At 63.1% G+C, this 57258-nt stretch carries 47 protein-coding genes (2 of these 47 cut by a window edge); 14 read left to right on the top strand and 33 right to left on the bottom strand.

What is annotated here, in order from left to right:
- A protein-coding gene (locus CAG34_RS12380) for a transglycosylase domain-containing protein (RefSeq protein ID WP_085590251.1) crosses the window boundary here: on the bottom strand, positions 1–1584 show its 5' portion. It extends 1566 nt beyond the left edge of the window; only the first 1584 of its 3150 coding nucleotides appear in the window; the start codon lies at positions 1582–1584; the stop codon falls past the left edge of the window.
- 419 nt (positions 1585–2003) lie between these two features.
- On the opposite strand from CAG34_RS12380, the gene CAG34_RS12375 reads away from it, so the two are divergent.
- Positions 2004–3422: an amino acid permease gene (locus CAG34_RS12375; protein ID WP_075046161.1), complete on the top strand. Its 1419-nt coding sequence runs from the start codon at positions 2004–2006 to the stop codon at positions 3420–3422.
- A 142-nt stretch (positions 3423–3564) separates the two neighbouring features.
- Here CAG34_RS12375 and CAG34_RS12370 read toward each other — a convergent pair whose 3' ends face one another.
- Positions 3565–5184, bottom strand: a complete 1620-nt coding sequence (locus CAG34_RS12370) for an FMN-binding glutamate synthase family protein (protein ID WP_085590249.1) — start codon at positions 5182–5184, stop codon at positions 3565–3567.
- Between the two features lie 245 nt (positions 5185–5429).
- A complete protein-coding gene (locus CAG34_RS12365; protein ID WP_085590247.1) occupies positions 5430–9698 on the bottom strand; it encodes a DEAD/DEAH box helicase in 4269 nt (1422 codons plus the stop codon).
- Between the two features lie 245 nt (positions 9699–9943).
- Here CAG34_RS12365 and CAG34_RS12360 point away from each other — a divergent pair, with 245 nt between their 5' ends.
- Positions 9944–10357 (top strand): NUDIX domain-containing protein, encoded by a 414-nt coding sequence (locus tag CAG34_RS12360; RefSeq protein ID WP_003258026.1) that lies wholly within the window; start codon positions 9944–9946, stop codon positions 10355–10357.
- Here CAG34_RS12360 and metR read toward each other — a convergent pair.
- Positions 10341–11258, bottom strand: a complete 918-nt coding sequence (gene metR / locus CAG34_RS12355) for a transcriptional regulator MetR (RefSeq protein ID WP_003258025.1) — start codon at positions 11256–11258, stop codon at positions 10341–10343. The two genes, CAG34_RS12360 and metR, sit on opposite strands and share 17 nt — an antisense overlap.
- A 196-nt stretch (positions 11259–11454) precedes the next feature.
- Between metR and CAG34_RS12350 the strand changes: the two genes are divergently transcribed.
- Positions 11455–12450 carry an alpha/beta fold hydrolase gene (locus CAG34_RS12350; protein WP_085590245.1) on the top strand — a complete coding sequence of 332 codons (996 nt, stop codon included), beginning with the start codon at positions 11455–11457 and terminating at the stop codon, positions 12448–12450.
- Positions 12451–12567: 117 nt separating this feature from the next.
- On the opposite strand, the gene CAG34_RS12345 is transcribed toward CAG34_RS12350, so the two are convergent.
- The 8 genes from CAG34_RS12345 to CAG34_RS12310 all read right to left on the bottom strand — a co-directional run bounded on the left by CAG34_RS12345 (position 12568) and on the right by CAG34_RS12310 (position 23916).
- The gene (locus CAG34_RS12345) at positions 12568–12903 is read right to left on the bottom strand and encodes a GlpM family protein (protein ID WP_013973973.1); all 336 of its coding nucleotides are present in this window, start codon (positions 12901–12903) and stop codon (positions 12568–12570) included.
- Between the two features lie 26 nt (positions 12904–12929).
- Positions 12930–14258, bottom strand: a complete 1329-nt coding sequence (locus tag CAG34_RS12340; protein ID WP_046614764.1) for a sigma-54 dependent transcriptional regulator — start codon at positions 14256–14258, stop codon at positions 12930–12932.
- Positions 14255–16159, bottom strand: a complete 1905-nt coding sequence (locus CAG34_RS12335) for an ATP-binding protein (RefSeq protein ID WP_025340401.1) — start codon at positions 16157–16159, stop codon at positions 14255–14257. Before CAG34_RS12335 ends, CAG34_RS12340 begins: the two co-directional genes overlap by 4 nt.
- Positions 16160–16232: 73 nt before the next feature.
- Positions 16233–16967: an amino acid ABC transporter ATP-binding protein gene (locus CAG34_RS12330; protein ID WP_003258023.1), complete on the bottom strand. Its 735-nt coding sequence runs from the start codon at positions 16965–16967 to the stop codon at positions 16233–16235.
- Positions 16964–17635, bottom strand: coding sequence for an amino acid ABC transporter permease (locus tag CAG34_RS12325; RefSeq protein WP_075046155.1), 672 nt, complete (start codon positions 17633–17635; stop codon positions 16964–16966). Before CAG34_RS12325 ends, CAG34_RS12330 begins: the two co-directional genes overlap by 4 nt.
- Positions 17636–18382, bottom strand: coding sequence for an amino acid ABC transporter permease (locus CAG34_RS12320; RefSeq protein ID WP_025340399.1), 747 nt, complete (start codon positions 18380–18382; stop codon positions 17636–17638). It abuts the gene before it with no gap.
- Between the two features lie 142 nt (positions 18383–18524).
- Positions 18525–19442 (bottom strand): glutamate/aspartate ABC transporter substrate-binding protein, encoded by a 918-nt coding sequence (locus CAG34_RS12315; protein ID WP_013973968.1) that lies wholly within the window; start codon positions 19440–19442, stop codon positions 18525–18527.
- 319 nt (positions 19443–19761) lie between these two features.
- Positions 19762–23916: an NEL-type E3 ubiquitin ligase domain-containing protein gene (locus CAG34_RS12310; RefSeq protein WP_085590243.1), complete on the bottom strand. Its 4155-nt coding sequence runs from the start codon at positions 23914–23916 to the stop codon at positions 19762–19764.
- 210 nt (positions 23917–24126) lie between these two features.
- On the opposite strand from CAG34_RS12310, the gene CAG34_RS12305 reads away from it, so the two are divergent.
- A complete protein-coding gene (locus tag CAG34_RS12305; RefSeq protein ID WP_085590241.1) occupies positions 24127–28446 on the top strand; it encodes an NEL-type E3 ubiquitin ligase domain-containing protein in 4320 nt (1439 codons plus the stop codon).
- Positions 28447–28522: 76 nt separating this feature from the next.
- Here the strand turns inward: CAG34_RS12305 and glpD are convergent, their stop codons facing one another.
- The 4 genes from glpD to CAG34_RS12285 form a co-directional block, all read right to left on the bottom strand.
- A complete protein-coding gene (gene glpD / locus CAG34_RS12300; RefSeq protein WP_085590238.1) occupies positions 28523–30055 on the bottom strand; it encodes a glycerol-3-phosphate dehydrogenase in 1533 nt (510 codons plus the stop codon).
- Positions 30056–30307: 252 nt separating this feature from the next.
- A complete protein-coding gene (gene glpR / locus CAG34_RS12295) occupies positions 30308–31063 on the bottom strand; it encodes a DNA-binding transcriptional repressor GlpR (protein WP_025340394.1) in 756 nt (251 codons plus the stop codon).
- Between the two features lie 282 nt (positions 31064–31345).
- Positions 31346–32845 carry a glycerol kinase GlpK gene (glpK, locus tag CAG34_RS12290; protein ID WP_015271569.1) on the bottom strand — a complete coding sequence of 500 codons (1500 nt, stop codon included), beginning with the start codon at positions 32843–32845 and terminating at the stop codon, positions 31346–31348.
- Positions 32846–32896: 51 nt separating this feature from the next.
- Positions 32897–33748, bottom strand: coding sequence for an MIP/aquaporin family protein (locus tag CAG34_RS12285; protein WP_075046148.1), 852 nt, complete (start codon positions 33746–33748; stop codon positions 32897–32899).
- 303 nt (positions 33749–34051) lie between these two features.
- Here CAG34_RS12285 and ybaK point away from each other — a divergent pair, with 303 nt between their 5' ends.
- On the top strand, positions 34052–34522 hold the full coding sequence (gene ybaK, locus CAG34_RS12280; protein ID WP_085590236.1) for a Cys-tRNA(Pro) deacylase: 471 nt from the start codon (positions 34052–34054) through the stop codon (positions 34520–34522).
- Between the two features lie 138 nt (positions 34523–34660).
- On the opposite strand, the gene CAG34_RS12275 is transcribed toward ybaK, so the two are convergent.
- Positions 34661–35770, bottom strand: coding sequence for an ABC transporter ATP-binding protein (locus tag CAG34_RS12275; protein WP_025340392.1), 1110 nt, complete (start codon positions 35768–35770; stop codon positions 34661–34663).
- Positions 35767–36687 carry an ornithine carbamoyltransferase gene (gene argF, locus CAG34_RS12270; protein ID WP_013973960.1) on the bottom strand — a complete coding sequence of 307 codons (921 nt, stop codon included), beginning with the start codon at positions 36685–36687 and terminating at the stop codon, positions 35767–35769. The genes CAG34_RS12275 and argF overlap by 4 nt, the downstream gene beginning before the upstream one ends.
- Before the next feature lie 397 nt (positions 36688–37084).
- Between argF and CAG34_RS12265 the strand changes: the two genes are divergently transcribed.
- Positions 37085–39193: a molybdopterin-dependent oxidoreductase gene (locus tag CAG34_RS12265; protein WP_085590234.1), complete on the top strand. Its 2109-nt coding sequence runs from the start codon at positions 37085–37087 to the stop codon at positions 39191–39193.
- A 91-nt stretch (positions 39194–39284) separates the two neighbouring features.
- On the top strand, positions 39285–39620 hold the full coding sequence (grxD, locus tag CAG34_RS12260; RefSeq protein ID WP_003254949.1) for a Grx4 family monothiol glutaredoxin: 336 nt from the start codon (positions 39285–39287) through the stop codon (positions 39618–39620).
- A 57-nt stretch (positions 39621–39677) separates the two neighbouring features.
- Here the strand turns inward: grxD and bfr are convergent, their stop codons facing one another.
- Both bfr and CAG34_RS12250 read right to left on the bottom strand, forming a co-directional pair.
- A complete protein-coding gene (bfr, locus tag CAG34_RS12255) occupies positions 39678–40151 on the bottom strand; it encodes a bacterioferritin (RefSeq protein WP_003258014.1) in 474 nt (157 codons plus the stop codon).
- Positions 40152–40352: 201 nt separating this feature from the next.
- Entirely contained in the window at positions 40353–40571 is a 219-nt protein-coding gene (locus tag CAG34_RS12250; RefSeq protein ID WP_003254947.1) for a bacterioferritin-associated ferredoxin, read from the bottom strand.
- A gap of 224 nt (positions 40572–40795) precedes the next feature.
- On the opposite strand from CAG34_RS12250, the gene CAG34_RS12240 reads away from it, so the two are divergent.
- A complete protein-coding gene (locus tag CAG34_RS12240; RefSeq protein WP_085590232.1) occupies positions 40796–41398 on the top strand; it encodes a peroxiredoxin in 603 nt (200 codons plus the stop codon).
- A 159-nt stretch (positions 41399–41557) separates the two neighbouring features.
- Here the strand turns inward: CAG34_RS12240 and rnt are convergent, their stop codons facing one another.
- Both rnt and pyrC read right to left on the bottom strand, forming a co-directional pair.
- Entirely contained in the window at positions 41558–42169 is a 612-nt protein-coding gene (gene rnt / locus CAG34_RS12235; protein ID WP_230388460.1) for a ribonuclease T, read from the bottom strand.
- Positions 42170–42228: 59 nt separating this feature from the next.
- Positions 42229–43275, bottom strand: coding sequence for a dihydroorotase (gene pyrC / locus CAG34_RS12230; protein WP_015271562.1), 1047 nt, complete (start codon positions 43273–43275; stop codon positions 42229–42231).
- 130 nt (positions 43276–43405) lie between these two features.
- Here pyrC and CAG34_RS12225 point away from each other — a divergent pair, with 130 nt between their 5' ends.
- Both CAG34_RS12225 and CAG34_RS12220 read left to right on the top strand, forming a co-directional pair.
- Entirely contained in the window at positions 43406–44365 is a 960-nt protein-coding gene (locus tag CAG34_RS12225) for an OmpA family protein (RefSeq protein ID WP_085590230.1), read from the top strand.
- Between the two features lie 504 nt (positions 44366–44869).
- A complete protein-coding gene (locus tag CAG34_RS12220; RefSeq protein WP_013973956.1) occupies positions 44870–46087 on the top strand; it encodes an argininosuccinate synthase in 1218 nt (405 codons plus the stop codon).
- A 58-nt stretch (positions 46088–46145) separates the two neighbouring features.
- Here the strand turns inward: CAG34_RS12220 and CAG34_RS12215 are convergent, their stop codons facing one another.
- Complete coding sequence (locus CAG34_RS12215) at positions 46146–46628, bottom strand: hypothetical protein (protein WP_085590228.1); 483 nt, start codon at positions 46626–46628, stop codon at positions 46146–46148.
- 365 nt (positions 46629–46993) lie between these two features.
- On the opposite strand from CAG34_RS12215, the gene CAG34_RS12210 reads away from it, so the two are divergent.
- Complete coding sequence (locus CAG34_RS12210) at positions 46994–47614, top strand: response regulator transcription factor (RefSeq protein ID WP_023660944.1); 621 nt, start codon at positions 46994–46996, stop codon at positions 47612–47614.
- A 43-nt stretch (positions 47615–47657) separates the two neighbouring features.
- On the opposite strand, the gene CAG34_RS28990 is transcribed toward CAG34_RS12210, so the two are convergent.
- The 7 genes from CAG34_RS28990 to metG all read right to left on the bottom strand — a co-directional run bounded on the left by CAG34_RS28990 (position 47658) and on the right by metG (position 53419).
- Positions 47658–47834: a PA3496 family putative envelope integrity protein gene (locus CAG34_RS28990; protein WP_003258006.1), complete on the bottom strand. Its 177-nt coding sequence runs from the start codon at positions 47832–47834 to the stop codon at positions 47658–47660.
- Between the two features lie 104 nt (positions 47835–47938).
- Positions 47939–48577, bottom strand: coding sequence for an endonuclease III (gene nth / locus CAG34_RS12205; RefSeq protein ID WP_085590225.1), 639 nt, complete (start codon positions 48575–48577; stop codon positions 47939–47941).
- 4 nt (positions 48578–48581) lie between these two features.
- Positions 48582–49106 carry an NADH:quinone oxidoreductase gene (locus CAG34_RS12200; protein WP_085590223.1) on the bottom strand — a complete coding sequence of 175 codons (525 nt, stop codon included), beginning with the start codon at positions 49104–49106 and terminating at the stop codon, positions 48582–48584.
- Complete coding sequence (locus CAG34_RS12195; protein WP_085590221.1) at positions 49099–49698, bottom strand: RnfABCDGE type electron transport complex subunit G; 600 nt, start codon at positions 49696–49698, stop codon at positions 49099–49101. The genes CAG34_RS12200 and CAG34_RS12195 overlap by 8 nt, the downstream gene beginning before the upstream one ends.
- Positions 49695–50669 (bottom strand): RnfABCDGE type electron transport complex subunit D, encoded by a 975-nt coding sequence (locus CAG34_RS12190; protein WP_085590219.1) that lies wholly within the window; start codon positions 50667–50669, stop codon positions 49695–49697. The genes CAG34_RS12195 and CAG34_RS12190 overlap by 4 nt, the downstream gene beginning before the upstream one ends.
- Positions 50666–51214: an Rnf-Nqr domain containing protein gene (locus tag CAG34_RS12185; RefSeq protein ID WP_085590217.1), complete on the bottom strand. Its 549-nt coding sequence runs from the start codon at positions 51212–51214 to the stop codon at positions 50666–50668. The genes CAG34_RS12190 and CAG34_RS12185 overlap by 4 nt, the downstream gene beginning before the upstream one ends.
- 165 nt (positions 51215–51379) lie before the next feature.
- Complete coding sequence (metG, locus tag CAG34_RS12180) at positions 51380–53419, bottom strand: methionine--tRNA ligase (protein ID WP_085590215.1); 2040 nt, start codon at positions 53417–53419, stop codon at positions 51380–51382.
- 158 nt (positions 53420–53577) lie between these two features.
- Here metG and apbC point away from each other — a divergent pair, with 158 nt between their 5' ends.
- A complete protein-coding gene (apbC, locus tag CAG34_RS12175; RefSeq protein WP_016713757.1) occupies positions 53578–54672 on the top strand; it encodes an iron-sulfur cluster carrier protein ApbC in 1095 nt (364 codons plus the stop codon).
- 186 nt (positions 54673–54858) lie between these two features.
- Here apbC and CAG34_RS12170 read toward each other — a convergent pair whose 3' ends face one another.
- A complete protein-coding gene (locus CAG34_RS12170; RefSeq protein WP_003254922.1) occupies positions 54859–55068 on the bottom strand; it encodes a cold-shock protein in 210 nt (69 codons plus the stop codon).
- A gap of 328 nt (positions 55069–55396) precedes the next feature.
- Between CAG34_RS12170 and dcd the strand changes: the two genes are divergently transcribed.
- Positions 55397–55963 (top strand): dCTP deaminase, encoded by a 567-nt coding sequence (gene dcd / locus CAG34_RS12165; protein WP_003258001.1) that lies wholly within the window; start codon positions 55397–55399, stop codon positions 55961–55963.
- Between the two features lie 93 nt (positions 55964–56056).
- Positions 56057–56284 (top strand): hypothetical protein, encoded by a 228-nt coding sequence (locus CAG34_RS12160; RefSeq protein ID WP_046614742.1) that lies wholly within the window; start codon positions 56057–56059, stop codon positions 56282–56284.
- 10 nt (positions 56285–56294) lie between these two features.
- Here the strand turns inward: CAG34_RS12160 and pdeM are convergent, their stop codons facing one another.
- Positions 56295–56948 (bottom strand): ligase-associated DNA damage response endonuclease PdeM, encoded by a 654-nt coding sequence (gene pdeM, locus CAG34_RS12155; RefSeq protein WP_085590213.1) that lies wholly within the window; start codon positions 56946–56948, stop codon positions 56295–56297.
- Positions 56945–57258 carry the 3' end of a ligase-associated DNA damage response DEXH box helicase gene (locus CAG34_RS12150; RefSeq protein WP_085590211.1) on the bottom strand. Its footprint extends 2140 nt past the window's final position, so 314 of the gene's 2454 nt are visible here — the last part of the coding sequence; its start codon lies off the right edge, out of view — the gene reads right to left on this strand; its stop codon occupies positions 56945–56947. The genes pdeM and CAG34_RS12150 overlap by 4 nt, the downstream gene beginning before the upstream one ends.

Below are 57258 nucleotides of genomic sequence, written 5' to 3'. Positions count from 1 at the left end.
CTCCAGGTAGGTGGTGAGTACCCGCAACTTGGCGGTGGAACCCAGTTCAAGCTTGCTGCCTTCGTTGATGTCGAAGGGCTGGTCGGTGCTGTCGGTCTGCACCCGCACCCGCGAGCCGTCGGCGGTGCGCTCGAACAGGGTGAAGCTGTAGCTCACCTGGTCGGTGGTCTTGGCGGTGAGCAGGCGTTCGCCGATCAGGCCGATCTGCGCTGCGAATTCAGGGTCGGCAAGGTTTTTCAGGTACTGGCTGACCTGCAGCTGCAGGTCGGACTGCAGGGTACTGGTGGCCGACACGTCGAGCCGGTCGAGGTCGTACAGCGGGCGGTTGAGCATGGCCGCCAGGCGGTTGCGTGCCAGGCTGATGCCCTTGTTGGTGACGATCGGCACAATGGTCGGTTGCGCCACCCAGTCGCGGTATACCGCCTTGCTGGCCAGTGCCGCGTCGGCCAGTGGCTGCTCGATGACCTTGTTGGCGGCCAGCACGCGGATGTGCGCGTCGGTCAGTTCGGCCAGCTCGAGCCGCCCCTTGGACAGGTAGTGCGACGGCCGGCGCTGGGCAATCATCAGTGACAGCACCTGGCGCAGGGCCAGGCCGCGTGCGGCCATGCTCTCGGGGTCGCTGGCGGTGGAACTCAGGGCCTGGTTGACCTGGTCGAAGTCGGCGCCGTACCACACCCGCAGCCCCTCGGCCATGCCATGCACTTCGCCATGCCCAGGCACTGCCGACAGCGGCACGCTGTTGAGGTAGTCCCGCACGATGCGCTGGCGCGCCTCGGTGGTGTCGGGGCCGCCCTGGTAGGCGCGCACGCTGGCGGAAATCATCTGGCGGATCTTCTCGGCGCCGGAAACGGTCAGGCCGTCCGGTGAGTGGCGGTACTTTTCCAGCTGCGTGGCCAGGGTGCTGCCGCCAGCGGACTGGCCGGGCAGGGCCAGGTACTTGGCCACCTGGCTGTAGGCGGCCTTGGCGAAGCGCGGCCAGTCCACGGCCGGGTTGTTGCGTGTGTCCTTGGTGTCGAGCAGGTCGCGGTTCTCGATGAACAGCAGGCTGTTGACGATCACCGGCGGGATCGCCGCAAAGTCCGGGTACAGGTGTTGCGGGTAGTTGTACTGGTACAGCATGTCGCCGCGGCAGTCGGTGATCGACAGGCCAGCCTGGATTTTCTCGATATAGGGGGCGAACAGCCCATGATCGACGTAGTTCATCAACGCCGGCGAGAACTTCACCTGCTCGCTGATCAGGTAGTCGCGCTTGAGCAGGCGCGGCAGGAATTCGCCCAGCGCGCTGTAGCCCAGGCGTTTGTCGAATGGCCCTTCACCAGGGTAGACGATGGCATCGCTGGGGCCTGGTTGCAGCGAATAGGTGAGGGTGCTGGCCAGCTTGCTGAATTCCCGCGACTGCAGGTTGGAGGTGCGGAATTCGTCATACGCAGCGAAGCCGATGGCCACCAGCGCCACCAGCAGGATGAGGATGATCAGCCGCCACCATAGCCGACGCTGACGGGGGGACTTGGGTTGTGGCGTCTCGGCCGGAGGTATCTCGGGTGCTTCCGTTCTGCTTGGTTCCGATTGCCACAGTGCGCCCATAGTCTTCTATCCGGCCAGGTATTTTCGTCTTGCTTGTCTGAAGCTTAGACGTTGAGCGGGTCAGGTGAAAAATTTGTAAGAGACGGAGAAAAGTGGCGTAGGGCTATGCGGCTTTGGTGTGGGTTTTTTCGTCAGGCGATATTGCTATGGTGGCCAGGAAATTTTGCGGCCGCTTTGCGCCCGATCGCAGGCAAGCCAGCTCCCACAGAGCCCGAGTTCTCGCCAAATTTCTGCATATTTACAGTGAAAACCCCTACAACGGTCTTCCTATACTGCTCGCCCCCTTCGCCTTGCCGGGCGCTCTATTCCGGCACACGGGCCGGCCCACAAGGCCAGCTCGGCAAGCCAACGCCACGCCTATCGGCCTGGCCGGAGCTGCACGAAGGTCAAATCCAATAACAAAATGAGGTTGTATTGCTATGCCAGTCGGCAACCACCCTGCCCACGGCCAGGCCACCGAAGGCGGCCCGCTCAAGCGTGAACTGGGCGAACGGCACATCCGCCTGATGGCGCTGGGCGCCTGTATCGGTGTCGGTCTTTTCCTCGGTTCGGCCAAGGCCATCGAAATGGCCGGCCCCGCCATCATGCTGTCCTACATCATCGGCGGCCTGGCCATTCTGGTGATCATGCGCGCCCTTGGCGAAATGGCCGTGCACAACCCTGTCGCCGGCTCGTTCAGCCGTTATGCCCAGGACTACCTCGGCCCGCTGGCGGGTTTCCTTACCGGCTGGAACTACTGGTTCCTGTGGCTGGTGACCTGCGTTGCCGAAATCACCGCGGTGGCCATCTACATGGGCATCTGGTTCCCCGACGTACCACGCTGGATCTGGGCCCTGGCGGCGCTGGGCAGCATGGGGGCGGTCAACCTGGTGGCCGTCAAGGCGTTTGGTGAGTTCGAGTTCTGGTTCGCCCTGATCAAGATTGTCACCATCATTGCCATGGTCCTTGGCGGCATCGGCATCATTGCCTTCGGCTTCGGCAATGACGGCGTGGCAGTGGGTATCTCCAACCTGTGGAGCAACGGCGGCTTCATGCCCAATGGCGTGACCGGCGTGCTGATGTCGCTGCAGATGGTGATGTTCGCCTACCTGGGCGTGGAAATGATCGGCCTGACCGCCGGTGAAGCACGCAACCCGCAAAAGACCATCCCACAGGCCATCGGCTCGGTGTTCTGGCGCATCCTGTTGTTCTATGTCGGTGCGCTGTTCGTGATCCTGTCGATCTACCCGTGGAACGAAATCGGCAGCCAGGGCAGCCCGTTCGTCATGACCTTCGAGCGCCTGGGCATCAAGACCGCCGCCGGCATCATCAACTTCGTGGTCATCACTGCAGCGCTGTCGTCGTGCAACGGCGGCATCTTCAGCACCGGGCGCATGCTCTACAGCCTGGCGCAGAACGGCCAGGCCCCGGCGGCCTTCGCCCGTACGTCGAAGAACGGCGTGCCGCGCAACGCGCTGCTGCTGTCGATCGGCGCGCTGCTGCTGGGCGTGTTGGCCAACTACCTGGTGCCGGAAAAGGTCTTCGTCTGGGTGACTTCGATCGCCACCTTCGGCGCGATCTGGACCTGGGTGATGATCCTGCTGGCGCAGCTGAAGTTCCGTGCCGGCCTCACCACTGCCGAGCGCAAGGCACTGAAGTACCGTATGTGGTTGTGGCCGCTGAGCTCGTACCTGGCACTGGCCTTCCTGGTGCTGGTGGTCGGCCTGATGGCGTACTTCGAGGACACCCGCGTGGCGCTGTATATCGGCCCGGCGTTCCTGGTGCTGCTGACGGTGCTGTACTACGCGTTCCGCCTGGCGCCGAAAGACGCGCAGGGTGTGGCCAGTACTGCTTCCTGATCTGAAATGGCCGGGGCCGCTTTGCGGCCCTTTCGCGACACAAGGCCGCTCCTACAGGCGACCGCGCCAGCTGCATGGGTCGCGGTCGCCTGTAGGAGCGGCCTTGTGTCGCGATGGGCTGCGTAGCAGCCCCAGGGTTCTATCAGGCTGCCACTTCGCTGTTCGGTTCGAAGCTGTCCGCCCGCGCCAACTGCCACATGCGCGAATAGAACTGCCCGTTCACCTCGCCAGTCAGCAGCTCACCCGGCTTCAGGAACACATGCATCTGCGAGAACAGCTTGATCTCGGTGGCCGAGATGCGCCGTACCAGGTGCTTGGCCTCCAGCTGCGCCGGGTGCTCCAGGCCCGCTGCCGCAAGCATTTCGGCCAGGGCACGCAAGGTATTATGATGGAAGTTCAACACCCGTTGGGCTTTGTCCGGCACCACCAGCGCCCGTTGGCGCAGTGAGTCTTGCGTGGCCACACCGGTCGGGCACTTGTTGGTGTGGCAGCTCTGCGACTGGATGCAGCCGATGGCGAACATGAAGCCGCGCGCCGAGTTGGCCCAGTCGGCACCAATGGCCAGCACGCTGGCAATGTCGAACGCGCTGACGATCTTGCCGCTGGCGCCCAGCTTGATCTTGTCGCGCAGGTTCAGGCCGACCAGGGTGTTGTGCACGAACAGCAGCCCTTCGCGCAGCGGTACGCCAATGTGGTCGGTGAACTCCACCGGCGCCGCGCCGGTGCCGCCTTCCTTGCCGTCGACGACGATGAAGTCGGGCAGGATGCCGGTTTCCAGCATGGCCTTGGCGATGCCCATGAACTCCCACGGGTGGCCCAGGCAGAACTTGAAACCTACCGGTTTGCCGCCAGACAGCTCACGCAGCTGGGCGATGAACTGCATCATCTCGATGGGGGTGGAGAAGGCGCTGTGGCGCGACGGCGATATGCAGTCTTCGCCCATCAGCACGCCACGGGTTTCGGCAATTTCCCGGGTCACCTTGTGCTTGGGCAGGATGCCGCCATGGCCGGGCTTGGCGCCCTGGCTCATCTTGATCTCGATCATCCGCACCTGTGGGCTGCGCGCCTGGGTGGCGAAGCGCTCGGGGTCGAAGCGCCCGTCCGCCGTGCGGCACCCGAAATAGCCGCTGCCCAGTTCCCAGACCAGGTCGCCACCGTGCTCGCGGTGATAGGGGCTGATGCTGCCTTCGCCGGTGTCATGGTGGAAATTGCCCAGCTTGGCGCCCTGGTTGAGGGCGCGGATGGCGTTGGCGCTGAGCGAGCCAAAGCTCATCGCCGATATGTTGAAGATCGATGCCGAGTATGGCTGGCTGCACTGCGGCCCGCCGACGATGACCCGGAAGCTGGCCGGGTCGGCCAATGGCGCCGGGCGCATGGAGTGGCCGATGAATTCGAAGCCGGACTCGTACACGTCGATCAGGGTGCCGAAGGGTTTGTCCGAGGCTTCGTTCTTCGCCCGTGCATACACCAGCGAGCGCTGGGCGCGGGAGAACGGTAGGGCGTCGCTGTCTGCCTCCAGCAGGTACTGGCGGATTTCCGGGCGAATGGCCTCGACCAGATAGCGGATGTTGCCCAGGATCGGGTAGTTGCGGCGTACTGCGTGGCGTTGCTGCAACAGGTCGAACAGGCCGATCAGGCTGAGGATGGCGGTGCTCAGGGTGAACGGCCACAACCATTCGTGGTAGGTGAAGGGCAGGCTCGCCAGGGTGAACAGCACACAGGCGGCGAAGAAGGCATAGCGGCTGAGAAGTGACAGGCTCATACAGGGTCCTTGCGATGGCGCGGTCAGGCTCAGGGCCTGGGGCAAACCCCGACCATAGCCAAGTTGCACGGCTGTGCAAATTAAAATCGGGGTAGCGAAAATCATTCTCGCCAAGCCTTGTGCTGGCTGTACTGGCCCTATCGCCGGCAAGCCGGCTCCCACAGGGATAGCGCATCGCTCACGGCCGATGCGGTCGAGGTGGGAGCTGGCTTGCCGGCGATAGGGCCAGTACCGCAAAAAAGCATTCAGATAGTGTCGCGCAGCAGCTTCTGCCGCCAGCTTTCCTGCTCTTGTGCCGGCGCTTCGACCAGGTACGAATAGTGCCCGGCCACCCGCACCGCCACCGGCACCCCGTCGCGATACAACAGGCGGTTGCCACTCACCGCCGGCACTTTCGCCCCCGGCAGCAGCGACCCGACCAGGTTCAGCGGGTCACTGGCGCTTACCACCACCAGTGCCCCGTCCAATTCACGCTTGCGCACCTGCCGCAGCAGCCCCACCGCCTCCGGCAGGGCGAACTGTTCGCCGGCCAGCCCGGCAATGAAACGCCCGCCACGAATCTCGCCACGCGCTTCCAGCCTGTGATAGCAGCGCAGCAGTTCGCGCCAGGGCGGCAGCACATCGCTTTCGCGCTCCAGCAGGCGCCAGCACACCACGCCATAGCGCCGAAGCAGGGCCCGGGCGATGTGCTCCAGGCGCTGGCTGTCGTCTACAGCGCCCCTGCGCAGCAAGGCCCAGCGCCCGGCATGGGACATGCTGCTGGACAGCGGCGGGTGGCCGCGTCGGCTGTTGCGCGATGTGCGTTTCGCCGCCGGGGTGATCAGGCTGCGCAGGCCGGTGAAGCTGTCGGCCCCTACCAGGCCTGCGCCTACCAGCTCTTGCAAGGCCGTTTCCAGTTCGCTGGGCAGCAGGTGGGCATCGTGTTTCAGCTCGTCGAAGAACAGCGCGCCATGTGCGTTCAGCACCTCGTGGACGCGTTGCGCCCGTGCGCCGAGGCTATCCAAGGCTGGCACGGGAGCAAGACTGCGCCACAACCCAAGATGCTCGCGCGGCAACAGCACCAGCGGTGTGCTCGACAAGGTGTTGCTCGACACGGTCGCCGCCAGCCGGCTCCAGGCGAACTGCCCGCTACGGCAGGCATCGTCGAGCCAGTGCGGGCTGTAGTCCTTGATACGTGCCGGCAGCAGTTCGGCCTCCCAGGCTCCGGCTGCACTCGGGAACCCTTGCAACTGGCCAAGTACCTCGGCCACGGCTTGCGGGCCGCGCAGGCGCGTGTCGTCAGCCAGGTGCTGCCAGTCGAACAGAAAGCGCACGAAGTCCTGCAGGCTGACCGGCTCGATCTCCCGACGCAGGCGTTTGACCGTGTAGCGGTGGATGCGCGCCAGCAAATGGCGCTCGCACCACTGCAATTCGCTTGCGCCGGGGCTGAAATGCCCACGCAGCACATAGCCTTCGGCCTCCAGGCGGGCCAGGGCCTGTTCGATGGCCGGCAGCGGTTTGCCAAGTGCTGCCGCAATCTGCGCACGGGTCAGCGGGCCATGGCCGCTAAGGCGGGCTCGCAGCAGCTCGACCAGCGCAATGTCTGGCTCGATGGCCTGATCGAAGCCTGGCAGTGCCTGCAACGCAGGTTCCACCCGGGAGCCGGGATACAGCACTTGCAGCAGGCTCAACCGCTCACGCGCCAACCACAGCTTTTCATCCACCAGGCGCAAGGCCCGGCCGGCCTTGGCCAACTGCCTGAGCAGCAGCTCCCAGCTGGCATTGCCTTGCACTTCGCCCTGGCTGATGGCCCCCAGGCCCATCAACGCTTCATGCATTTCGTCGGCATTGCCCGGTTGCGGCCAGGCCTCGGCTGCGACGGCGGCAATGGCATCGGCGTCCAGCGCGCCCAGGTCGTCGCCGCTCTGCACTTCGCTCCAGCGCCGGTTGAGCACCGCCTGAGTGCGCCGTTCTTCCAACGGGGCGTCATCCAGGAAGGCATAGGGCCGTGCATTGAGGATGGCCGCCGCCAGCGGCGAAGGGGCGGGCAGGTCGCGGCACAGCAGGCGCACCGTGCCGCTTTCCATACGCCGCAAAAGCGCCAGCCAGCCTTCGCTGTCCATCGCCTCGTGCAGGCAGTCGTCGAGGGTTTGCTCGACCAGCGGATGATCGGGAATCTGCCGCTCGCCGACGATGTTCTCCAGGCAGGCGATCTGATCGGGGAATACGGCGGCAATCAGGTCTTCACTCTTCATCCGCTGGATCTGTGGTGCCACCTTGCGACCGCCGACAAAGCGCGGCAGGGCCATGGTCACGCTGGCGTTCCAGCGCCAGCGCACGCCAAACAGCGGCGCATCGAGCAGCGCCTGGACAAGGATCGGCTCGGCGCTGCGGCTGTTCAGGTAACGCCACACGTCGTCCAGTTCGAAACTGTGGCTGGAGGACAGCGACAGCACGATGGCGTCCTCGCTGGCCGCCGCCTGCAACTCGAAGTTGAAGGTGCGGCAGAAGCGCTTGCGCAGGGCCAGGCCCCAGGCGCGGTTGATGCGGCTGCCGTAGGGCGAATGGATGATCAGCTGAGTACCGCCGGACTCATCGAAGAAGCGCTCCATCACCAGCGTGTCCTGCGAGGGCAGGGCGCCGAGCACTTCGCGGGTGCGGGCCAGGTAGTCGAGCAACTGGCCAGCGGCGGCTTCGTCCAGTTCGAAGGTAGCCTGCAACCATGCCAGCACCTCGGCCTGGTTGTTGTCAGCCAGCTGTTGATCGATCTGCGCCTGCAGCCGGGCCACTGCGGCAGACAGCTCATCGCTGCGCCCCGGCGCCTCTCCCAGCCAGAACGGGATGGTCGGTGGCAGGCCCTGGGCATCCTCCACCCGCACCCGGCCCGGTTCTACGCGCAGGATGCGATAGGAAGCATTTCCCAGCTGGAAGATATCGCCGGCGATGCTTTCCACGGCAAAGTCTTCGTTGACGCTGCCGATGTTCAGCGCCTGCGGTTCGAGCAGCACGGCGTAGTCGGCGTTGTCGGGGATGGTGCCGCCGCTGGTCAGGGCGGTCAGCTGGCTGCCGCGGCGGCCACGCAGGGTACCGCTCACCGCATCGCGGTGCAGGTAGGCACTGCGCACGCCCTGGCGGCCGTTATAGCCCTCGGCGAGCATGCGCAGCAGGGCCTGGTAATGTTGCTGGTCGAGGTCGGTGTAGGGTGTGGCCTGGCGCAGGCAGTCGAACAGGGCCTGTTCGTGCCAGGGCTGGTTGCTGGCTTCGGCGACGATCTGCTGGGCCAGCACGTCCAGCGGCGCCCGGGGAATGTGCAGTTCATCCAGCTCGCCCCGGCGTATGCAGTCGAGCAGGGCCACGCATTCGATCAGGTCATCGCGCGAGGTCGGGAACAAGCGTCCCTTGGGCACGCCATCGACCTGGTGTCCGGCGCGGCCGACCCGCTGCAGCAAGGCTGCGATCGAGCCTGGCGAAGCGATCTGGCACACCAGGTCGATGTCGCCGATATCGATGCCCAGCTCCAGCGATGCAGTGGCCACCAGCACCTGCAGTTGGCCGTTCTTCAGGCGTTGTTCGGCATCCAGGCGTAGCTCCTTGGCCAGGCTGCCGTGGTGCGCGGCAACCGCCTCCTTGCCCAGGCGGTCGCTGAGGTGGCGGGTGATGCGCTCGGCCAGGCGTCGGGTGTTGACGAACACCAGGGTGGTGCGATGTTCGCGCGCCAGGGTGGCCAGGCGGTCATAGACCAGGCCCCAGACATCGGTGGCCATCACTGCACCCAGCGGCACTGGCGGCACCTCGATGGCCAGGTCGCGCTGCCGAGCATGGCCGACATCGACGATTGCGCAGGGGCGGCCGTTGCCGACCAGAAATTGCGCCACCCGCTCGACCGGGCGTTGCGTGGCCGACAGGCCGATGCGCCGCAACGGCCGGTTGCACAGGGCCTGCAGGCGCTCCAGGGTCAGTGCCAGGTGGGCGCCGCGCTTGTTGCCTGCCAGGGCATGGATTTCGTCGACGATCACCGTGTGCACGCTGGCCAGGCCTTTACGGCCAGAAGCCGAGCCCATCAGCACATAGAGCGATTCGGGGGTGGTCACCAGGATGTGCGGCGCCAGCTTGCGCATGGCGGCACGCTCCTTCTGCGGGGTGTCGCCGCTGCGCACGGCGGTGGTGATGCGCGGGGCGTTCAGGCCCTGGTCCGCGATGGCCTGGCTGATGCCTTCGAGTGGGGCTTGCAGGTTCAGGCGGATATCGTTGGACAGCGCCTTGAGTGGCGAAACGTAGACCACCTGGGTTTGCGCTGGTAGCTCGCCCTGGTGCTCCAGGCCTTGGCGGAACAGTTCGTCGAGCACGGCCAGGAACGCGCTGAGGGTCTTGCCCGAACCGGTCGGCGCGGCCAGCAGCATCGACTGGCCCGCATGGATCAACGGCCAGGCCTGGGCCTGGGCATCGGTCACCGTGGCGAAGTGGCGACGGAACCAGGTGCGCACGGCGGGGTGGAACAGCTCGAGCACCGGGTGGTGTTTGGCGGGCAGGTTCATGTGTTGGTTATGGAGGGTGTGGGGCGGGTTGGCAAGGGGCCGTTCGTCTGCCAGATCTGCTATGACCTGTGCCGGCCTCTTCGCGGGTAAACCCGCTCCCACAGGTACTGCGCCGCTCTCTGGCCTTGTGGTGCACTTGTGGGAGCGGGTTCACCCGCGAAGAGGCCGGCACAGGAAACACTGGCCTTGTCAGGCCAGGAACCCCATGGGATCCTCCCCGGCCATTGTTTCAGGTGAGCCCACCCATGCCCAACACCATCCGCATCGCCGCCGCCCTGCTGATCGACCCCCAAGGCCGCACCCTGCTGGTACGCAAACGCGGCACCCAGGCCTTCATGCAGCCCGGTGGCAAGATCGATGCTGGCGAAACCCCGGTGCAGGCGCTGGTGCGCGAGCTGCATGAGGAACTGGGCCTGCACATCGACCCGGCCCAGGCCGTGCACCTGGGCCAGTTCAGCGCCCCGGCCGCCAACGAGCCGGGCTTCGAGGTACAGGCCGAACTGTTCCGCGTCGACAGCGCCGCAGCCGTGCTGCCGGCCGCGGAGATCGAGGAGGTGGTGTGGCTGGCCGCTGACCAGGCACCCGCCATGCAGCTGGCACCCCTGACCCGCGACCTGATCCTGCCGCTATACCGCCAGGCCGTCAGCGCACCGCGCTGACACCATCGAGGGTGGCGAACGAGGTGTCCTTCGCCGTCAGCAGGAAGTCGCGCATGTATGGCGCATCGAGCATGTCGGTGCGCACGGCGGCATAAAGCGTGGCGAACAGGCCTTTTTCACCCAGGCGCTTGCCCTTCACATACCCGCGCGAACTGTACTCGTGCAGCGCCCAGTGCGGCATGCCGCACACGCCACGGCCGCTGGCCACCAGTTGCATCATCATCACCGTCAGCTCCGAGGTGCGCACGGCGGCGGGCTCGATGTCGGCCGGCTCCAGGAAGCGGGTGAAGATGTCCAGGCGGTCGCGCTCCACCGGGTAGGTGATCAGGGTCTGGTCAAGCAGGTCCTGCGGCACGATGTAGGGCTTGCTGGCCAACGGATGCTGGTTGGCCACCGCCAGCATCGCCTCGTAGGTGAACAGCGGCACGTAGGTGATGCCCGCCAGGTCCAGCGGGTCGGAGGTCACCACCAGGTCGAGGTCACCGCGGGCCAGGGCCGGCAGTGGGGCGAAGGCAAAGCCGGAGGCCAGGTCCAGCTCCACCTCCGGCCAGGCGTCACGGAACTGGTCGATGGTCGGCATCAGCCACTGGAAGCAGCTGTGGCATTCGATGGCCATGTGCAGGCGCCCGGCGGTGCCACCGGCCAGGCGCGCGATGTCACGTTCGGCGCCGCGCAGCAGCGGCAGGGTGGCATCGGCCAGTTGCAGCAGGCGCAACCCGGCGCTGGTGAAGCGGATCGGCTTGGTCTTGCGCACGAACAGCGGCAGGCCCAGGCGCTCTTCCAGCTCCTTGAACTGGTGCGACAGCGCCGACTGGGTCAGGTGCAGGCGCTCGGCGGCCTCCACCAGGCTGTCGGCCTCGCGCAGGGCATGAAGGGTTTTCAGGTGACGGATCTCCAGCACAGCTGACTCCGGTGTGTGGACTTGAGGAAACAGGGAATGAGTTGAGTTTCCCTCATGTTGCCGCGCCTGTCGACTGGGCGTACCGCCGCACCGCCTGGCGGGAGTCATCAAACTGTCACTGAACTGTGGCAGCGCGCCCGAACAGAATTCATCAGACTCGCGCTCTACTGGGGATTTGCATTCTGGTGTTTCTTTCATGCGGGCTTTTTGGCTTTTTCTTTTCTTTGTATTCGGCGTACCTGCGAGTTTCGCTGAACAGCGTTGTGACGCCCACGTGCCGGTGCAGCGTGCCGAACTGGGCGCGGTCAGCCTGGTGTATCAGAGCGTCGGTGCGCCACGCGACCCGGCCTTGCTGCTGGTGATGGGCCTTGGCGGGCAGCTGATCCACTGGCCGGACGACGTGGTCGAAGCGTTGTGCCGCCAGGGCTTTCGGGTGATTCGCTATGACAACCGCGATGTCGGCCTGTCACGCTGGAGCCAGCTGCCACCGTCGGCCAACCTCGCGGTCGAACTGCTGCGCTACAAGCTGGGCTTGCCGGTGGCTGCGCCCTATACGCTGACCGACATGGCGGACGATGGCCTGCGCCTGATGGATGCGTTGGGCGTGCGCCAGTTTCATGTGCTGGGGGTGAGCATGGGCGGCATGATTGCCCAGCACCTGGCCGCCATGGCGCCCGAGCGCGTGCGCAGCCTGACGCTGGTCATGTCCAGTTCAGGGGCAGCGGGGTTGCCGGCGCCGGATCCGGCGCTGGTGCAGTTGCTGGCCCGGCGCAGCGCGCCGAACCGCGAAGTGGCCATCGAACAGCAGGCCGACCTGCTGGCGGCGCTGGGTAGCCCCGAGGTGCGTGACGACCGTGCGGCCTTGCTGCAGCAGGCGGCGGTGGCCTATGACCGGGCGTTCAACCCGGAGGGGGCCAAGCGCCAGATCATGGCGATACTGGCCGAGCCGAGCAGGGTCGAGTTGCTGAACCAGTTGCGGGTGCCGACCCTGGTGGTGCATGGCACGGCCGACCCGTTGCTGCCGGTGATGCATGGCGTGCACCTGGCGGCGCATATCCAGGGCAGCCAGCTGCGCTTGATACCGGGGTTGGCGCACCGCTTCCAGGAGCCGTTCAAGGCGCCGTTGCTGGGGGCGGTGTTGCCTTACCTGCAGGCACATCGGCAGGATGTCACGCATATCGCAGGGCTCTGAATCGGCGTTGGCCTCTTCGCGGGCACGCCCGCTCCCACAGGGAATGCACCCGCTTTCAATCATGTGCAATACCTGTGGGAGCGGGCGTGCCCGCGAAGAAGTCTACGCCGATGCAACTCAGTGCATCCGCACCCACAAGGTCACCAACACGGTCGCGGCCATCAGCCAGGCCACCGTGGCCAATGCCAGCGATGCCTCCAGGCGCATGCGGTCGACCAGTACATACAAGGTCGCCAGATACACGAAGTACGGAATGATCGACCACATGCCGAACAGGATGGTGGTCTTCAGGTCGGCAATGCTGCGCCCTTTGCCGACGATGTAGTGGGCAATCAGGGCGAAGGTGGGGAACAGCGGCACCAGCCCGGCGATGTAGTAATTGCGCGTCTTCGACAGCACCGCCAGCAGCACCACCACGCCAGCGCCCAGGGCAGCTTTGAATACCAGGTCCACGTTGTCTTTCCAGGTTGGGGTTGAAGTCAGCCGAGGCCGTATTTCTTCACTTTGTCGAACAGCGTGGTCTTGGCCATGCCCAGCTCCTGGCTGGCCTGGCTCAGGTTGCCGCCGGTACGTTGCAGGGCATCGCCGAGCAGGTTGCGCTCGAACGCTTCCACCGCTTCGGCAAAGCCCAAACCTTGGCTGGCACCACCGCTGGGGCCTTTCTTGAACGCTGGCAGGCCGAGGGCATAGCGTTCGGCGACGTTGCGCAGTTCACGCACGTTGCCCGGCCAGTCGTGGGCCATCAGGCGCGACAAGGTCTGGCTGTCCAGCGCAGGCGTTTCGCGGTCGAAGCGCAGGGCCGACTGCTGCAGGAAGTGTTCGAACAGCTGCAGGATGTCTTCGCGGCGCTCGCGCAGCGGCGGCAGCTCCAGGGTCACCACGTTCAGCCGGTAATACAGGTCGCTGCGGAACTGGCCGCTCTGGCCCATGGCATCCAGGTCGGACTTGGTGGCCGCGATCACCCGGCAGTCCACTGGAATGCTCTGGTTCGAGCCCAGCCGCTCCAGGGTGCGCTCCTGCAGCACGCGCAACAGCTTGATCTGCAGGTTGATCGGCATGCTCTCCACTTCGTCGAGGAACAGCGTGCCGCCGTTGGCGTGTTCGATCTTGCCGATGCGGCGTTTGCCGGCACCGGTGAAGGCGTTGGCTTCGTGGCCGAAAATCTCGCTTTCGAACAGGTTTTCCGGCAGGCCGCCACAGTTCAGTGCCACGAACGGCTGGCCCTGGCGGCGGCTGAAGTCGTGCAGGCAGCGGGCGACCAGTTCCTTGCCGGTACCGGTTTCGCCTTCGATCAGCACGTTGGCCGAGGTATCGGCGACGTTGGCGATCAGTTCGCGCAGGTGCTCCATGGCCGGCGAGCGGCCAATGATGCGCCCCTCCAGGCTGCTTTGTTCGGCCAGCTGGCGGCGCAGGGCCACCACTTCGCGCGACAGCCCGCGCTGCTCAAGGGCGCGGCGCACCACGTCGACCAGGCGCTCCGGGGAGAAGGGTTTTTCCATGAAGTCGTAGGCGCCATTGCGCATGGCGCCGACCGCCATGTCGATATCGCCGTGGCCGGTGATCAGTACCACCGGCAGGCTGCGGTCGCGGGCCTTGAGGCGGTTGAGCAGCTCCAGGCCATCGATGCCCGGCAGGCGGATATCGCTGACGACGATGCCGGCGAAGTCGTCGCCGATGCGCTCCAGCGCCTGCTCGGCGCTGCCCACGCCTTCGCAGGCGATGTCTTCCAGGGCCAGCGCCTGTTGGCAGCCGAGCAGCACATGCGGGTCGTCTTCGACGATCAGGACGGTAAGAGGCGCTTGGTTCATGGGTGCTCTGCCGATTCGCTAGGGGGTGAGACCAGAGGCAGGGCCAGGACGAAGGCCGTGCCGCCGCTGGCGGGGTGCTCGACGTTGAGGCTGCCCTTGGCGGCGGCGGCAAGGCTCGCCGACAGGGTCAGGCCCAGGCCCAGGCCGTGTTCGCCCGGTTTGGTGGTGAAGAAAGGTTCGAACAGGTGCTTGCGCGCCTCGGCGTCGATGCCGTGGCCATTGTCGCGCACCTGCAAACGGTACTTGTCGCCCTGCAGCTCGCCTTCCAGCCACAGTTGCGGCAGCGGCTGGGCGGCCATGGCATCCAGGGCGTTGCCGATCAGGTTGACCAGGATCTGCTCCAGGCGGGTCTGGTCGATGGCCAGCTGCTGGTCCTCGAACTGATTGTGCAGCTGCAGGTGACAGGCGCTGATGCGGTTGGCCAGCACCTGCAGGGTAGCGTCCACCGCCTTGGCCAGCGAGGCCTGGCCGCTGTCGTCACTGCGTCGGGCGAACGAGCGTAGGCTGGCGGTGATGCGGCCCATGCGGTCGATCAGGTCGTTCATGGTGCGCAAGTTGGTGCTGGCGGTTTCCAGTGCCCCGCGCTCGAGGAAGCGCACGGTGTTGCCGGACAGCGTGCGCAGCGCGGCCAGTGGCTGGTTCAGTTCGTGGGCAATGCTGGTGGACATCTGCCCGATGGCGGCCAGCTTGCCGGCCTGTACCAGCTCATCCTGGGCGTGCCGCAAGGTCTGCTCGGCATGCCGGCGCTCGCGAATCTGGCCCTTGAGGCGTTCGTTGCTGGCACGCAGGTCGGCCGTGCGTTCGGTAATCCGTCGCTCCAGCTGGCTGTTGGCTTCCTGCAGGGCCTCGCGGGCTGCCAGGCGGGTGGCGATGACCTTGCGCCGTTCGTTCCAGGCGATGCCGAGGATCGCCAACAAGGCGAAGGCCACGCCCACCAGGATGCCCTGTACCATGGATTCGCGGCGCAGGTCCTGCAGCGGGGTCAGCAGGGTGAAATGCCAGGGCGTGTCGACCAGGCGCCGGGTCTGGGCCAGGTAGGCCATTTCGCGGGCCTTGCCCTGTGCGGTTTCGCTGTTGGCCGGGAAGGTCAGCTTTTCCACACCGTCGGCCAGGGTTTCACGGGCCAGGGGCTGCAGCTCGTTCAGCGGCCACCAGTAGTATTGCAGGCTACGGGCCAGGCGCTCCTTGATCTGCGGGGTCAGCGGGCGTACCGACTTCAGGCGCCGGGCCGGGTCGCTGGAGAGGATGATGATGCCGTTCTCGTCGCTGACGAACGCTTCCAGGCGGGCACGCTGCCAGCGCTCCTCGAGGGTGTCCAAGCGCACTTTGATCACCGCCACGCCAATGATCTTGCCGTGCTCCTCCAGGCCGTGGGCCAGGTAATAGCCGGCCTCGCCGGTGGTGCTGCCGATCCCGTAGAAACGCCCGGGTTCGCCGCGCACGGCGGTCTGGAAGTAGGCACGGAATGAAAGGTCTTCGCCGAGGAACGAGTCGGCATCGCGCCAGTTGCTGGTGGCCTGGACCCGGCCATTGGTGTCGAGGACGAAGATGGCCCGGCTGCGGCTGCGCCGGTTCAGGCCTTCGAGGTATTCGTTGACGATCTGCCGCGAGCCGCCATCAGGGTCGGTGAGCAGGTGCGAGACGCTGTCTTCCAGTTCCAGCAGGCTCGGCAGGTAGGTGTACTTGCTGATTTCGCTCTCGACCGTGCGCGCGTGCAGCTCCAGCTGGCGCTCGCCGTTTTCGCTGAGGGTGCGGATACCGTTGCTCTCGCTGATCAGGTAGCCAGCCATTCCCAGGCCGACCATCAGCAGGATGATCAGTGGCGGCAACAGCAATTGGCGGAGCAGGCGGGATTTCACGGCAGGCTTGGCAGGGAGAAGAAGCGAAGGATCGCATTTCATCACAGTGGCCTTGTCACGACCAGCGCCTGCTGCCCGAAAGGGCAGCGGCGCCGACCGCTTCATTGAAGCAAAATCAGTGTTGCAGGATCTTGCTGAGGAAGTGCTGGGTACGCTCGTGGCGGGCGCTCGGGTTGCCGAAGAAGTCTTCCTTCTGGCAATCCTCGATGATGTTGCCCTTGTCCATGAAGATCACGCGGTTGGCCACCTTGCGGGCGAAGCCCATTTCGTGGGTCACGCACATCATGGTCATGCCTTCGTGGGCCAGTTCGACCATCACGTCCAGTACTTCGTTGACCATTTCCGGGTCCAGCGCCGAGGTCGGTTCGTCGAACAGCATGACGATCGGGTCCATCGACAGGGCGCGGGCGATCGCCACGCGCTGCTGCTGGCCGCCGGACAGCTGGCCGGGGTGCTTCTTGGCGTGGGCACCGAGGCCGACACGGTCGAGCAGGGCCAGGCCCTTCTTGGTCGCCTCCGCTTCGCTGCGGCCAAGCACCTTGCGCTGGGCAATGGTCAGGTTCTCGGTGATGGACAGGTGCGGGAACAGCTCGAAGTGCTGGAACACCATGCCGACGCGCGAACGCAGCTTGGGCAGGTTGGTCTTGGGGTCGGCGATCGAGGTGCCGTCGACCACGATGTCACCTTTCTGGAACGGCTCCAGGGCGTTGACGCACTTGATCAGGGTGGACTTGCCCGAGCCCGACGGGCCGCATACCACCACCACTTCACCCTTCTTGACCTCGGTGCTGCAGTCGGTCAGTACCTGGAAGTCCCCGTACCACTTGTTGACGTTCTTGATGGAAATCATACGGTGATCCTTTTTTGCAGGCGCTTGACCAGCCACGAAGCGGAGAAGCTGATGAGGAAGTACACGACACCGGCGAAGATCAGGAACTCATGGGAGCGCCCGATGATGTCGCCGTTGGAGCGTGCCGAGTTGAGGAAGTCCACCAGGCCCACGGTGTATACCAGCGAGGTGTCCTGGAACAGGATGATGCTCTGCTGCAGCAGCAGCGGGGTCATCTTGCGGAAGGCCTGGGGCAGGATGATCAGGCGCATGGTCTGGCCGTAGGTCATGCCCAGCGCCTGGGCGGCGCCCATCTGGCCCTTGGAGATCGACTGCACGCCGGCGCGGACGATTTCGCAGAAGTACGCGGCCTCGAACATCATGAATGCCACCACGCAGGAGGTGAAGGCACCCACCGGGGTGTCCTCGCCGGTGATCCAGCGCAGCACGAACGGTACCGCCAGGTAGAACCAGGTAATTACCAGCAGCAGCGGGATCGAGCGGAAGTAGTTGACGTAGGCGCCGGCCACGTTCGACAGCAGCTTGCTCGACGACAGGCGCATCAGGGCCAGGATGGTCCCCAGCACAATGCCGCCGACCACGCCCATGACCATCAGCTGCAGGGTCATGACCATGCCTTCCCACAGGGCAGGCAGGGCCGGGATGATTTCGCTGAAATCCATGTCCATTTATTTGCCCCCTACGGAAATCAGGCCGGGCACCGAGACTTTCTTCTCGACCATGCGCATCAGCAGCATCAGGCCCATGTTCAGGGTGAAGTAGATCAGCGTGGCCAGGGTGAAGGCCTCGAACAGGTTGGCCGAGAATTCGGCGGTCTGCTTGGTTTGTGCCAGCAGTTCCATCAGGCCGATCAGCGACGCCACCGACGAGTTCTTGAACACGTTCAGGAATTCCGAGGTGAGCGGCGGAATGATGATCCGGTAGGCTTGCGGCAGCAGCACGTTGGTGTAGATCTGCGACAGGCTGAAGCCCATGGCGCGGGCGGCGGCTTCCTGGCCACGGGGCAGCGCCTGGATGCCGGTACGCACCTGTTCGCACACGCGGGCGGCGGTGAACAGGCCCAGGCAGATGACCACGCTGATCAGCGCCGAGGTGGTCGGGTTGAGGTCCTGCTTGAACCATTCCTGCAGGCCTTCTGGCAGCAGGTCCGGCACCAGGAAGTACCAGATGAACAGCTGCACCAGCAGCGGTACGTTGCGGAACAGCTCCACGTAGGCGGTGGCGATACCTGCTACCACACGGTTCGGCACGGTACGCATGACACCGAGGACCGAGCCCAGCAGCAAGGCGATGATCCAGGCGGAGATGGCGATGGCGATGGTCCAGCCCAGGCCGGTGACATACCAGTCCAGATAGGTTTCGCTGCCCACGCCGGTGGACTTGAAGAACACGCCCCAGTCCCAGTTGTAATTCATCGGGATTTCCCCTCAGACGATTGTTTCACGGGCACCTTCGAGCATCCGAGAGCGCTTGGCGCCCTCGGATGAAAGGTTAGACACTAATGAGTGGCCTGCAGTATTGATTGGTGCTGTTGAGCACCAGGCCACTATCTGAGAGTCAGGACTTCTTCTCGTCCGCAGCCTTGTCGGTCGGCTCGGCGATCAGTTTCTTAAGCTCGTCGCTCATCGGGAACTGCAGGTTCAGGCCCTTTGGCGGGATTGGCTGCTGGAACCACTTGTCGTAGCTCTTGTTGACTTCGCCCGACTTGAAGTAGCCGACGATGGCGTCATCGACCGCTTTCTTGAAGGCCGCGTCATCCTTGCGCACCATGCAGCCGTAGATTTCGTACGACTGCGGGGTACCGGTGATGACCCAGTCCGACGGCTTGCGAGCCTTGGCCATTTCGCCGGCGAGCAGGGCGTCGTCCATCATGAAGGCCACGGCGCGGCCGCTTTCGAGCATATTGAAGGCTTCACCGTGGTCCTTGGCGGAAATCACGTTCATCTTCATCTGCTTGTCGGCGTTCATCGCCTTGAGGATGCGCTCGGAGGTGGTACCGGCGGTGGTCACCACGTTCTTGCCGGCCAGGTCCGGGAAGTCCTTGTATGCCGGCTGACCGTCCTTGACCTTGGTCAGCAGGCGGGTACCGACTTCGAAGATGCCGACCGAGAAGCCGACCTGCTGCTGGCGCTCGACGTTGTTGGTGGTGGAGCCGCACTCGAGGTCCACGGTGCCGTTCTGCACCAGCGGGATGCGGGTCTGGGAGGTTACGAGGTTGTAGCGGACCTTGATGTCCGTGCCCAGCTGCTTCTTCAGGGCGTCGACGACAGCCATCTGGATGTCATGCGAGTAGCCCACGGGCTCGGGCTTGCCGGCCAGGTAGGAAAACGGGATGGAGGAGTCGCGGTGGCCCAGGGTGATGGTGCCCGAATCCTTGATCTTCTTCAGGGTGCCGGTCAGTTCTTCGGCCATGGCCGGCGAAGCGATCACAGCGGCCGCGATGGCGGCGCCCAGCAATTGACGAACGATGCGCATCAAATTTTCCTCGACGTGTTTGTTTTTTTTATGGAGCCGTTGGCGGACTCTTCGTTCAACGAATACAGAAATAAACGATTGCATTCGGCTACCAAGTGTAGAGCATGAGTCGTGCCAAGCCCTGTGTTCGATGATAACGCCGCGAATTTGCTGGGAATCAATCTTTTTTGACCATTGTATGACGGTGAGTTTCGTGCGCATTTCCGAACGAATTGTTTTCGGTCATTCGGAAATCCGAACGCATATATCGTTACACGCTGCCGCTACCAACCCGGTCAGGCCACGGTCCAGGCAGCCTGACCGGGGCAGCGTTCGTGGATCAGCGCTGAAGGGGGGGGGCCACGTCAGCCAACCTGGAACGTGCCCACGCCTCGGCCGTCAAACGGCGAATCAAAGTTGATTCTTCTGCTGCCAATTCGTGCATCAGTGATCTGGCACGTTCTTCGTAGTCGCCTTCCTGGCCCGCCGTGGCCTGCGCTTCGAGCGCTTCCATCCGATCGTGGTAAGGCCCGGCCATCGCCTCGAAACGCTCCGCATAGGTTTCACGCAGGTAGGTCTGCCAATAGGGGCGGGCGGCGAGCGCATCCAGCATGGGTAACGTCTCGTAGGTGCCCAGCACTTCCAGTTGCGCATCGTTCAGGTCTGCGGACGTCACATGCGCGTACGAAGCGAAATGCATTTCATCGGGCGGTACTGGCAGGTCGAGGGCGTCTGCAAGGCGCAAGCGATAGAACAGGCGGACTTCGATTTCATCCGGCTTGCGCCCTGCCTGGCGCAAGCGCTGGACATGGCGATTGGCAATGGCATCCAACAGGTCGAGACGATGCAACTGCTCCCCCAAGTGCAGCAAGCTTGTCTCTCTCATTGCAGCAGGTACGCCTTCGATGCCCTGATAGGCCATGACGCCGACTTCCATCTGGTTGAGCATCAGCAGCAGGCGGTCATCGCAGCTGCGTGGTCCATCGGCTTCGCGAAACAGCTGTTCGCGCAGCGCTTCGTTGTTTTCGCAGGCTTCCAGGATATGCCAGGCGCGCCGACGATAATGGCGAGGATTGTCCTGAAAGTCCTCGCTTTGGGCGAAGTCGGCCAGGAACCGGAACAGGCCTGCCGAACCAGGCTCTTCGATCAGGCGGTCCCAGGCTGCCTCGCGTTGAGCGCGCAGCAGCTCGTTCCTGGACGCTACCCAATTGGCGCGGGTGTCCTCGTCGATCACCCCATGTGTGTAGCTGGCGCTGCCCCTGCCACCGGCATCGGTGACGCCGCGCGCTTCGTCGAGGTACTCGATACTGCTTTCGCTCAAGGGGTTGTCGTGCAGGTTGAGACGCTGCAGACGCAGGCGCAGCCCGCGCATTTCCCGCTGTAGCTCGCTGATCCTGTTGTCGCGCAGATCGACATGGGCGCGCATCGTTATCAACTGGTGAATCTGGCTGATGTCTGCCTGGCCCGTGGCGCGCAGCTGCAGGTCACGCACATGCGGCAACGCCGATAGGTCAGGCAAACCATTGAGCGGGTTGTAGCTCAGTATCAGCGTATCGAGGCGCTGCAGTTGGGCCAGGCGGTTGCTTGCCGTCTGGTCCAGGGTGATCCGGTTGTTGCCAAGGTTCACGCGTCGGAGCTGGGTAAGGCTTTCGATACCCTCGGGCACCTGGGTCAGCCGGTTGCCGCTGAGGTCCAGATCGACGATGTTGGGAAAACGCCTTAGGAATTGGGCATCGATGTGTTCCAGATGCATGTCGCGCAATGTCAGCCGGCGCACATGCCCGTATTCGATGCCTGCTGGCAACGCTGGCAGTGTCGGTACGGACTCACCGTCTATGAACAACTCGTACTGGTCGTTGCCATCCACCAGCTTGCGCCGCCAGCTGCGGCGAAGGGCGTCCACGATACGGCGGCGACGGATGGCGTCGACCGGCGACTGCCAGTCGGCCTGCCAGGCCCGTAGCGTCTCGCGTAGTTCGCCAAGTTGGCGTTGCAGCATCTGATAATGGCTCCACAGGTTTTCGCCTCGCTGACGCACGGCGTTCAGGTAAGCGTCCAGTTGCAGTTCGCTCAGAGTCGGGAAGATCTGATGGATACCTTGGCGAATGGCTTGCCGGCTGCTTTCGCCGCCACCGCTCAGTGGGTATCCAAGCCTTCCATCGGCAAAGCGCCTGGGCGGCCGCAGATTGGTACCGATCCGGGGGAGCCCGAGGATTTCCGCCGTGCGTTGCCGATCCTGTACCGCGGCCACAAGGAGTTGCTGACGGAGCTGCCTGGCCTGCAAGTTGCGGTTTCCAAGCTTGGTTTTCTGCTGCTCGTCAAAGGTGCGCAGTACCGTTTCGAGCAAGGTACCGTTGGCCAGGTGATTCGCGTCATTGGCCAGCCTGTAGCCGTCTGGTTGCCGCACGATGATCGACACCTGGCTGTTCTGCGTATCTGGGCTTGCATACAACAGGCGACCTTTCTGGTGACCTTCACGCAGTTCCACACGCAATGCGGCCGGCCAGGGCGCTTGGCGCTCGATCAGCCCCATCGCCAGTTTTTCGCTGTCGGCTGTACCCAGCGCCGCCAGGCGCATGCCAAGGCAAGCCCGGTCGATACGGCTGTCCCGCTCATACCAGCGGGCACGTTCCGCCATGCCCAACGGCACACGCCCGGTTGCCTGGAGTTTTTCCAGCTGGGAGGAGCTGCTGTGCTCGATGATTTCCTGGGCACCCCTCGGTGAGAGGTACCTGAAGGCATTCATCAATGTTCTCTGCTCATCGGAAACAGCCTGGCGACGGGCGAGCAATTGCTCTTCGAAGGCCGCGCCGCGTAGCTCCGGGTGGTCGGTATGCAATGCGATACGTTCGTGGATGTCGAGCAGCCGCGCCGGCGGTGAGGCGTGTTCCTGGCACAGTTGGCGTAATTGCTCCGTGGAAAAACCGGTGACATCCAGCAACATGCTGGCGCTCGACTCCTGAAGTTCACCCAGGTGGTTGCCTTGCAACCCCTGCAGCAGTACCGACGCGTTTTCCTCGGATGGGAAGTAGTGAGGAGAGCGAGCCAGTTTGATTTTGCCTTCAGGTAGCGGCCTTGGGGCCAACCCGTCGACAAAAGGTACCCGCCGTATTGCCTTTATCGCGCCTGCGCTGGCGCCGGCTAAAACCAGGCCCTGGGCCACGGTGAACAGGTGATCCAGGGCCCCTTGGCGATCACCCAGTTGCCAGTCCTGATAGCCTTCGTAGACCTCGTCCAACATTTGCGCAGCGCTCAGCACCAGCATCAGGTCGCCTACGACGGGTACGACGAATGCAACCAGCCCCAGCAGGTCCAGCCCTGCGCTGAGCATGGCCTGCAAGCGCCTGTGCCTGCTTAGACGGTCTTCCTGATCGGTCGCTACGGCCAGGTAGGCGGCATCGTCGAAGATCCTGGTGATCAGCAACGCCTGCACGTGGGCGAACACATCACCGCTCACGGCAAGGTTGCGCCCGTCTAGTTCCGGGGTGTGCTCCTTTGGCGATGCAGCCAGGGCCCGCGAGAGCGCCTGGTCGAACTCGCTCCTGTCCTGCGCCTTGACGAAACGCCGCAGAAAGGTCTGGAACGACCGGTGTTCGAGGCGCCTGGCAAGGTCGTCGTAGAGCTCGCGCCACGAGTCGTAGAAACGCAGGCTTCGGTCAGGGTCATCAGGGATCCAGACGATAATCTCATCGAGGGCGGAATCTGGCAGCGGTCGCCATTCGAGCGCGATGATGCCGACCATGCACTTGCCCAGCACATACAGTTGGCGCGGGATCAGGCTGCCTTTGCCATGCACCGGCTGGGCAGGGGTCGCAAGCACGGGAAGCAACCGCAGCAGATCCTGCTCATCCAGTTGGCCCTTGAGCCTGCCTTCATGAAGCGCGGCTCGCATGCGCGAACGAATACCGCGCTGAAACTGCTGTTCCACCTTGATTCGCGCCTGATCCGCTGGTTGGCCTCGGCCCGCTCTGGGTTTGAGGATGCGGTTCAGAAGGGCTTGGTATCGTCCGCCGATGTCCAGCGTGCGGCACAGACTGGCAAAGCGCTCGAACGTCATCGCCAGGCGCCTGCCCTTTTCGTCCACCAGATGTGCCTTGCGCAGCCACCAGGGCTGGGTTTCGTGTGCTTCGAAGTTGTGTAGCGCGGCGGCTAGCAGGCTCTGACGTGTGGTGTAGGTGATGCTGGGTTGGTAGAGCTTTTCTGCGGCAGAGGGCAACTGAAACGCTTCGCTGACGACCACGTAGGTGGACCGAGGGTCGATCTCCCCGAGCCCTTCTGCAAGCAAGACGCCTTCGAGCAGAGGGACGGCGAACTGTTCAATATCCGGTATCGAGGCAAGCAGATGTTTGAGGCTGTCGGCTGCCTGTTGCTGTTCGCTCAAGGCCTCGCGATAGGCTTCACGGTGCTGTGCATCCGCGCGGGTCAACCAGTCAGGAAGCTGCTGCGCGATCAGATGGTCGATGGAGTCGGACGGGATACTTTCGATGGGCGGCACGTGGTGATCTCCAGGGCTGAAAAAGCCACCAGAGCATCACGCTGGGAACCTGGCTTGGCGGTAGATAGTGCTGCGCTGAGCTGCCTGTGGTGCCGCCAGGGGCGTTGACGGCCAGCCGGGAAACCAAGGTTCGAACCATGAGCATTATCTAGTGCCCATGCCCGGTGCGCAGGTGTTGAGGTGGCCGCCCATTGCCGCTGGAGACACCACATGACATCCGTTGAATTCCCCCCTGACTCGATCGATACGCTGATTGCCCGCCAGTTGCCCGATTGGCTCACGCATGCCCCAGCCGACCGACGGAGCACTTTCCTGAAGGCCTTGCGCAAACAGGAACAGACCACCCGTAACCTGGGCGAGGTGCTACACAAGATTCCATCGCTGGAAGCGTTTGCCCGGCAACTGCTTACCGCTGGCCTGCAGCAAGCCGGGGTCAGCAATGAGCAGGCGTGGCGTTGGCAGGTGTTCCAGCAGGAATCGAAGTTCCAGCCATCCGTGCAGCCGGGGATACGCAAGGCATACCCTGTCAGTTGGTCTACACGCAATTTGTTGACCGCCGCGCTGCACAACTATCACGTCAACGAGACAAAGGCTGACTCCCTGCGAAAAGCCTATTTCCTGGACGGGAATGGCAGCAGGCTGCCATTGAACTTCGAGGCGTTCGCGAAGCTGTGCCGGCAACTGGATGTGGGTGGAAGATATCAGGCCAAGCTCGATACCTACCTGAAGCCGAGTGATCCACAAGGCGCCGCGCCAGGTCAGGCCGAGCGCGAGGTACACAAACTGTTCGAAGACAATCAGCGCGCGCATTTTCAGGTCGCTGTGTACATGGCTTTGTTCAAGGGCGCGCTGGACGAACGCAGCTATCTGCAACTGTTGCCATTGTTGGCTGAAACCCCGGTGGTGCCGGCATTGCCCCAGGTGACCACGGCGCGGCAGCTCTATCTGCTGGGGAAATGCATCCGCGGTGTAGTGGCCCTTGAGGTGGCACAGGCAGGCGGCGATGGTATCGAGGGGGTCATTGCCTGGATTCCCGGCGATCCGATCACCCCTGTCGCTCGGTTTGCAACCTGGCAAGCCCTTTACGCCGCACTGGCCGTTCGTTTGCAGAGCCCGGGCTACCGTGCATTCTTCGCTCGGTTTGTCAGTGAGCGGGACAGAGGCCGTTTCTTTACCCTGTTGACCGAGCGCCTGGTGAAGAGGGCGGGTTCGGCTATCGAACTCGATGGTCGCCACCTGGCTGTCAGTGAACCGTTGTACGTACACCTGCGACGCTTGCAGATCGGCAAGATCTACGACGATGCCCGCCTGCTTGCCGTGCCCACGGGCGATGAAGACCAGCAGGCGCGCAACGAGCGGTTCAACGCCTATGCATCGCTGGGGTTGGACCTGCTCAACCTGGCGGGCCTGTTCGTGCCGGTGCTTGGGGAGGCATTGCTGGCGGTGGCTGCGGTGCAAGTGGCTTCTGAAGTCTATGAGGGCTACCAGGACTGGCGCATCGGGGACCGCGAGGGCGCGCTGGACCACCTTTTTGGTGTGGCGGAAAACGTCGCCGCCGGCCTGCTCCTTGCCAAGGGCGGCGCGGCAGTGATCCAGGGCTTGAAGCGGGTCGCCTTCGTCGATGGCCTCGTACCGTTATCTGATGGCCTGGGCAAGGTAAGGCTGTGTTCGCCAAGTCTCGAAGGATATGGCGTGGATGCTGCCGAGGCGAAATTGGCCGACGCTTCCGATTACCGTCTGCTGCGCAGTGAAGAGTCGGCCTTTCAGGTCTGGGACGATCCGCAGGAAGGGATACCGCGTCTTCGTCACCCGGACCGCGCCGAGGCATTTGCGCCGTGGGTGGAGGACAACGGCGGTGGTTGGCATCATGCGCTCGAGCAGCCTCAGCGTTGGCAGGGCGCTGCTCGCCTGATGCGGCGCCTGGCGGCGAGCCTGGCAGAAGTGCCTGATGACACGGCGCACCAGCTGTTGCAGATCACCGGCCTGAAGCTGGAGCAGCTTCGCCGGCTGCGTGTAGAGAATGCTCCGGCTCCGGGCCGTTTGCTGGACGCCTTCGAGTTCCATCAATTGCATGAGCAGATGCCATTGTTACGGGGGGCAGCGCTTGATCGCGTCTTCACCGAGCGCCAACCCAAGCCCAGTGCCGAGGCAGCTGCCGTGCTTGTGCGTGACTTCCCCACATTGTCTGCGCACGCGTTGGACGAGTTGCTTGGCCAGGCTTCTGGTGTGCAACTTGATAACCTGTCCCAAGGTCGGCGAGTACCGCTGGCGCTGGCGGAACGTGCGCGCTGGCTACTGCATGACAGTCGTCTCGATCGGGCCTGCGCCGGCGTGCGCCTGCTGCGCGCGGCCAATGCAGACAGCGAGGCCTTGGCGTTGGGGCTCGTATCGGAAGCCGCCCCGTGGCCGGAATCGGTTCGCGTGGAGCTGCGTGAGGCGCAGCTAAACGGCCGGCTCTTGATGGCTTTCGGCGCGGAGCAAGCTGCTGACGTGCGTTGCATCGTCAGAGGCGAGCAGGGATACCATCTTGCTGACGCTGCCAGCCAGAGTCTGGAGCTTTCACAAGCGCTGCTGCGCCTGCTCGAGGACGATCAGAAAGGGCTGCTCGGCGGTATCGAAGGGGAGCAGGGCCTGCGTGATTCCCTGGCTACCCTGGCCGCTGCCGACCGTGAACGGGCCGCGCGGCTGATCGGCTTGACGCCGGTCGGGCAGGGGCTGCGCCCGGTGCACAGATTTGCCGACGGGCGCATCGGGTACCCTCTCAGTGGCCGTGCCGAAAGCAGCCGGCAGGCAATCAGAAGCGGTATTCACCAGGTTTTCCCGACGTTGACCGATGAGCAGATGGACGCCTACCTGGCGGAGCTCATGCAACACTCGACAGGGCTATGGGAACACTTCAGCCAGCTCCAGCAGCAGCTTTCCCGGTTGCGGGAGGCATTGCATGGTTGGTGCGCCGAGGCTCCAGGGGTACTTGAGTATGCCAGGCGACGCAGGGTGGCCCGGCAGGTACGGCGAAGCTGGCGGCGGAAAATAACCAATCACGCCGGCGAATATGTTCTGACAATCGACGGAGAGCGGCTTGGCTCCCTGCCGGTGTTGCCCGCTGGGCTGGATTTCGGACACGTCAGCAGGCTGGTGCTGCGCAACATGAACCTGAGCGAAGTCGGTGCAGACTTCCTGTCACGTTCCGGCAACCTGATCGAGTTGGATCTCGGTGGCAATCGTCTCGAGCAAGTGCCTGTCGGGCTCGAGCGACTGGCGCGTCTGCTGCGTTTGAACCTTTCCGGCAACCGTATCGTGATGAATGTCGCCAGTGAACGGCGCCTGGCCAGCGTGGGGCGGCTGACGATGCTGGACCTGAGCCACAACCCGTTGGGGCGCGCACCTGTGCTGACTGGCTTGCACCAACTTACTGATGTTCGGCTGCGCGGCGCAGGCCTGGAGACGACGCCCGCGGACGTGATCCTGCGTGGGCATGTGGACTTGAGGGAAAACCGTATCCGCCAGTTGCGACAGGAACTGAACGGATTGGGCGAGCGATTGCAGTCGTTCAGCCTGCATGACAACCCGCTCGATGCCCAGGGCGAGGCCGCGCTTGATCTGGCTACCGGTGTTGACCGCGCTGGCATCAGGGGTGGTGGCTCGTTCCGCCATCGTGCTGTTGACCACGCTGTCCGCGATGCCTGGGTCGGCAAAGACGGCGCATTGAAAGCGCCCAGGGCCGCATTGTGGGAGTCGTTACACCAGGAGCCCGATGCGCAAGGGCTGTTCCAGTTTCTTGCGGACTTTCTCGACAGCGACGATTTTCATGAACATCCCGGTTATTTCCGTAAACGCATCTGGCGCATCCTTCAGGCATGCGAGCAACATGAGCAGCTGCGGTTGCGGGTGTTTGCCGAGGCCTCGTCCCCCCGCACCTGCGAAGACCAGATGCTGTTGATTCTGGAGCAACTGGAGTTGAGCTTGCTGGCGGAGCGGGTGAGCAGCCGTGTTCCACCGGCGGAACTGGAAGGAGGGCTGGTTCGTCTGGGGCGGCAACTGGCTCGCCTGGATGCCGTCGACCGGTTCGCCGCTGCGCACATCAGGCAGTTGCGCAGAGTGGATGCGTCGATCGTGGACGATATCGAAACGAGGCTTTTTTTCAGGCTGCGCCTGCGGCAGCCGCTTGACCTGCCAATCGTGCCGGACACGATGCACTTCGAAGAATTCGCGAGAGTCACCGAGCAGGACCTGCGCAGCGTTCAGAATAGTGTGCTGGAAATGGAAAACCGAGAGGAGCTGATCGTCTCGCTCGCCCAGCGCCCGTTCTGGGAGGTGCATGTGCGCCAGCGTTACCCGGGTCGCTTCGACGAGGTGCGGCAGCGCTTCGACCTGCGTTTGGAACAGATCGAGGCGGACCTGGCCGCGCAGCGCATCGATGAATGGACCCACGTACAACGCGGCAGAACGGTCATGAGTGATTATCAGGTTGCCGAACGTGACTTGATCAGCACTCTGGCCAGGGAAGCCTATGACCGGTTGAACCTGTGACTGCAGCGGTTACGCACCCGGTGCGCACTCACGGACGGCTTGCTCGCCGTTCCGTGGGTGCGGGCAGGCCATGGGGTCACGCTGCCTGGGTGCGCGCCTGCTGCTCTCGTTGCAGGTAGTCTGCAAGCACCTGTTGTTCGCCCGCGCTGGTGAACAGGCCCAGCTTGGTGCGGCGCCAGAGAATGTCTTCAGCGCTGCTGGCCCATTCGTTGCTGGCGAGGTAGTCCACCTCTCGAGCGAACAACCCACCACCAATTGCCTGGCCCAGGTCTTCCGGCCCTTGCACGCCATCCAGCAACTTCCATACGCGGCTGCCATAGGTCAGCACCCAGCGCCTGGCGATATCGACCGGCAACCAGCCACAGCGCGCCAGCACCGCATCGACCAGAGCCTGCACCGTGGTCATCTGCTCACCACCTGGTAGCGGCGCGCCAGCTGTCCAGCTGCCGCGCATCTGTGGGAAGTGCGGCTTGAGCTCGGCCATGGCCGACTCGGCCAGTTTGCGGTAGGTGGTCAGCTTGCCACCGAATACCGACAGCAACGGCGCTTGCCCTTCACTGGCGGACAGCGCCAGGGTGTAGTCGCGGGTGACCGCGGACGGATTGTCCGATTCGTCGTTGCACAGTGGGCGCACGCCGGAATAGGTGTGCACGATGTCGCTGCGGCTGATCTGGTGGTTGAAATGGGCGTTGACCACCTTGAGCAGATAATCGGTTTCCTGCTCGGTGATCGCGACTTTGGCGGGGTCGCCGCTGTATTCGCGATCGGTAGTGCCGATCAGCGTGAAGCGCTCCAGGTACGGGATGCAGAAGACGATGCGCTGGTCTTCGTTCTGCAGGATGTAGGCATGTTCGCCTTCGTACATGCGCGGCACGATGATATGGCTGCCCTGGATCAGGCGGATGCCATAGGGGGCATCGAGCTTGAGGTCATCCTTGATGAAGCTGGCCACCCACGGGCCGGCGGCATTGACCAGGGCACGGGCGCGAATGGTCTGCAGGCGGCCGTCAGCGTGCTGCAACTCCACCTGCCACAGGCCATCCACACGCTCCGCACGCAGGCAGCGGGTACGGGTATGGATATGGGCACCTTTTTCCCGTGCGGCCATCGCATTCAGCACTACCAGGCGGGCATCGTCCACCGCGCAGTCGGCATATTCGAAGCCACGGCTGATTGCAGGCTTGAGCGGGTAGCCCGGGCCGAAGCGCAGGCTGCGCGAAGCACCCAGGCGCTTGCGCTTGCCGAGGTGATCGTAGAGGAACAGGCCGGCGCGAATCATCCAGGCCGGGCGCAAGTGCGGGCGGTGCGGCAGCACGAAGCGCATCGGCTTGACGATGTGCGGGGCTTTGGCCAGCAGCACTTCGCGCTCGGCCAGCGCTTCACGTACCAGGCGGAACTCGTAGTGCTCCAGGTAGCGCAGGCCGCCGTGGATCAGTTTGCTGCTGGCCGACGAGGTGTGCTGGGCCAGGTCGTCCTTTTCGCAGAGGAATACCTTCAGGCCACGCCCGGCGGCGTCGGCAGCGATGCCCACGCCATTGATGCCGCCGCCGATCACGGCGAGGTCATAGCAGTCGGCGACTGGGGGCTGGGACGAAACGGGCTGGGACACGGGCAAGGCCTCCTGGGGCTGTTCACATCGAATATGAACATTGATGTTCGTTTTCGAAAATACTAGCGCAACAGAAAGCCGGTCGCCAGTCAGTCTTTATAGAAAAAACTGATCAGATGACAATGAAATGAACATTTACGAAAATTTTGGATGATCGGTTTGAAAGGTGTGGCGCCTGTGGGATCGAGCCCGGCGCGGACGACGCTCGATCTCACAGGCGCGACAAACCTTGCGGCATGCGCCTGTCAGCCCTCAAACCACCTCAAGCCGGATCTTGTACTGGTTCAGCAGCTGGGTGAGGGCGGGAGTTGGCGCCTGGTCGGTCACCAGGCAGTCGACCAGGCTGATCGAGCCCATGCGCACCATGGCGTTGCGCCCGAACTTGCTGGAGTCGGCGGCAAGGACCACTTGACGGGCATTGGCAATGATCGCTTGGGACACCCGCACTTCCTGATAGTCGAAATCGAGCAGGCTGCCGTCTTCGTCGATGCCGCTGATGCCCACCAGGGCGAAGTCGACCTTGAACTGGTTGATGAAGTCGACACTGGCCTGGCCGACAACGCCGCCATCACGGCGCACCGTGCCACCTGCCACCAGCACTTCGAAATCGTCCTTGGCGGCAAGGATCGCGGCCACGTGCAGGTTGTTGGTGATGACTTTCAGGTGGTTGTGGTTGAGCAGCGCCCGGGCGATGGATTCGGTGGTGGTGCCGATATTGATGAACAGCGAGGCATGGTCGGGAATCTGCCGGGCCACGGCTTCGGCGATGCGTTGCTTTTCGTCACGCATCTGGTCGGCGCGCATGGCGTAGGCGGTGTTCTCGATGCTCGAATCGTAGGCCGCGCCCCCGTGGTAGCGGCGTAGCAGATTGAGCTCGGCCAGCTGGTTGATATCACGGCGGATGGTTTGCGGTGTGACGACGAACAGCTGCGCCATTTCTTCGATACTGACGTAACCGCGTTCGCGCACCAGTTCGAGGATTTGTTGTTGGCGAGGGGGCAGATTCATGGGCGGTCCTTTGGGGCTGCCGGACAAATGCTGCAATGATGCCGTAGGACGCGGACTACGACCAGTAGACTATCGGGGCTGCTGTTTCACGCGATCCCTTGTGGGAGCGGCCTTGTGTCGCGAAAGGGCTGCAAAGCAGCCCCAGCAATTTCAACTATTGCGCATCAATGCTGGGGCCGCGTTGCGGCCCTTTCGCGACACAAGGCCGCTCCCACAGGTACAGCGACAACCCCGAGATCAACGCTGCACCCACAGGATTTGGGCAAGCTATCGCGCCAGGGATCAGGCCTCGTGATCTTCCCAGTCGCGGGTACGGTCGACTGCCTTCTTCCAGCCTGCGTACAGCTTCTCTTTCTGCGTTTCATCCAGCTGCGGGCTGAACTCGCGCTCGATGATCGCCTTGTCGCGCAGTTCGTCCAGGCCGCTCCAGAAGCCACAGGCCAGGCCTGCCAGGTAGGCCGCACCCAGCGCGGTGGTTTCGCGCATCTTCGGCCGCTCCACGCAGGTGCCGAGGATGTCGGCCTGGAACTGCATGAGGAAGTTGTTGGCCACCGCACCGCCGTCCACGCGCAACTCGGACAGGCGCTGGCCGCAGTCCTGCTGCATGGCGTCGAGCACGTCGCGGGTCTGGTAGGCGATCGATTCCAGAGCGGCGCGGATGATGTGGTCCACCTTCACGCCACGGGTCAGGCCGAACAGTGCACCACGGGCATATGGGTCCCAGTACGGGGCACCCAGACCGGTGAAGGCTGGCACCAGGTACACGCCGTTGCTGTCCTTGACCTTGCTGGCGAAGTATTCGGTATCCAGTGCGTCGTTGACGATCTTCAGTTCGTCACGCAGCCACTGCACGGTGGAACCACCATTGAACACCGCGCCCTCCAGCGCATAGGCCACTTCGCCTCGCGGGCCGCAGGCGATGGTGGTGAGCAGGCCATGGGACGACTTCACCGCCTGGTCGCCGGTGTTCATCAGCAGGAAGCAGCCGGTGCCATAGGTGTTCTTGGCCTGGCCCGGCTCCACGCACATCTGGCCGAAGAGTGCCGACTGCTGGTCGCCGGCGATACCGGCAATAGCGATGCCGCTCTTGGTGTGGCCGTAGACCTCGGAGGAAGGGCGTACCTCGGGCAGCATCTGCCGTGGGATGCCGAGGATTTCCAGTAGCTTGTCGTCCCACTGCAGGCTGTGGATGTTGAACATCAGCGTGCGCGAGGCGTTGGTGTAATCGGTGACATGCACCTTGCCACCGGAGAACTTCCAGATCAGCCAGGTATCGATGGTGCCGAACAGCAGTTCGCCGCGCTCGGCGCGTTCACGGGCGCCCTCGACATTGTCGAGGATCCACTTCAGCTTGGTGCCGGAGAAGTACGGGTCGGTGACCAGGCCGGTGGTTTCGCGAATGTAGTCTTCATGGCCGTCGCGCTTGAGCTGGGCGCAGATCTCGGTGCTGCGGCGGCACTGCCAGACGATGGCGTTGTACACCGGGCGGCCGGTTTCCTTGTCCCATACCACGGTGGTTTCACGCTGGTTGGTGATACCCAGTGCGGCGACCTGAGCGTGGCTGATGCCCGCCTGGGCCAGGGCCTCGACCATGGTCGCGCTCTGCGTGGCGAAGATTTCCATCGGGTCGTGCTCGACCCAGCCCGCCTGCGGGTAGTGCTGGGCGAATTCGCGCTGGGAGGTACCCACCACATTGGCGTCGCGGTCGAAAATGATGGCCCGCGAACTGGTGGTGCCCTGGTCCAGGGCGATGATGTAGTTCTTATCCTGGGTGTCTGTCATGGTCGTAGGCCTTGCGAAAATAGGGGTTCAGGGCTGGGCGTGATGCCGGCGTCAATTGACTTGAGTATCGCCCTGGCGATTGTCATTTGTCTCAGGGTTCACGGCGGCTGCCATTGGCAGGTTGCGGGCGATCAGGCCGCGATAGGTCGCGGCGCCCAGGCAGGCGCCAAGGATCGGTGCGAACACCGGAACCAGGAAATAAGGCATGTCCCGACCGCCAGTGAAGGCGATTTCGCCCCAACCGGCCAGGAAGGTCATGAGTTTTGGTCCGAAATCGCGGGCCGGGTTCATGGCAAAGCCGGTCAACGGGCCCATGGCGCTGCCGATCACGGCGATCAGCAGGCCGATCAGCAGCGGAGCCATGGCGCCGCGCGGCAGGCCGTTGTTGTCGTCGGTCAGGGCCATGATCACGGCCATCAGGATGGCGGTGATGATCACTTCGACCAGGAACGCCTGGCCGGTGGACAGCGATGGGTGCGGATAGGTGGAGAACACCGAGGCCAGTTCCAGGCTGGCTTCGCTACCGCGCAACATGGCGTGGGTTTGTTCGAAATCGAAGAACAGGTTGCTGTACAAGGTGTAGACCAACGCTGCGCCACAGAATGCGCCGCATACCTGGGCCAGCATGTAGAAGGGCAGCTTGCGCTTGTCGAAACCGGCGAACAGGGTGAGGGCGATGCTCACCGCAGGGTTCAGGTGCGCGCCGGAAACACCGGCGGTGAGGTAGATCGCCATGCTGACGCCCACGCCCCAGATGATACTGATTTCCCAAAGGCCGAAGCTGGCGCCCGCGACCTTGAGCGCGGCGACGCAGCCGGTACCGAAGAAGATGAGCAGAGCAGTGCCGAGGAACTCGGCCAGGCATTGGCTTGACAGCGCGGGTTGGCGTAGAGCAGTCGTCATGTATGACCTCGTTTTTTTTGTTGTGAGGCGCGTGGCGCTCGACAGCAACGCCCGGAGTCTATCCCCGTTGACCCCAGGCAGATGTAGGAAACGCACCTTAAAAGTGCATCATTTATTCAGAAACGAAAAAATATAGACAAGAAACGCTGATGTCAAAGGTCGAAAGTGAACGGCTGGTCACGATCTGGATGCTGGTTTCAGGTGCGGATCCGCGTACTAGAGGCGCGCAGTTGCGGTTCGCTGGCTGCGGTGTGGGAATTGTCCTAAAGTAGCCGCCGAGCTGTCCCCGACCGGAGCCCCCGCATGACCCCCGCCCTAGACCTGTTGAAGAAACACCGTGCCGAGCATCGTGTGCACAGTTACGAACATGACCCCAAATCGGCGTCATATGGCCTGGAGGCGGCGGAAAAGCTCGGTCTCGACCCACAGCAGGTGTTCAAGACCTTGCTGGCGAGCAGTGAGAAGGGTGAATTGCTGGTGGCGGTGGTGCCTGTGGTGGGTACGCTCGACCTCAAGGCCCTGGCCCATGCTGCCGGGGTGAAAAAGTGCGAGATGGCCGACCCGGCGGTTGCGCAACGGGCCACGGGGTACCTGGTGGGCGGGATCAGCCCGCTGGGGCAGAAGAAGCGCCTGCGCACCTTCATCGATGACTCGGCGCAGAACTTTGCAACCATCCATGTCAGCGCCGGGCGGCGTGGCTTGGAAGTGGAATTGGCGGCCGTGGTGCTGGCTGAGTACACCCAGGGCAAGTTTGCCGGGATTGGTAGAGGCTGAGAATCTTGGGGGCTGCTTTGCAGCCCATCGCCGGCAAGCCAGCTCCCACAGGTACAGCGTTGCCTTCAGGGCATGTGGTGATTCTGTGGGAGCTGGCTTGCCGGCGAAAGGGCCGCAGAGCGGCCCCAGAATGTCGAATCAGGTCGCCGAACTGTATCGGCGAACGCCGTTCTCCTGCCGCGGCAACTGCGCCGCAACGCTGCCCGGAACCGGGAACAGCACCAGGTGATCGGCCTTGACCGCAATCCCCACATCCTCACCGACCTGATGGTCGTTATGGCTAGGGAAGATCGCCTCCAGCTGGCTGCCGGTCGGCAACTGCAGGCGGTACAGGGTCGATGCCCCAAGGAAGCTCTTGCCGACGATGTTCGCCTGCAGCGCGCTGCCCGGTGCGTGGACGATATCGTCAGGGCGCAGCAGCACATCCACAGAGCTGCCCGGCGCCATGATGTAGGCACGGTTGCCGCGCAGTTCACCCAGCTCGGTATTGACCGCTTCGTGGCTGATCATCTGCCCACGGATGAAATATCCCTGGCCAATGAAGCTGGCCACGAACGGAGTCTGCGGCTCGTGGTAAAGGTTGTAGGGCGTGTCCCACTGCTCCAGGCGGCCTTCCTTGAACACGCCAACCTGGTCGCTGACGGCAAAGGCCTCTTCCTGGTCATGGGTCACCAGGATGGCGCTGGTGCCGCGGCTCTTGAGAATGTCGCGAACCTCATGGCTCAGGCGCCGGCGCAGCTCCACGTCGAGGTTGGAGAATGGCTCGTCGAGCAGCAGCAGTTGCGGCTCCGGTGCCAGCGCACGGGCCAGGGCGACCCGTTGCTGTTGGCCGCCGGACAGTTCATGCGGGTAGCGCCCGCCCAGGCCGCCCAGCTTGACCAGCTCGAGCATCTCTTCGATGACCTCGGCCTGGCGCGGGTGCTTGGCGATGCCGAAGGCAATGTTCTGTGCCACGGTCAGGTGCGGGAACAGCGCGTAATCCTGAAACACCATGCCGATGCGGCGTTTTTCCGGGGCCAGGGTGAAGCCAGCCCGGGAAATGACCTCGCCAGCCAGCTGGATCTCGCCGTCGTGCACGGGTTCGAAACCGGCGATGGCGCGCAGGGTGGTGGTCTTGCCGCAACCGGATGAACCCAGCAGGCAACCGATGTCGCCTGCGTTCAGGTGCAGATTGAGGTTCTGGACGATGCGCTGGTCGCCATAGCCGCAGGCCAGGTTGCGCAGGTTGAGCAGTAGGGGTTGACTCATGCGTGGTGGTAAGCCGGTTCTACAAGGAATTCGAGAAGGGCCTTCTGTGCATGCAGGCGGTTTTCAGCCTGGTCCCAGGCGACCGAACGTGGGTCGTCGAGCAGGTCATGGCTGATTTCCTCACCACGGTGGGCTGGCAGGCAGTGCATGAACAGGGCGTCGGGTGCCGCCAGGTCGAGCAGTTCGCGGGTGACCTGGTAAGGCGCGAAATGCGCCAGGCGCCGTGCAGTTTCCTCCTCCTGGCCCATGGAAGTCCAGACATCCGTGGTCACCAGATGGGCGCCGCGCACGGCTTCCTTCGGGTCACGCACGATCTGCACGTGGTCGCCACCAATGGCCATGAAGCGTGGGTCCGGCTCGTAGCCTTCCGGGCAGGCGATGCGCAGCTGGAAGTCGAACTGCCTGGCTGCCTCGATGTACGAGTTGCACATGTTGAAGCCATCGCCGATCCAGGCCACGGTCTTGCCCTGGATCGAGCCGCGATGTTCGAGGAAGGTCTGCATGTCGGCCAGCAGCTGGCACGGGTGCGACTCGTCGGACAGCGCGTTGATCACCGGCACACGCGAGTTGGCGGCGAATTCGGTCAGGGTGCTGTGGGCGTGTGTACGGATCATCACCACGTCGAGCATGCTCGACAGCACGATGGCACTGTCGCCGATCGGCTCGCCACGGCCCAGCTGGGTGTCGCGCGGGGACAGGAAGATGGCCTGGCCGCCGAGCTGGATCATGCCGGCCTCGAACGACACGCGGGTACGGGTTGAGGACTTCTCGAAGATCATGCCCAGCACGCGGTTCTTCAGCGGCTCGAACAGCACGCCTCGCTTGCGCAGGTCCTTCAGCTCGATGCCGCGGCGGATCACCCCGAGCAATTCGTCGGTGGTGAAGTCCAGCAGGGAGAGAAAGTGCCTAGCGCTCATGATTGACTACCTTATCTGCAACGGTATGCAGGTCGACCGTATGGTTTTTTTTGACAACGGGAGTGACCTGCGGCGTAAGCCGCACGGGGGCGGACGAAATAGGGAAAGGCGCAATACTATAAGTAAATGTCGCCTGAAGCCAAGAGGGGAAACAGCTGCCCAGTACCAAAGGGTGTTGCAAAGGGTGTCTTTACCCGACGGACAGTGCTGTTTTTTATTTGCTACAGAGGGTTGTACACGGCTTGCCGGCAATTTGGCAAATGGCTGTCGCAAATCGTGTGCCTGATGTCGGTGGATTCACGCCGCGAAGCGCGCTGGTCGGCGGCGGGGGCTGGGCGCATAGTCGATGTTCGACAACCCTCTACACATCCTCCACGACAACAAGGCAGAGGCGGCCATGACCAAGACCCTGCATCACCGTGCCTGTCACCTGTGCGAAGCGATCTGTGGGCTGAACATCGAAGTCAGCCATGACGACGACGGGCGGGCGCTGATCAGTTCGATCAAGGGCGACCCCCAGGACCCGTTCAGCCGCGGCCATGTCTGCCCAAAGGCCGTGGCCCTGCAGGACATCCAGAATGACCCCGACCGCCTGCGCCAACCGCACAAGCGGGTGGGCGAGCACTGGCAGGCCATCGGCTGGGACGAGGCCTTTGCCCTGGCCGCCGACAGGCTGTGGGCGATCCAGCAGGCCCATGGGCGCAATGCCGTGGCGGTGTACCAAGGCAACCCGAGCGTGCACAACTACGGCCTGATGACCCACAGCAACTACTTCCTGGGCCTGCTGAAAACCCGCAACCGCTTCTCTGCCACCTCGGTGGACCAGTTGCCGCAGCACCTGGTCAGCCACCTGATGTACGGCCATGGCCTGCTGCTGCCGATTCCGGACATCGACCAGACCGGTTTCATGCTGATCCTCGGCGGCAACCCGCTGGCATCCAACGGCAGCATCATGACCGTGCCGGACGTGGAAAAGCGCCTGAAAGCGCTGCAGGCCCGGGGTGGGCGACTGGTGGTGGTGGACCCGCGGCGCAGCGAAACGGCGGCGATGGCCGACAATCACCTGTTCATTCGCCCTGGAGGGGATGCGGCCTTGTTGTGCGGCTTGCTCAACACCCTGTTCGCTGAAGGCCTGGCGCGCGGCTCGCACTTGCCGGTCGCGGGTCTGCAGCAGGTGCGCGAAGCGATCGCGCCGTTCAGCGCGGAGGCCATGAGTGCGCACTGTGGCATTGCCGCGACAGACATCCGCCAGCTGGCACGGGACTTCGCCGCGGCCGACAAGGCGGTGTGCTACGGCCGCATGGGGGTTTCGACCCAAGCCTACGGCACCCTTTGCCACTGGCTGGTGCAACTGATCAACCTGGTGACCGGCAACCTTGACCGTGAAGGCGGCGCGTTGTGCACCGAGCCTGCCGTCGACCTGGTGGCGACCACCTCGGGTGGCCATTTCAACGCCTGGCAGAGCCGGGTGTCGGGCTTGCCCGAGTACGGCGGCGAACTGCCCGTGGCGGCCTTGGCCGAGGAAATGCTCACACCCGGCGAAGGGCAGGTGCGCGCGCTGGTGACGGTGGCTGGCAACCCCGTACTGTCCACGCCCAACGGCCGCCAGCTGGATGTGGCGCTGGAAGGGCTGGAGTTCATGCTCAGCATCGACCTGTACATCAACGAAACCACCCGCCATGCCGACCTGATCCTGCCCTCCACCTCGGCGCTGGAAAACGACCATTACGACTCCACGTTCAACTTGCTGGCCGTGCGCAACGTGACCCGCTTCAACCGGGCGATCCTGGCCAAGCCCGAAGGAGCATTGCATGACTGGGAGATTTTCGTCGGGCTGGCACAAGCGTTCGCCAAACGCGCCGAGCTGGAGTTGAAGCCGACCTGGGCGCCAGCGCAGATGATCGACCTGGCCCTGCGCAAGGGGCGCTATGGTGAAGCGACACCCTGGCAGTTGTCGCTGGCAGCGCTGGACGAGCACCCGCATGGCCTCGACCTGGGGCCATTGCGCGCCAACCTGGCAGCGCGCCTGACGACTGCCAGCAAGGCTGTCGAAGCGGCGCCCCAGGTGCTGCTGGACGACCTGGGGCGGTTGGCACAACAAGCCCCTCCGACGCCGGGCGAACTGCTGCTGATCGGCCGTCGCCATGTACGCAGCAACAATTCGTGGATGCACAATTTTCATCGGCTGGTGAAAGGCAAACCGCGACATCAGTTGTTGATGCACCCGCAGGACCTGCAGCAGCGGCAGCTGCAGGACGGCCAGCGGGTTCGTGTCCGCTCGCGTACCGGGGAGCTTGAAGTCGAGGTGCAGGCCTGCGAGGACATGATGCCGGGCGTGGTGAGCCTGCCCCATGGCTTCGGTCACTCTCGTCGGGGCGTGCACATGCAGACCGCCCAGGCGCAACCTGGCGTGAGCGCCAACGACCTCACCGATGAGCGCCTGCGTGATCAGGTTTCCGGCAATGCCGCCCTCAATGGCGTACCCGTGCAGGTAGAGGCCGCGTAAGGAACGGTAAGGCCGAGCATGCTGCTCGGCTTTCCGATACAATGCGTCACCGTGCCGACGACCGCGTCGGAAAGTTCAGCCGAGGTGCTACATGGATATCATCGAAACGATCAAAGAGCAGATTGCCAACAACACCATTCTGCTTTACATGAAAGGCTCGCCGAATGCCCCGCAGTGTGGCTTCTCTGCGCGTGCATCGCAGGCCGTGATGGGTTGTGGCGAGAAGTTCGCCTACGTCGACATCCTGCAGAACCCGGAAATCCGTGCGAACCTGCCAAAGTACGCCAACTGGCCGACCTTCCCGCAACTGTGGGTAGCCGGTGAGCTGGTCGGCGGCAGCGACATCATGCTGGAAATGTTCGAAAAGGGTGAGCTGCAGACCCTGATCAAGGAAGCGGCTGCCAAGGCCAAGGCTTCCGAGGCCTGAATTTCCGGCAAGCATGAAAAAACCCGCTGATCGCGGGTTTTTTCATGGGGCGAATATTTATTCTTCGCCCATCTGCGACTGCAGGTAGTTTTCGATACCAATCTTGTCGATCAGCCCCAGTTGGGTTTCCAGCCAATCGATGTGTTCTTCCTCGGACTCGAGGATGTCTTCGAGCATGTCACGCGAGCCGAAGTCGCCAGCGGTTTCACAATGGGCGATGGCTGCTTTCAGGTCGACCAGGCCTTTCTGTTCGATCTTCAGGTCGCACTCGAGCATTTCCTTGGTGTGCTCGCCAATCAGCAGCTTGCCCAGGTCCTGGACGTTGGGGATGCCTTCGAGGAAGAGAATACGCTTGATCAGTTTGTCAGCGTGCTTCATCTCGTCGATGGATTCCTTGTACTCGTGCTTGCCGAGTTTGTTCAGGCCCCAATCTTCGTACATGCGTGCGTGCAGGAAGTACTGGTTGATCGCGACCAGCTCGTTTCCGAGGATCTTGTTGAGATGCTGGATGACGCTTACGTCGCCTTTCATTTCGGGTTCCTGCCCTGTAGAAGTGTGCCAATACAGTGAAGTTTGAGCCCGATACTTAGGAGTGTCAAACCTAAGTTCTTGAATAATAAGTGAAAATTAATGGAAATAAGAATGTTTGTGAACCGCGTTGGAGCGCTAACTTATTGAATTGCGGGCATAAAAAAACCGGACGCAAGGTCCGGTTCTTCGAATTCTGGGTTTTCAGGCCGCGGTAAATTCCACGGGGTAGGGCAGGGCTGCCTGGCTGACTTGGAGCTCGGTCAGGGTCTCGCGGACCACCTGCTTGGCCACGCAGGCACATTTGCCACACTGGCTGGCGACATTGGTCGCGGCTCGCACTTCCTTGTAGCTGCAGCATCCTTCATAGATCGCATCGCGGATCTGTCCGTCGGTAACGCCGACACAAAGACACACATACATAAAGGCTGACCATCGTTGGTGGGCTCGATGGGGTGGAGCTTAATGTTAATGAGAATGCTTGTCAAAGGAGTTTCTGAAAGGGCCGTGCTTGAGCGACCGGCGGTTGCTTCGTCGTTGGAGTCGGCCTGTCACCAGAAGCCGTGTATGATGGTCGGCCTTTGTTGGATGTCGGGCAAGCCCGTCTGGCCCGGCAAACGGTTTTTCACCCTCATCAGGAGATTACAATGAGCGTACTCGTTGGTAAGAAAGCCCCCGATTTCACCGTTCCGGCCGTGCTGGGCAATGGCGAGATCGTCGACAGCTTCAACCTGGCTTCGGCCATCAAGGGCAAGTACGGCCTGGTGTTCTTCTACCCGCTGGACTTCACCTTCGTCTGCCCGTCCGAGCTGATCGCCCTGGACAACCGCATCCCTGACTTCCAGGCGCGCAACGTGGAAGTGATCGGCGTGTCGATCGACTCGCACTTCACCCACAACGCCTGGCGTAACACCCCGGTCAACAACGGCGGTATCGGCCAGGTCAAATACACCCTGGCTGCCGACATGACCCACGAAGTCTGCAAGGCCTACGACGTCGAGTCCGAAGGCGGCGTGGCCTTCCGTGGTGCCTTCCTGATCGACACCAACGGTGTTGTCCGTTCGCAGATCGTCAACGACCTGCCACTGGGCCGCAACATGGACGAGCTGCTGCGTCTGGTCGATGCCCTGCAATTCCACGAAGAGCACGGCGAAGTTTGCCCTGCCAACTGGAAAAAAGGCGACAAAGGCATGAACGCTTCGCCGGAAGGCGTTGCTGCCTACCTGAGCGAGAACGCTGGCAAGCTGTAATTGCCAAGCGCATGAAAAAACCGGCCCTTGTGGCCGGTTTTTTTGTGCCGTCCTGTGCCGGCCTCTTCGCGGGCTTGCCCGCTCCCACAGAAATCGCACAATGGCTGAGGCCACTGCAGTACCTGTGGGAGCGGGCATGCCCGCGAATGCTCTTTCAACTCAATCGTTGAAATCGCGCCAGCCGCCCATCTCTTTCCAGCGGTTGACGATGCCGCAGAACAGCTCGGCCGTCTTCTCGGTGTCATAACGCGCCGAGTGCGCCTCACGCCCGTCGAAGTCGATGTCGGCGCTCTGGCAGGCCCGCGCCAGTACGGTCTGGCCGTAAGCCAGGCCCGCCAGGGTAGCGGTGTCGAAGCTGGAGAACGGGTGGAACGGGTTGCGCTTCAGGTCATTGCGCGTTACCGCTGCATTGAGGAAGCCCAGGTCGAAGCTGCTGTTGTGGCCGACCAGGATCGCCCGCTTGCAGCCATTGGCCTTGAGCGCCTTGCGTACGCCGCGGAAGATGTCGGTCAGCGCACTTTCCTCGCTGACCGCCATGCGCAGCGGGTGGTCCAGCTTGATCCCGGTGAACTCCAGCGCGGCCGCCTCGATGTTGGCGCCCTCGAATGGCTCCACCCGGTGGAAGTAGGTGTGCTCGGGGAACAGAAAGCCCTTTTCGTCCATGCCGATGGTGACAGCGGCAATTTCCAGCAGGGCATCGGTAGCGCTGTTGAAGCCGCCGGTTTCAACATCCACTACTACCGGCAGATAGCCGCGGAAGCGCTCGGCCATCGGGTGGCGCGAGCCGCTGCTGCCTTGGGTGTCCAGGTCGTCTTCGTAGAGGTCTTCGCTCACGCGTTTTCCTCCAGCAGGCGCCAGCGCAGTTTTTCGCCGGCGCGCAGCGGGACCACGGTCTGCTCGCCAAACGGCAGGCTGTCCGGGGCGGTCCATTCTTCGCGGACCAGGGTAATGGTGTCGGTGTTCGCCGGCAGGCCGTAGAACGCCGGGCCGTGCAGGCTGGCGAAGCCTTCCAGCTTGTCCAGCGCGTTACGCTGCTCGAATGCTTCGGCGTACATCTCGATTGCCGCGTAGGCGGTGTAGCAACCGGCACAACCGCAGGCGGCTTCCTTGGCATGACGGGCGTGCGGGGCCGAGTCGGTACCCAGGAAGAACTTCGGGTTGCCGCTGGTGGCCGCGTCCAGCAGCGCCACCTGGTGGGTGTTGCGCTTGAGGATCGGCAGGCAGTAGAAGTGCGGGCGAATGCCGCCAACCAGCATGTGGTTGCGGTTGTACAGCAGGTGCTGCGCGGTGATGGTCGCGCCGACGTTGGCCGGGGCCTCGGTGACGAACTGCGCGGCATCGCTGGTGGTGATGTGCTCGAACACCACCTTCAGCGTCGGGAAGCGCTCGACCACACGGCGCATGTGCTCGTCGATGAAGCGCTTCTCGCGGTCGAACACGTCGATCTCGCTGCGGGTCACTTCGCCATGCACCAGTAGCGGCATGCCAACTTCCGCCAGCGCCTCGATGGCCGGGAAGATGTTGTCGATGCTGGTCACGCCCGAGTCGGAGTTGGTGGTGGCGCCGGCAGGGTACAGCTTGGCGGCGTACACGAAACCGCTGGCCTTGGCCGCGCGGATGTCCTCGGGGCTGGTGCGGTCGGTGAGGTACAGCACCATCAGCGGCTCGAAGCGGCTGCCAGCCGGGCGGGCGGCCAGGATGCGCTCACGGTAGGCGCCGGCCTCGACGGCATTGCGTACCGGCGGAACCAGGTTGGGCATGATGATGGCACGGGCGAAAGTACGCGCCACGTCGCCAACGGTGTGGGGCAGGACGGCACCATCGCGCAGATGGATGTGCCAGTCGTCGGGACGCAGGAGGGTCAGGCGATCGGACATTGGGGATTCCAGGCGGGTCGAACTCAAGCCCCAATGCTACCGGAAAACCCTGGGTGGAGCACGGCTATCAAGTTTTCCGGCAGGCGTCCGATAGCCTGCAGGTAAGCCGTCAGAATTTGTGGAGCCGCCCGTGCGCCAGCGTTACCTAGCCCTGTTGACCCTGTTCGCCAGCCTGCCGGCCGGCGCGCTGACCTTCCAGACGCGCATGGAGAACATCGCCTGGAAGGTCGAGGGTGACCAGTTCGAGTGCCGGCTGATCCAGCCGATCGACGGCTTCGGCAGCGGCGAGTTCGTGCGCCGCGCGGGCGAGCAGCCGGTGTTCCAGCTGCGTTCGGACAGCAATGTACTGGGTGCGGGCACGGCGACCTTGCTGGCAGCCGCTGCGCCGTGGCAACCCGGGCGCAGCGACATCAACCTGGGCAGCGTGCGCATGGCCCGCACCGGGGTGCTGTTCAGTTCGTCCCAGGGCCAGGCCAGCCGCCTGATCAACGGCCTGCTCGATGGGCGCAGCACGGTGGTACGCAATTACGCCGGCGAGGCGGGCAGGCCGATGGAAGTGCGTGTACTACCGGTCAGCTTCGCCAAGGCCTACAGCGACTATCAGGCTTGTGCCGGCAAGCTGCTGCCGATGAATTACGACCAGGTGCGCCAGACCCAGGTGGGCTTCCCCGGGGGCGGCTTCGAGCTGGATGGTACGGCCAAGGCGCGGCTGGATGTGATCCTCGACTACATGAAGGCTGACCCGACGGTGAACCATGTCGAGCTCAACGGCCACTCCGACAACAGTGGCAACCGCCTGACCAATCGCGACATGTCGCGCCGCCGGGCACTGGCGGTGGCCGACTACCTCAAGGCCCATGGCGTTCCGGAAGAGCAGATTACCGTGCGTTTCCATGGCGAGCGTTACCCATTGGCGAAGAACACCAATGCTGCCAACCGGGCGCGTAATCGTCGGGTGAATATTGAACTGGATCGGGTGACGGTGGTTGAAAAACCGGTGGAGAAGCCGGTTGAGCAGGCGGTGCCTGCTGCTCCGACGCCAGCGCCAGCCAGTCCGGCTGCTGCCGCGCCGGGGGCGAAGGCGCCCTGAGATCGGGTTGGTTGCCGGGTACATGGCAGGGGATTGCATTAGGGCCTACAGGTGTCCGCCACAACATTTTTGGCGCCTGTGAGACCGAGCGCCGCCCGCGCGGCGCATCGCCGGCAAGCCGGCTCCCACATCTGTTTCGGGCCAGTCTCTTCTGTGCCTGGCGCGCGCGCCCCCTTGTTTGTACGACACGATATCGAAGGTAGCGCTGCTGCTCTTCTGCAATCTCCAGCCATGCACCCAGGGTGCGAGTGCGCAGGAGGCAGGAGTAACTGGCCCGAAACAGATGTGGGAGCCGGCTTGCCGGCGATGCGCCGCGCGGGCGGCGCTCGATCTCATAGGCGCTGAACAGGTCAAGGCATGCACCTTGGGGCCCTGATACTATTCTCCCGTCGCCCTTCCGAAACTTCCTGTCGCTTTGTCGTCAGAAGCTGTCGCCCCACTGTAAATTTATCCGTAACGTCGTTAGAATCGATCCCTTTCCGTACAACCCCGTGGAGTGATGGCATGGCGGACGTAAAAAAGGTCGTACTGGCGTATTCCGGCGGCCTTGATACTTCGGTGATTCTCAAGTGGCTGCAGGATACCTACAACTGCGAAGTGGTGACCTTCACCGCTGACCTGGGTCAGGGCGAAGAGGTCGAGCCGGCTCGTGCCAAGGCCCAGGCAATGGGCGTTAAAGAGATCTACATCGACGACCTGCGCGAAGAATTCGTGCGTGATTTCGTGTTCCCGATGTTCCGCGCCAACACCGTCTACGAGGGCGAGTACCTGCTGGGTACTTCCATCGCCCGTCCGCTGATCGCCAAGCGCCTGATCGAAATCGCCAACGAAACCGGCGCCGACGCCATTTCCCACGGCGCCACCGGCAAAGGCAACGACCAGGTGCGTTTCGAACTGGGTGCCTACGCCTTGAAGCCAGGCGTCAAGGTAATCGCCCCATGGCGTGAGTGGGACCTGCTGTCCCGCGAGAAGCTGATGGACTACGCCGAGAAGCACGGCATCCCGATCGAGCGCCACGGCAAGAAGAAGTCGCCGTACTCGATGGACGCCAACCTGCTGCACATCTCCTACGAAGGCGGTGTCCTGGAAGATACCTGGACCGAGCACGAAGAAGACATGTGGCGCTGGAGCGTCTCGCCCGAGAACGCCCCAGACCAGGCTACCTACATCGAGCTGACCTACCGCAACGGTGACATCGTTGCCATCGACGGTGTCGAGAAGACCCCGGCCACCGTCCTGGCCGACCTGAACCGTATCGGTGGTGCCAATGGCATCGGCCGTCTGGACATCGTCGAGAACCGTTACGTCGGCATGAAGTCGCGTGGCTGCTACGAGACCCCAGGCGGCACCATCATGCTCAAGGCCCACCGTGCCATCGAGTCGATCACCCTGGACCGCGAAGTCGCTCACCTGAAGGATGAGCTGATGCCGAAGTACGCCAGCCTGATCTACACCGGCTACTGGTGGAGCCCGGAGCGTCTGATGCTGCAGCAGATGATCGACGCTTCGCAGGTCAACGTGAACGGCGTGGTACGCCTGAAGCTGTACAAGGGCAACGTCACCGTTGTCGGCCGCAAGTCGGACGACTCGCTGTTCGATGCCAACATCGCTACCTTCGAGGAAGATGGCGGCGCCTACAACCAGGCGGACGCAGCGGGCTTCATCAAGCTCAACGCCCTGCGTATGCGCATTGCTGCCAACAAGGGCCGTTCGCTGCTCTGATCGCTGGCATGTGCAGCAAGAACCCCGGCCCAGGCCGGGGTTTTTTTTGTCTGTGATATCAATGGCCGTCGCTCGCCTGCTGTCCATCAAGCGAGCTGATCGATAGTTGTGCGCACTGGCGTCTATCCAGGTTGCAAAAGCGCCACGTGCGCGCTTGCTGAGGCGGTTGGGCAAGGGCGGACAACAATTGCTGCTCCATCATGCGATAGGCATCTGGGCCGGAAAACATGAATGTGACAGGCTCACCCTGCAGCGCTTCGCTGGTATTACCGGGCATTGCATGTTTGGCCACATCGCTCTGTGTCGACGGGTTGTCATTTGCCGTCCTGTTTGATGAAGGGTCGTAGAACGACTTGTAATTGAAGTTGAGCGTGAGGAAGAACAGTGCCGTCAGGAAGAATGGGAAGCCCACCAGGAACCAGGTATAGAGCTTTTGGCTGGACTCGCTGAGAAACGGCAATGTGGCAAGGGCGGAGGCTTCGATAATCCCAGCGAAGATAGCAATGATCGTCAGCGGGGCGACAGGCTGTACTTGGTGCATATGGGTCGTCTCCAGCGATTTTGCACATCTTTGCCTTACGGCGATGCTCAACTAAAGACTGGATTGTTTCCCGGGTGAGAATAATCGCTCGAAATCCTGATGACGGTGTTTGTTCAGCGCATTTGAGCTGAATATTTCCTGAGGTGTCGGCCGGCTTTCAACTGGTGCACTTTTATCGGCCGGTGATACCGTTCATTCGGTAACAGAGAATTTGATTGTTACAAGTGCATCAGTTGAGTGTAGGAAATTTCTGTAAGTGTTGTAGGTTCTATCTGTTCATATATTTCGCCGGTAAATCACCGCGCCAGTAAGCGTTCTGTAGGTTATCTTGGCGGGCCAAAGCAAAAGCAATGAATGGATATCGCATGAATAAAGTGCTTATCGTGGATGATCATCCGGTCATACGCCTGGCCGTACGCATGCTGATGGAGCGGCATGGGTATGACGTCGTGGCGGAAACCGACAACGGGGTGGCTGCGCTGCAACTCACACGGCAACACCTGCCGGATATCGTGGTGCTCGATATCGGTATCCCCAAGCTGGATGGCCTGGAGGTGATCGGTCGCATGACAACTTTCAGCCCGGGCAGCAAGGTGCTGGTGCTGACATCGCAGGCCCCCGGCAACTTCTCGATGCGCTGCATGCAGGCGGGGGCGGCGGGGTATGTGTGCAAGCAGCAGGAACTCACCGAGCTGCTGAGCGCCATCAAGGCCGTACTGTCGGGCTACAGCTACTTCCCCAACCAGGCCTTGCATGTGTCACGTGGCAGGGGCGGAAGCGAGACGGATATGGTCAACCGCCTCTCGGCGCGCGAGATGACCGTGTTGCAACAGCTGGCGCGAGGGCGTTCCAACAAAGAGATTGCCGACAGCATGTTCCTCAGCAACAAGACGGTCAGTACCTATAAGTCGCGCCTGTTGCTCAAGCTCAATGCGCGCTCGCTGGTCGACCTCATCGAGCTGGCGCAGCGGCAAGGGTTGAACTGACCGCCAAGGCCGTAAAGCCTCCAGCCAGGAGGCTTTGCCAGGGTTACAGATCGTAGTCGAAGTCGGCCAGCTGCTTCTGCAGACGCCTTTCTTCCAGCATATTATCAATGGTGCGGCGCTTGCTCAGGTTGGTCTTTGCGGTTTCTACCTGGGGTTCCGCTTCGTCATCCGCGGCAACAAAATCATCTTCGATCGACAGGTCGTCTTTATCGCTACTCATGAGTCGCTCCAAGCCAAGGGGCCATTGGCCGTCCTTATAACCAGAAAGCAGACGCTGGTAAAAAAGATTTTTTCAATCGCTGCAGGTGGTTTCCAGCTATCGACTCAATCGTCGGAGGTCTTGTGCTTGTACTCGCACAAATCTTCGATCCGGCAACTGCCGCAGCGCGGCTTGCGTGCCTGGCACACATAGCGCCCGTGCAGGATCAGCCAGTGGTGGGCGTCGAGCAGGTAATCCTTCGGCACGAACTTGATCAGCTTTTTCTCCACCTCCAGCACCGTCTTGCCTGGCGCAATGCCCGTGCGGTTGCTGACCCGGAAGATATGGGTATCCACCGCCATGGTTGGCTGGCGGAACGCCGTGTTGAGCACTACGTTGGCGGTCTTGCGGCCCACGCCGGGCAGCGCCTCCAGGGCTTCGCGGGTTTGCGGTACCTGGCTGCCATGGCGTTCGATCAGCAGTCGGCAGGCTTCGATGACGTTCTTGGCCTTGCTGTTGTACAAGCCAATGGTCTTGATGTACTCGCTCAGGCCTTCGACGCCCAGCGCATAGATGGTCTCGGGGGTGTTGGCGACCGGGAACAGGCGTGCGGTGGCCTTGTTGACGCCGACATCGGTGGACTGCGCAGACAGTGTCACGGCGACCAGCAGTTCGAACGGGGTGGTGTAGGCCAGCTCGGTTTTCGGGTCGGGGTTGTCTTCGTGCAGCCTGCGAAAGATCTCCAGGCGTTTGGCGGCATTCATGAAATCAGAGCTTTCCTTGACGACGTGGTTGGGCGGGGCCCGGACGCAGGCGATTGTACAAGGCCAACAGCAGTCCGAGCAGTAGCAAGGCGCCCGGGGCCAGGCTGGCCAGGTGCAGGCCGGTACCGTCGGCCAACCATTGGCGGCTGGCGCCGAGCAGCAGGCATGTGGCAAGCAGCGCACAAAGGTGGCCGGCGAGCAGGCGCCAGCGCCCTTGATCGGGCAGCAGGTGGTCAGTGGCCAGGCATTGCAGGCACAGCAGTGCGGGATAGTGGCCGAGGGCAAGTGCCACTGGCAGCAGCCAGGCATGCAGCGCCAGTTGCAGGCAACTGGCCAGGGCCGCCAACAGCAGCAGGCTGGCCAGCACATAGGTCCAGGTGGCAAGCCGCTGGCGCAGGGGGGCCAGCAACAGCTGGTGAAGGCTGCTCATCAGCACCGCACACACGCCGATGGTGGCGCCTTCGCTCAGTGTTCGGGTGGCGCCCAGCAGGGGCACGAGGCTTGCGCCGAGCAGGCAGAACCTATTCATGCATGCCCTCCAGCAATACGCTGCGCTGCTCATCGAAGTAGCTCAGCGCTTCCTGCAGCGCGCCGATCACCGCCCGTGAGGTCACGGTTGCGCCTGCCAACTGGTCAAAGTCGCCCTGGTCGCGCTTCAGCGCCCAGCGATCGCCCAACTGGCGGTTGGCAAATTGCCCAAGCCAGTTCAGTTGCGGATCACCCAGGCGTGCACCCAGCCCGGGGCTTTCCTGTTGCTCGACTACCTGGCTGCCGATCAGCCGGCCGTCCGCGGTGATGGCCACGCTCAGCACGATCGGCCCGGCATAGCCCTGGGCCTGGGTGACCAGGATGATGGCGGCCGGCTTGCCCGCCAGCGTCGCCCGGTAAGCTGCCAGGATACGGCTGTTTGGCCGCTGTGCGGCGGGCCTGGGCAGCGGGCTGTCCAAGGGCTGGTTGTCGTAACTGCCTTCTGACAGCACTGCCAGCCGCTGACGGCTATTCAGTTGCTTCTCGGCGTCGGCGATGGCCGCGCTGGTCCAGTGTCGCCAGGCCAGGGTGGCCGACAGTGCCAGTACCCCGGTCAGTAGCAGCAGGCCCACATCACGTACCAGGCGTTTCATCGTGCAACCTGCTGGCGCTGCAAAGCCAGGCGTTCGAGGCTCGGCGCCATGAGGTTCATCAGCAGGATGGCGAACGCCGTACCGTCCGGGTAGCTGCCCCAGGTGCGGATCAGGTAGATCAGCAGGCCCGCCCCCAGGCCAAACCCCAGCTTCGCCCACTCCTGCCGGGGGCCGGATACCGGTTCGGTGGCAATGAAGAACGCCGCCATCATGGTCGAGCCGGAGAACAGGTGCAGCAGGGGGGAGCCGTTGGAGTCCGAACCCGATCCATTCCAGCCCAGCAGGCTGAACAGGAACAACCCTGCCAGCAGGCCAACCGGCGCATGCCAGCTGATCACCTTGCGTTGCAGCAAAAACAGGCCGCCCAGCAGGAACGCCAGGTTGACCCATTCGCTGCCCTGCCCACCGATGCTGCCGAAGCCCGGGTGGCTGGCGAACAGTTCATCGATGGTCAGGCTGCGGTTGTGGCGCAGGCCGTCGAGCAGTGTCGGCCGGGCCCAGGCATCGATCTGCTCGCCGCCGGCGAACACCAGCTGCAGGCTGTCGAGCAGGCCTGGTGCCGGCCCTGGCCAATGGTTCATCTGCAACGGGAAGCTCAGCAGCACGAAGGCGTAGCCGACCATGGCCGGGTTGAACAGGTTGCGCCCGACCCCGCCAAAGGCCTGTTTGCCGATGCCGATGGCAACACTGGCTGCGACCACAGGCAACCACCAGGGCGCCAGGGTGGGCAGGGCGGCGGCCAGCAGCACGGCGGTCACCAGCGCGCTGCCGTCGTTCAGCACCGTGCGCAGCGGTTGTGCTCGCAAGGTAAGCAACAGCGCCTCGCACAGCAGCGCGGCGCTGGAGCACAGCAACAGGTTCAGTAGCAAACTCCAGCCGTGCAGCCAGAACAGCGCCAACAGGCCAGGTACGCAGGCCAGCAACACCAAGCCCATGCTGGTGCGTAGCCGCGGGTCGGGCTTGGCGGTCATTGGGCGAAAAGCCCGTTGAAGCCGGAAAACGCCATGGCCATTACCCCGGCCCCAAGCAGTTCGATGGGCAGGCCGCGCATTGCCCCCGGGACGTCGGCATGAGCGCTGCGCTGGCGCAGGTCGGCGAACAGCACCAACGCCAGCCAGAAGCCGCCGCCGGCCAGCAGGCCTTGCAGCAAGGTAGCGAGCCATGTGCTGTCGTCGCTTGCCTGTTGCAGGGTCAACCCCAGTACTACCGCGTTGCTCAACAGCAGTGCGGGCAGTTGCGTCACCGGCCAGCTCGGGCGCCACCTTGTCAGCAGCCATGGCACGCCCCAGGCGAGCACGGCCAGCCAGGGCAACAACAGGAACAGGGCAAGGTCCTGGGCCTGCAGCGGGGCAAGCACCCCGCGCACCAGTAGTTGTGCGCCGGTCACGCCCAAGGCAATGCACAGTGCGCAGGCGAGGCCGTGCACGTGGAGGTGCAGCCTGGGGAATGGCTGTTGTTGCAGGCACAGGTGATTGACCAGCGCAGCGCTGATCAGGACCAGGATGTAGTCGCTCATGAGATGACGATAGCCGGGAATCGGGGCGATTGTCCGGGTTTGGCATCAAGGTGCCGGAGTCATTGTGGGAACGGGCGTGCCCGCGAACACCGGCAACGCCGGTGCCATGCACCGCGTAGTCAGTTTCGCGGGCACGCCCGCTCCCACAAGGTCCAGCAGGTTTTGTTACTTGATGCGCTGGCCCGGCTTGGCACCGCTGTCCGGGCTCAGCAGGTAGATCTCTTCACCGCCAGGCCCGGCCGCCATGACCATGCCTTCGGATACGCCAAAGCGCATCTTGCGTGGCTTGAGGTTGGCCACCATCATGGTCAGGCGGCCTTCCAGCTGGGACGGGTCGGGGTAGGCCGACTTGATGCCGGAGAACACGTTGCGGCGCTCGTCACCGATGTCCAGGGTCAGTTGCAGCAGCTTGTCGGCACCCGGCACGGCCTCGGCTTTGACGATCAGTGCCACGCGCAGGTCGACGGCTGCGAAGGTGTCGAACTCGATTTCCGCCGACAGCGGGTCCTTGGCCAGTTCGCCGTTGCCGGCCGGGGCCTTGGCTTCGGCGGCCAGCAGGTCTTCCTTGCTGGCGGCGACCATGGCTTCGACCTTGGCCGGTTCGATACGGCTCATCAGCGCCTTGAACGGGTTCAGCTGGTGGTTTTCCAGGCGCGACTGGTGGTCGTTCCAGGTCAGCGGTGCCACGTTGAGGAAGGCCTCGGCGTCGGCAGCCAGCACCGGCAGCACCGGCTTGAGGAAAATCACCAGTTGGCGGAACAGGTTGATGCCTTGGGCGCAGATGGCCTGCACTTCATCCTGCTTGCCTTCCTGTTTGGCCAGCGACCATGGGGCCTTGTCGGCGATCCAGGCGTTGGCGCGGTCGGCCAGCGCCATGATTTCGCGCATGGCACGGCCAAAGTCGCGGCCTTCATAGGCGTCGGCGATCGACGGGGCGGCCGCCAGGAAGGCTTCGGTCAGCTCCGGTGCGGCATCGCCAGCCACCATCACGCCTTCGTTGCCCTTGTGAATGAAACCGGCGCAGCGGCTGGCGATGTTGACCACCTTGCCGACCAGGTCGGAGTTGACCTTCTGCACGAAGTCTTCCAGGTTCAGGTCCAGGTCATCGACACCACGGCCCAGCTTGGCCGCGTAGTAGTAACGCAGGTATTCCGGCTGCAGGTGGTCGAGGTAGGTGCGGGCCTTGATGAAGGTGCCGCGCGACTTGGACATCTTGGCGCCGTTCACGGTCAGGTAGCCGTGCACGTTTACCGCGCTCGGCTTGCGGAAGCCGGCGCCTTCGAGCATGGCTGGCCAGAACAGGGCGTGGAAGTTGACGATGTCCTTGCCGATGAAGTGGTACAGCTCGGCCTTGGAGCCCTCGTTCCAGAACGCGTCGAAGTCCAGCTCCGGGCGGCGTGCGCAGAGGTTCTTGAAGCTGGCCATGTAGCCGATCGGTGCATCCAGCCACACGTAGAAGTACTTGCCTGGCTCGCCCGGGATCTCGAAGCCGAAGTACGGCGCGTCGCGGGAGATGTCCCATTCCTGCAGGCCCGAGTCCAGCCATTCGGCCAGCTTGTTGGCTACCGCGTCCTGCAGCGTGCCGCTACGGGTCCACTGCTGCAGCATGGCCTGGAAGTCCGGCAGCTTGAAGAAGAAGTGCTGGGAATCACGCAGTACCGGGGTGGCGCCGGAGATCGCCGACTTGGGGTTTTTCAGCTCGGTGGGCGCGTAGGTGGCGCCGCATTTCTCGCAGTTGTCGCCGTACTGGTCTTCGGCCGCGCACTTGGGGCAGGTGCCCTTGATGAAGCGGTCGGCGAGGAACATGCCCTTTTCCGGGTCGAAGTACTGGGTCACCGAACGGGTGGCGATGTGCCCGGCGTCACGCAGGCGCGCGTAGATCAGGCTCGACAGCTCGCGGTTTTCTTCGCTGTGGGTGGAGTGGAAATTGTCGAAATCCACCAGGAAGTCGGCGAAGTCGCTGCTGTGTTCGGCCTGGACGTTGGCGATCAGCTGTTCCGGGGTGATGCCTTCCTTCTCGGCGCGCAGCATGATGGCCGAACCGTGGGCGTCGTCGGCGCAGACGTAGATGCACTGGTTGCCGCGCAGCTTCTGGAAGCGGACCCACATGTCTGTCTGGATGTACTCGAGCATATGGCCAAGGTGGATCGATCCGTTGGCATAGGGCAAGGCGCTGGTGACGAGAATCTGACGTGGCTCGGACATGGTGGCTCGGCTACTTATCTGGCGACGGGGTAAAAATGAGGTTGATCGGCCACTATAAAGGGCTGGCGAAGATATTTCACCCCGCATGCGCATCTGCTGACGATTGACGGGTTAGGATAGGCGTCTGTTTTACATTCAGTTTGCCATTGGGAGTCTCCATGAGTGCCGTCACCCGTGCCGCCGTCGAGGGCGTGCTTCGCCAGTACACCGACCCCTACCTGAACCAGGACCCGGTCAGCGCCGGCTGCGTGCGCGCCATCGATATCCAGGGCGGGCAGGTCAGCGTGCAGTTGCAGCTGGGTTATGCCGCAGGGCTGTTCAAGAACGGCTGGGCCCAGGTGTTGCAGACCGCCATCGGCAACCTCGAGGGCGTCAGCAGTGCCCAGGTGTCGATCGACTGCGTGGTGGCCGCGCACAAGGCCCAGGCCCAGGTGCCGGCAATGGCCAACGTCAAGAACATCATCGCCGTGGCCTCGGGCAAGGGCGGTGTGGGCAAGTCGACCACCGCGGCCAACCTGGCCCTGGCGCTGGCCCGCGAGGGTGCGCGGGTGGGTATTCTCGATGCCGATATCTATGGCCCCAGCCAGGGCGTGATGTTCGGCATCGCCGAAGGCACCCGCCCGCAGATTCGCGAGCAGAAGTGGTTCGTGCCGATCAAGGCCCATGGCGTGGAAGTCATGTCCATGGCGTTCCTGACTGACGACAACACGCCGATGGTATGGCGTGGCCCGATGGTTTCCGGCGCGCTGCTGCAGTTGGTGACCCAGACCGCCTGGGACGACCTGGATTACCTGGTGATCGACATGCCGCCGGGCACCGGTGACATCCAGCTGACCCTGGCGCAGAAGGTACCGGTTGCCGGTTCGGTGATCGTCACTACCCCGCAGGACCTGGCCTTGCTGGATGCCAAGAAGGGCGTGGAGATGTTCCGCAAGGTCAACATCCCGGTGCTGGGCGTGGTGGAGAACATGGCCGTGCACATCTGCTCGAACTGCGGCCATGCCGAGCACCTGTTCGGCGAAGGCGGTGGCGAGAAGCTGGCGAGCCAGTATGGCGTCGACCTGCTGGCGTCGTTGCCGCTGTCGATGCTGATCCGCGAGCAGGCCGATAGTGGCAAGCCGACGGCGATCGCCGAGCCGGAAAGCCAGATTGCCATGGTCTATCAGGAACTGGCCCGCCAGGTGGGCGCGCGGATCGTGCTGCAGGAAGCTGCTGCGCCGGCGATGCCTAGCATTACCATCAGCGAAGATTGACCTGTCAGATCGCGTCGTTCTCTTCGCGGGCTTGCCCGCTCCCACAGGGACTGCACAGCATTTGAAGTTTGTGTTGTACCTGTGGGAGCGGGCAAGCCCGCGAAGCAGGCGACTCGGTCTTTCGGCCAGGCATAAAAAAACCCGCCGGAAGGCGGGTTTTTTGAAAGCTAGGAAGCTTCGATCGACTTAGGCGATCTGAACTTCTTCAGCCTGCATGCCTTTCTGGCCGCGGGTAGCGACGAAAGTAACAGCCTGGCCTTCTTTCAGGGTTTTGAAGCCGTCAGCTTGGATGGCTTTGAAGTGCACGAACAGGTCGTCGCCCGACTGAGGGGTGATGAAGCCGTAGCCTTTCTCATCGTTGAACCACTTAACAACACCGGATTGACGGTTGGACATTTTTCTGTCTCCTTGGACAATTTGATAACGGTCAGGAAAAACCCTGGCCGGGACTGAGCGCAAAGAGAGCAGAAAATTCAGCGATGGGCCGATCAGGATCGTGCATCAAACTAGAGATTCTCGGTGTCACGTGCAGCACAGTGGCGCCACCTTACCCCACTTTCCGCAACCTGCCAATGGTCAGAAGACGCTTTACGCAAATTCGGATCGACGGCGGCTGCAGCCCCCGCCCGGCGCGGGATGAGGCATGGAACTTTAACCTGGGCGCCGGGACCGGTAAGATGCGCGTCTCGAATTTTCACCTCGCAACTCTTCAGGACACCCCGCCATGAGCATCAAATCGGACAAGTGGATTCGCCGCATGGCGCAGGAACACGGCATGATCGAACCGTTCGTCGAGCGCCAGGTGCGCGGCGAACAGGACAGCCGGGTGATCTCCTTCGGCGTCTCCAGCTACGGCTACGACGTGCGCTGCGCCGACGAATTCAAGGTGTTCACCAACATCAATTCGGCCACCGTCGACCCGAAGAACTTCGATGCCGGCAGTTTCGTCGACATCAAGAGCGACGTATGCATCATCCCGCCGAACTCCTTCGCCCTGGCGCGCACCGTCGAGTATTTCCGCATTCCGCGTGATGTGCTGACCATCTGCCTGGGCAAGAGCACCTACGCCCGTTGCGGCATCATCGTCAACGTCACCCCGCTCGAGCCCGAGTGGGAAGGCCATGTGACACTGGAGTTCTCCAACACCACCACGCTGCCGGCGAAGATCTACGCCAACGAAGGTGTGGCCCAGATGCTGTTCCTGCAGTCCGACGAAGAATGCGAAGTGTCGTACAAGGACCGTGGCGGCAAGTACCAGGGCCAGCGCGGCGTCACCCTGCCGCGTACCTGAGCCGACGAGCGCGGGGAATTCCCCGCGCCTTTGGCACTCCAACTGGATAACGCCGGTGCGCATGATGCGCAGCGGCCTTGTCAGGAGCAGCCAATGAAACTCCACCCCGCAATCAGTGCCAAGCTGGCAGTTCTGCAGCCCAATCACGTCGGGTTGCTGCCATGGTCACTGCTGGCACACCCGCTGCCCATGCAGGCGGGCGGCGTGCCCCACCAGCCTGACCCGGATACCCCGCAACCGCCGGAGCCCGGTGAAACACCACCCATGGAACCGGGCGAGCCAACCTTGCCTGATGAGCCTCCTCCGGCGCCTGTAGCCTGAGTGAACTCGGCTAGAGCGCCCAGACACGGTCTGCCCCTGCCAGGTACACCCGGCTGGCGCTCGTGGGCGCGATTTCCCAACCCCCGGTGAATTCACCGAACGCCGGCAACAGGCTGACCTGGCCATCGATCAGGAAGCAGGGCAGTCGCAGGCGTTGCCGAGCCTTGCCACGCAGTACAAATACCGGATGTACATGGCCTGCCAGTACCGGGTGGCTGGGGTGCGGTTCGGGGTCGTGCTGGAGCGCGAAGGGTTCAAGCAGCCAGGGTTCGTTCATGACTTCTATTTCGAGCGTCACGGGTGGATCACCGGCGTTGCGATCATGATTGCCGCGTATCAGCACGATTTTCAGGGCCTTGTGCCGTTCCCTCCATGTCTGCAGCCTGGTGAGCGTTGCCGGCGCCCGCGCTGTTCGGGCATGCAGGAAATCGCCAAGAACGATCAGTTGCTCGCAATCATGCGCGGCCAGCAATGCATCCAGGCGCTCGAGTGTCGCTTCGGTGGTGCCGCGTGGTACCGGTTGGTGCAGGGCGCGATAGCTTGCTGCCTTGCCGATGTGCACGTCGGCCACCAGCAGGGCACGACGGGCTGGCCAGTAGATGGCCTTGTCCGAAAGCAGCCAGAGCACCTGGCCATGGTGTTCGATGGATAGGAAGTTGGTCATTCCGTAGCGTCCGCCGCACTGTTCAGTTCCGCGACCATCCTGGCAATCCGGTCCGCCAGTTTCTCGGTGCTCAACGTTTCGCGCATGCCTTCCACCAGCAAGGCAAATGCCAACGGCCCGGGCCGCTCAAGCTGTCGCAGCTCCAGCCGTAACTGCCCCATTTTCAGCAATTGACGGTGCAGCCGCTCGATCTCCAGTTCCTCATTCAGCACTTCGTCCCGTGCCTGAGCCAGCAGCAAGTTGCCGGCGTCGTGCTTGCGAAATACCTCATAGAACAAACCGCTGGAGGCCTGGATCTGCCTCAGGCTTT

This window comes from Pseudomonas sp. B14(2017), from assembly GCF_002113255.1.
Taxonomy (GTDB): domain Bacteria; phylum Pseudomonadota; class Gammaproteobacteria; order Pseudomonadales; family Pseudomonadaceae; genus Aquipseudomonas; species Aquipseudomonas putida_Z.
The sequence above is the reverse complement of the archived record's forward strand: the minus strand, read 5'-3'. Positions and strand labels throughout refer to the sequence as shown.

Bases quoted from the DNA above. Each gene is read 5' to 3' on its own strand.
- CAG34_RS12375 (WP_075046161.1), top strand. From the start codon at position 2,004: ATGCCAGTCGGCAACCACCCTGCCCACGGCCAGGCCACCGAAGGCGGC.
- CAG34_RS12370 (WP_085590249.1), bottom strand. From the start codon at position 5,184: ATGAGCCTGTCACTTCTCAGCCGCTATGCCTTCTTCGCCGCCTGTGTG.
- CAG34_RS12365 (WP_085590247.1), bottom strand. From the start codon at position 9,698: ATGAACCTGCCCGCCAAACACCACCCGGTGCTCGAGCTGTTCCACCCC.
- CAG34_RS12360 (WP_003258026.1), top strand. From the start codon at position 9,944: ATGCCCAACACCATCCGCATCGCCGCCGCCCTGCTGATCGACCCCCAA.
- CAG34_RS12350 (WP_085590245.1), top strand. From the start codon at position 11,455: ATGCGGGCTTTTTGGCTTTTTCTTTTCTTTGTATTCGGCGTACCTGCG.
- CAG34_RS12340 (WP_046614764.1), bottom strand. From the start codon at position 14,258: ATGAACCAAGCGCCTCTTACCGTCCTGATCGTCGAAGACGACCCGCAT.
- CAG34_RS12335 (WP_025340401.1), bottom strand. From the start codon at position 16,159: ATGAAATGCGATCCTTCGCTTCTTCTCCCTGCCAAGCCTGCCGTGAAA.
- CAG34_RS12330 (WP_003258023.1), bottom strand. From the start codon at position 16,967: ATGATTTCCATCAAGAACGTCAACAAGTGGTACGGGGACTTCCAGGTA.
- CAG34_RS12325 (WP_075046155.1), bottom strand. From the start codon at position 17,635: ATGGACATGGATTTCAGCGAAATCATCCCGGCCCTGCCTGCCCTGTGG.
- CAG34_RS12320 (WP_025340399.1), bottom strand. From the start codon at position 18,382: ATGAATTACAACTGGGACTGGGGCGTGTTCTTCAAGTCCACCGGCGTG.
- CAG34_RS12315 (WP_013973968.1), bottom strand. From the start codon at position 19,442: ATGCGCATCGTTCGTCAATTGCTGGGCGCCGCCATCGCGGCCGCTGTG.
- CAG34_RS12305 (WP_085590241.1), top strand. From the start codon at position 24,127: ATGACATCCGTTGAATTCCCCCCTGACTCGATCGATACGCTGATTGCC.
- glpR (WP_025340394.1), bottom strand. From the start codon at position 31,063: ATGAATCTGCCCCCTCGCCAACAACAAATCCTCGAACTGGTGCGCGAA.
- glpK (WP_015271569.1), bottom strand. From the start codon at position 32,845: ATGACAGACACCCAGGATAAGAACTACATCATCGCCCTGGACCAGGGC.
- CAG34_RS12285 (WP_075046148.1), bottom strand. From the start codon at position 33,748: ATGACGACTGCTCTACGCCAACCCGCGCTGTCAAGCCAATGCCTGGCC.
- ybaK (WP_085590236.1), top strand. From the start codon at position 34,052: ATGACCCCCGCCCTAGACCTGTTGAAGAAACACCGTGCCGAGCATCGT.
- CAG34_RS12275 (WP_025340392.1), bottom strand. From the start codon at position 35,770: ATGAGTCAACCCCTACTGCTCAACCTGCGCAACCTGGCCTGCGGCTAT.
- argF (WP_013973960.1), bottom strand. From the start codon at position 36,687: ATGAGCGCTAGGCACTTTCTCTCCCTGCTGGACTTCACCACCGACGAA.
- CAG34_RS12265 (WP_085590234.1), top strand. From the start codon at position 37,085: ATGACCAAGACCCTGCATCACCGTGCCTGTCACCTGTGCGAAGCGATC.
- grxD (WP_003254949.1), top strand. From the start codon at position 39,285: ATGGATATCATCGAAACGATCAAAGAGCAGATTGCCAACAACACCATT.
- bfr (WP_003258014.1), bottom strand. From the start codon at position 40,151: ATGAAAGGCGACGTAAGCGTCATCCAGCATCTCAACAAGATCCTCGGA.
- CAG34_RS12250 (WP_003254947.1), bottom strand. From the start codon at position 40,571: ATGTATGTGTGTCTTTGTGTCGGCGTTACCGACGGACAGATCCGCGAT.
- CAG34_RS12240 (WP_085590232.1), top strand. From the start codon at position 40,796: ATGAGCGTACTCGTTGGTAAGAAAGCCCCCGATTTCACCGTTCCGGCC.
- rnt (WP_230388460.1), bottom strand. From the start codon at position 42,169: ATGGCCGAGCGCTTCCGCGGCTATCTGCCGGTAGTAGTGGATGTTGAA.
- pyrC (WP_015271562.1), bottom strand. From the start codon at position 43,275: ATGTCCGATCGCCTGACCCTCCTGCGTCCCGACGACTGGCACATCCAT.
- CAG34_RS12220 (WP_013973956.1), top strand. From the start codon at position 44,870: ATGGCGGACGTAAAAAAGGTCGTACTGGCGTATTCCGGCGGCCTTGAT.
- CAG34_RS12215 (WP_085590228.1), bottom strand. From the start codon at position 46,628: ATGCACCAAGTACAGCCTGTCGCCCCGCTGACGATCATTGCTATCTTC.
- CAG34_RS12210 (WP_023660944.1), top strand. From the start codon at position 46,994: ATGAATAAAGTGCTTATCGTGGATGATCATCCGGTCATACGCCTGGCC.
- CAG34_RS28990 (WP_003258006.1), bottom strand. From the start codon at position 47,834: ATGAGTAGCGATAAAGACGACCTGTCGATCGAAGATGATTTTGTTGCC.
- nth (WP_085590225.1), bottom strand. From the start codon at position 48,577: ATGAATGCCGCCAAACGCCTGGAGATCTTTCGCAGGCTGCACGAAGAC.
- CAG34_RS12200 (WP_085590223.1), bottom strand. From the start codon at position 49,106: ATGAATAGGTTCTGCCTGCTCGGCGCAAGCCTCGTGCCCCTGCTGGGC.
- CAG34_RS12195 (WP_085590221.1), bottom strand. From the start codon at position 49,698: ATGAAACGCCTGGTACGTGATGTGGGCCTGCTGCTACTGACCGGGGTA.
- CAG34_RS12190 (WP_085590219.1), bottom strand. From the start codon at position 50,669: ATGACCGCCAAGCCCGACCCGCGGCTACGCACCAGCATGGGCTTGGTG.
- CAG34_RS12185 (WP_085590217.1), bottom strand. From the start codon at position 51,214: ATGAGCGACTACATCCTGGTCCTGATCAGCGCTGCGCTGGTCAATCAC.
- metG (WP_085590215.1), bottom strand. From the start codon at position 53,419: ATGTCCGAGCCACGTCAGATTCTCGTCACCAGCGCCTTGCCCTATGCC.
- apbC (WP_016713757.1), top strand. From the start codon at position 53,578: ATGAGTGCCGTCACCCGTGCCGCCGTCGAGGGCGTGCTTCGCCAGTAC.
- CAG34_RS12170 (WP_003254922.1), bottom strand. From the start codon at position 55,068: ATGTCCAACCGTCAATCCGGTGTTGTTAAGTGGTTCAACGATGAGAAA.
- dcd (WP_003258001.1), top strand. From the start codon at position 55,397: ATGAGCATCAAATCGGACAAGTGGATTCGCCGCATGGCGCAGGAACAC.
- CAG34_RS12160 (WP_046614742.1), top strand. From the start codon at position 56,057: ATGAAACTCCACCCCGCAATCAGTGCCAAGCTGGCAGTTCTGCAGCCC.
- pdeM (WP_085590213.1), bottom strand. From the start codon at position 56,948: ATGACCAACTTCCTATCCATCGAACACCATGGCCAGGTGCTCTGGCTG.